The organism is Agrobacterium sp. NPDC058088 (assembly GCF_042885035.1).
GTDB lineage: Bacteria > Pseudomonadota > Alphaproteobacteria > Rhizobiales > Rhizobiaceae > Agrobacterium.
Genome location: NZ_JBHVSU010000001.1, coordinates 54,978 through 110,430 on the forward strand (window position 1 = coordinate 54,978; position 55,453 = coordinate 110,430).

The 55,453-nt window shown below is 60.0% G+C and carries 55 protein-coding genes and 1 tRNA gene (2 of these 56 only partly in view); 26 read left to right on the forward strand and 30 right to left on the reverse strand.

All coding sequences use genetic code 11. The features are described 5' to 3' along the window. The 4 genes from ACFVTJ_RS00300 to ACFVTJ_RS00315 form a co-directional block, all read right to left on the reverse strand. Nucleotides 1-171, reverse strand: partial view of a carbohydrate ABC transporter permease gene (locus tag ACFVTJ_RS00300; protein WP_386903626.1) — the start only. 768 nt of this gene lie to the left of the window's left edge; only the first 171 of its 939 coding nucleotides appear in the window; its start codon is at nt 169-171; its stop codon lies off the left edge, out of view. Beyond that, nucleotides 171-1,499 carry an ABC transporter substrate-binding protein gene (locus tag ACFVTJ_RS00305; RefSeq protein ID WP_386903628.1) on the reverse strand — a complete coding sequence of 443 codons (1,329 nt, stop codon included), beginning with the start codon at nt 1,497-1,499 and terminating at the stop codon, nt 171-173. The genes ACFVTJ_RS00300 and ACFVTJ_RS00305 overlap by 1 nt, the downstream gene beginning before the upstream one ends. Before the next feature lie 100 nt (nt 1,500-1,599). Beyond that, nucleotides 1,600-2,256 (reverse strand): GntR family transcriptional regulator, encoded by a 657-nt coding sequence (locus ACFVTJ_RS00310; RefSeq protein ID WP_004443498.1) that lies wholly within the window; start codon nt 2,254-2,256, stop codon nt 1,600-1,602. 20 nt (nt 2,257-2,276) lie between these two features. Then, complete coding sequence (locus ACFVTJ_RS00315; protein ID WP_386903630.1) at nt 2,277-3,161, reverse strand: dihydrodipicolinate synthase family protein; 885 nt, start codon at nt 3,159-3,161, stop codon at nt 2,277-2,279. 306 nt (nt 3,162-3,467) lie between these two features. On the opposite strand from ACFVTJ_RS00315, the gene ACFVTJ_RS00320 reads away from it, so the two are divergent. From ACFVTJ_RS00320 to rutF, 7 genes are all read left to right on the forward strand, one after another. Beyond that, a complete protein-coding gene (locus ACFVTJ_RS00320; RefSeq protein ID WP_386903632.1) occupies nt 3,468-4,079 on the forward strand; it encodes a biliverdin-producing heme oxygenase in 612 nt (203 codons plus the stop codon). A gap of 396 nt (nt 4,080-4,475) precedes the next feature. Further along, nucleotides 4,476-5,567, forward strand: a complete 1,092-nt coding sequence (gene rutA, locus ACFVTJ_RS00325; protein WP_386903634.1) for a pyrimidine utilization protein A — start codon at nt 4,476-4,478, stop codon at nt 5,565-5,567. Next, nucleotides 5,564-6,304 carry a pyrimidine utilization protein B gene (gene rutB, locus ACFVTJ_RS00330; RefSeq protein WP_060723695.1) on the forward strand — a complete coding sequence of 247 codons (741 nt, stop codon included), beginning with the start codon at nt 5,564-5,566 and terminating at the stop codon, nt 6,302-6,304. Before rutA ends, rutB begins: the two co-directional genes overlap by 4 nt. Nucleotides 6,305-6,330: 26 nt before the next feature. Further along, entirely contained in the window at nt 6,331-6,717 is a 387-nt protein-coding gene (rutC, locus tag ACFVTJ_RS00335; RefSeq protein WP_386903637.1) for a pyrimidine utilization protein C, read from the forward strand. Between the two features lie 13 nt (nt 6,718-6,730). After that, a complete protein-coding gene (gene rutD, locus ACFVTJ_RS00340; protein ID WP_386903639.1) occupies nt 6,731-7,522 on the forward strand; it encodes a pyrimidine utilization protein D in 792 nt (263 codons plus the stop codon). A 17-nt stretch (nt 7,523-7,539) separates the two neighbouring features. After that, a complete protein-coding gene (locus tag ACFVTJ_RS00345; RefSeq protein WP_386903641.1) occupies nt 7,540-8,130 on the forward strand; it encodes a malonic semialdehyde reductase in 591 nt (196 codons plus the stop codon). Nucleotides 8,131-8,156: 26 nt separating this feature from the next. Then, a complete protein-coding gene (gene rutF, locus ACFVTJ_RS00350) occupies nt 8,157-8,681 on the forward strand; it encodes an NADH-dependent FMN reductase RutF (protein ID WP_386903643.1) in 525 nt (174 codons plus the stop codon). Between the two features lie 213 nt (nt 8,682-8,894). On the opposite strand, the gene ACFVTJ_RS00355 is transcribed toward rutF, so the two are convergent. From ACFVTJ_RS00355 to ACFVTJ_RS00365, 3 genes are all read right to left on the reverse strand, one after another. Continuing rightward, nucleotides 8,895-10,340, reverse strand: coding sequence for an NAD(P)(+) transhydrogenase (Re/Si-specific) subunit beta (locus ACFVTJ_RS00355; RefSeq protein WP_022556849.1), 1,446 nt, complete (start codon nt 10,338-10,340; stop codon nt 8,895-8,897). A gap of 20 nt (nt 10,341-10,360) precedes the next feature. Further along, the gene (locus tag ACFVTJ_RS00360; protein WP_386903646.1) at nt 10,361-11,935 is read right to left on the reverse strand and encodes a Re/Si-specific NAD(P)(+) transhydrogenase subunit alpha; all 1,575 of its coding nucleotides are present in this window, start codon (nt 11,933-11,935) and stop codon (nt 10,361-10,363) included. 188 nt (nt 11,936-12,123) lie between these two features. Further along, nucleotides 12,124-14,007, reverse strand: a complete 1,884-nt coding sequence (locus ACFVTJ_RS00365; RefSeq protein ID WP_386903648.1) for an MFS transporter — start codon at nt 14,005-14,007, stop codon at nt 12,124-12,126. A gap of 495 nt (nt 14,008-14,502) precedes the next feature. Here ACFVTJ_RS00365 and ACFVTJ_RS00370 point away from each other — a divergent pair, with 495 nt between their 5' ends. Both ACFVTJ_RS00370 and ACFVTJ_RS00375 read left to right on the forward strand, forming a co-directional pair. Further along, complete coding sequence (locus tag ACFVTJ_RS00370) at nt 14,503-15,537, forward strand: aspartate-semialdehyde dehydrogenase (RefSeq protein ID WP_174036430.1); 1,035 nt, start codon at nt 14,503-14,505, stop codon at nt 15,535-15,537. A 217-nt stretch (nt 15,538-15,754) separates the two neighbouring features. Continuing rightward, nucleotides 15,755-16,570, forward strand: a complete 816-nt coding sequence (locus ACFVTJ_RS00375; protein ID WP_386903650.1) for a lytic transglycosylase domain-containing protein — start codon at nt 15,755-15,757, stop codon at nt 16,568-16,570. 191 nt (nt 16,571-16,761) lie between these two features. Here ACFVTJ_RS00375 and ACFVTJ_RS00380 read toward each other — a convergent pair whose 3' ends face one another. After that, the gene (locus ACFVTJ_RS00380) at nt 16,762-17,403 is read right to left on the reverse strand and encodes a carbonic anhydrase (RefSeq protein ID WP_386903652.1); all 642 of its coding nucleotides are present in this window, start codon (nt 17,401-17,403) and stop codon (nt 16,762-16,764) included. A gap of 175 nt (nt 17,404-17,578) precedes the next feature. Next, the gene (pdxY, locus tag ACFVTJ_RS00385) at nt 17,579-18,454 is read right to left on the reverse strand and encodes a pyridoxal kinase PdxY (RefSeq protein WP_386905208.1); all 876 of its coding nucleotides are present in this window, start codon (nt 18,452-18,454) and stop codon (nt 17,579-17,581) included. Nucleotides 18,455-18,699: 245 nt separating this feature from the next. Here pdxY and ACFVTJ_RS00390 point away from each other — a divergent pair, with 245 nt between their 5' ends. Together ACFVTJ_RS00390 and ACFVTJ_RS00395 are read left to right on the forward strand one after the other, a co-directional pair. After that, nucleotides 18,700-20,160 carry a phosphatidylserine/phosphatidylglycerophosphate/cardiolipin synthase family protein gene (locus ACFVTJ_RS00390; RefSeq protein ID WP_386905209.1) on the forward strand — a complete coding sequence of 487 codons (1,461 nt, stop codon included), beginning with the start codon at nt 18,700-18,702 and terminating at the stop codon, nt 20,158-20,160. A gap of 48 nt (nt 20,161-20,208) precedes the next feature. After that, nucleotides 20,209-21,054: an endonuclease/exonuclease/phosphatase family protein gene (locus tag ACFVTJ_RS00395; RefSeq protein WP_386903654.1), complete on the forward strand. Its 846-nt coding sequence runs from the start codon at nt 20,209-20,211 to the stop codon at nt 21,052-21,054. A 58-nt stretch (nt 21,055-21,112) separates the two neighbouring features. Here the strand turns inward: ACFVTJ_RS00395 and ACFVTJ_RS00400 are convergent, their stop codons facing one another. From ACFVTJ_RS00400 to ACFVTJ_RS00415, 4 genes are all read right to left on the reverse strand, one after another. Beyond that, a complete protein-coding gene (locus tag ACFVTJ_RS00400) occupies nt 21,113-21,307 on the reverse strand; it encodes a hypothetical protein (RefSeq protein WP_174022819.1) in 195 nt (64 codons plus the stop codon). A gap of 292 nt (nt 21,308-21,599) precedes the next feature. Continuing rightward, nucleotides 21,600-24,794, reverse strand: a complete 3,195-nt coding sequence (locus tag ACFVTJ_RS00405; RefSeq protein WP_207587768.1) for an efflux RND transporter permease subunit — start codon at nt 24,792-24,794, stop codon at nt 21,600-21,602. A gap of 133 nt (nt 24,795-24,927) precedes the next feature. Further along, entirely contained in the window at nt 24,928-26,118 is a 1,191-nt protein-coding gene (locus ACFVTJ_RS00410; protein WP_386903657.1) for an efflux RND transporter periplasmic adaptor subunit, read from the reverse strand. Nucleotides 26,119-26,234: 116 nt separating this feature from the next. Next, on the reverse strand, nt 26,235-27,044 hold the full coding sequence (locus tag ACFVTJ_RS00415; RefSeq protein ID WP_386903659.1) for an alpha/beta hydrolase fold domain-containing protein: 810 nt from the start codon (nt 27,042-27,044) through the stop codon (nt 26,235-26,237). 134 nt (nt 27,045-27,178) lie between these two features. On the opposite strand from ACFVTJ_RS00415, the gene ACFVTJ_RS00420 reads away from it, so the two are divergent. Further along, complete coding sequence (locus ACFVTJ_RS00420; RefSeq protein WP_386903660.1) at nt 27,179-28,078, forward strand: LysR family transcriptional regulator; 900 nt, start codon at nt 27,179-27,181, stop codon at nt 28,076-28,078. 69 nt (nt 28,079-28,147) lie between these two features. On the opposite strand, the gene ACFVTJ_RS00425 is transcribed toward ACFVTJ_RS00420, so the two are convergent. Beyond that, a tRNA-Gly gene (locus ACFVTJ_RS00425) sits at nt 28,148-28,222 on the reverse strand. A gap of 370 nt (nt 28,223-28,592) precedes the next feature. Between ACFVTJ_RS00425 and ACFVTJ_RS00430 the strand changes: the two genes are divergently transcribed. After that, nucleotides 28,593-28,814 (forward strand): hypothetical protein, encoded by a 222-nt coding sequence (locus ACFVTJ_RS00430; RefSeq protein ID WP_161991265.1) that lies wholly within the window; start codon nt 28,593-28,595, stop codon nt 28,812-28,814. A gap of 76 nt (nt 28,815-28,890) precedes the next feature. On the opposite strand, the gene dps is transcribed toward ACFVTJ_RS00430, so the two are convergent. The 6 genes from dps to ACFVTJ_RS00460 all read right to left on the reverse strand — a co-directional run bounded on the left by dps (nt 28,891) and on the right by ACFVTJ_RS00460 (nt 34,465). Beyond that, nucleotides 28,891-29,379 carry a DNA starvation/stationary phase protection protein Dps gene (dps, locus tag ACFVTJ_RS00435; RefSeq protein ID WP_386903663.1) on the reverse strand — a complete coding sequence of 163 codons (489 nt, stop codon included), beginning with the start codon at nt 29,377-29,379 and terminating at the stop codon, nt 28,891-28,893. A 181-nt stretch (nt 29,380-29,560) separates the two neighbouring features. Continuing rightward, entirely contained in the window at nt 29,561-29,821 is a 261-nt protein-coding gene (locus ACFVTJ_RS00440) for a hypothetical protein (RefSeq protein WP_386903664.1), read from the reverse strand. A gap of 128 nt (nt 29,822-29,949) precedes the next feature. After that, nucleotides 29,950-31,467 carry a tripartite tricarboxylate transporter permease gene (locus ACFVTJ_RS00445; protein ID WP_004443452.1) on the reverse strand — a complete coding sequence of 506 codons (1,518 nt, stop codon included), beginning with the start codon at nt 31,465-31,467 and terminating at the stop codon, nt 29,950-29,952. 94 nt (nt 31,468-31,561) lie between these two features. Then, on the reverse strand, nt 31,562-32,056 hold the full coding sequence (locus ACFVTJ_RS00450; protein WP_386903667.1) for a tripartite tricarboxylate transporter TctB family protein: 495 nt from the start codon (nt 32,054-32,056) through the stop codon (nt 31,562-31,564). Next, nucleotides 32,053-32,961: a Bug family tripartite tricarboxylate transporter substrate binding protein gene (locus ACFVTJ_RS00455; protein WP_386905211.1), complete on the reverse strand. Its 909-nt coding sequence runs from the start codon at nt 32,959-32,961 to the stop codon at nt 32,053-32,055. Before ACFVTJ_RS00455 ends, ACFVTJ_RS00450 begins: the two co-directional genes overlap by 4 nt. 406 nt (nt 32,962-33,367) lie before the next feature. Then, nucleotides 33,368-34,465: an ABC transporter substrate-binding protein gene (locus ACFVTJ_RS00460; RefSeq protein WP_386903669.1), complete on the reverse strand. Its 1,098-nt coding sequence runs from the start codon at nt 34,463-34,465 to the stop codon at nt 33,368-33,370. A 51-nt stretch (nt 34,466-34,516) separates the two neighbouring features. Between ACFVTJ_RS00460 and ACFVTJ_RS00465 the strand changes: the two genes are divergently transcribed. Continuing rightward, nucleotides 34,517-35,197: a response regulator gene (locus tag ACFVTJ_RS00465; protein ID WP_386903671.1), complete on the forward strand. Its 681-nt coding sequence runs from the start codon at nt 34,517-34,519 to the stop codon at nt 35,195-35,197. Continuing rightward, a complete protein-coding gene (locus ACFVTJ_RS00470; RefSeq protein WP_386903673.1) occupies nt 35,194-36,570 on the forward strand; it encodes a sensor histidine kinase in 1,377 nt (458 codons plus the stop codon). The genes ACFVTJ_RS00465 and ACFVTJ_RS00470 overlap by 4 nt, the downstream gene beginning before the upstream one ends. Nucleotides 36,571-36,614: 44 nt before the next feature. On the opposite strand, the gene ACFVTJ_RS00475 is transcribed toward ACFVTJ_RS00470, so the two are convergent. The 7 genes from ACFVTJ_RS00475 to ACFVTJ_RS00505 all read right to left on the reverse strand — a co-directional run bounded on the left by ACFVTJ_RS00475 (nt 36,615) and on the right by ACFVTJ_RS00505 (nt 40,654). Further along, entirely contained in the window at nt 36,615-36,758 is a 144-nt protein-coding gene (locus tag ACFVTJ_RS00475) for a hypothetical protein (RefSeq protein ID WP_386903675.1), read from the reverse strand. A 318-nt stretch (nt 36,759-37,076) separates the two neighbouring features. Continuing rightward, complete coding sequence (locus tag ACFVTJ_RS00480; protein ID WP_386903677.1) at nt 37,077-37,382, reverse strand: addiction module antidote protein; 306 nt, start codon at nt 37,380-37,382, stop codon at nt 37,077-37,079. A gap of 4 nt (nt 37,383-37,386) precedes the next feature. Next, complete coding sequence (locus ACFVTJ_RS00485) at nt 37,387-37,683, reverse strand: type II toxin-antitoxin system RelE/ParE family toxin (RefSeq protein ID WP_386903679.1); 297 nt, start codon at nt 37,681-37,683, stop codon at nt 37,387-37,389. Nucleotides 37,684-37,727: 44 nt separating this feature from the next. Continuing rightward, complete coding sequence (purU, locus tag ACFVTJ_RS00490; RefSeq protein ID WP_386903681.1) at nt 37,728-38,612, reverse strand: formyltetrahydrofolate deformylase; 885 nt, start codon at nt 38,610-38,612, stop codon at nt 37,728-37,730. Nucleotides 38,613-38,817: 205 nt separating this feature from the next. Continuing rightward, nucleotides 38,818-39,594, reverse strand: a complete 777-nt coding sequence (locus tag ACFVTJ_RS00495; protein WP_386903683.1) for a YbaY family lipoprotein — start codon at nt 39,592-39,594, stop codon at nt 38,818-38,820. 177 nt (nt 39,595-39,771) lie between these two features. After that, nucleotides 39,772-40,296 carry a heme utilization cystosolic carrier protein HutX gene (gene hutX / locus ACFVTJ_RS00500; protein ID WP_386905213.1) on the reverse strand — a complete coding sequence of 175 codons (525 nt, stop codon included), beginning with the start codon at nt 40,294-40,296 and terminating at the stop codon, nt 39,772-39,774. Nucleotides 40,297-40,306: 10 nt separating this feature from the next. Next, entirely contained in the window at nt 40,307-40,654 is a 348-nt protein-coding gene (locus tag ACFVTJ_RS00505) for an antibiotic biosynthesis monooxygenase (RefSeq protein WP_006314959.1), read from the reverse strand. A gap of 186 nt (nt 40,655-40,840) precedes the next feature. Here ACFVTJ_RS00505 and ACFVTJ_RS00510 point away from each other — a divergent pair, with 186 nt between their 5' ends. From ACFVTJ_RS00510 to ACFVTJ_RS00520, 3 genes are read left to right on the forward strand one after another with little or no spacing between them, the layout of a single operon-like run. Continuing rightward, nucleotides 40,841-41,734, forward strand: a complete 894-nt coding sequence (locus tag ACFVTJ_RS00510; protein WP_386903685.1) for a hemin ABC transporter substrate-binding protein — start codon at nt 40,841-40,843, stop codon at nt 41,732-41,734. Next, on the forward strand, nt 41,731-42,819 hold the full coding sequence (locus ACFVTJ_RS00515) for a FecCD family ABC transporter permease (protein ID WP_386903687.1): 1,089 nt from the start codon (nt 41,731-41,733) through the stop codon (nt 42,817-42,819). Before ACFVTJ_RS00510 ends, ACFVTJ_RS00515 begins: the two co-directional genes overlap by 4 nt. After that, nucleotides 42,816-43,598 (forward strand): heme ABC transporter ATP-binding protein, encoded by a 783-nt coding sequence (locus ACFVTJ_RS00520; RefSeq protein ID WP_386903689.1) that lies wholly within the window; start codon nt 42,816-42,818, stop codon nt 43,596-43,598. Before ACFVTJ_RS00515 ends, ACFVTJ_RS00520 begins: the two co-directional genes overlap by 4 nt. Before the next feature lie 12 nt (nt 43,599-43,610). On the opposite strand, the gene ACFVTJ_RS00525 is transcribed toward ACFVTJ_RS00520, so the two are convergent. Continuing rightward, the gene (locus ACFVTJ_RS00525; RefSeq protein ID WP_386903691.1) at nt 43,611-43,967 is read right to left on the reverse strand and encodes a YbaN family protein; all 357 of its coding nucleotides are present in this window, start codon (nt 43,965-43,967) and stop codon (nt 43,611-43,613) included. A 251-nt stretch (nt 43,968-44,218) separates the two neighbouring features. Here ACFVTJ_RS00525 and ACFVTJ_RS00530 point away from each other — a divergent pair, with 251 nt between their 5' ends. The 5 genes from ACFVTJ_RS00530 (at nt 44,219) to ACFVTJ_RS00550 (ending at nt 48,360) form a co-directional block, all read left to right on the forward strand. Continuing rightward, nucleotides 44,219-44,614 (forward strand): VOC family protein, encoded by a 396-nt coding sequence (locus tag ACFVTJ_RS00530; RefSeq protein WP_386903693.1) that lies wholly within the window; start codon nt 44,219-44,221, stop codon nt 44,612-44,614. A gap of 18 nt (nt 44,615-44,632) precedes the next feature. Continuing rightward, entirely contained in the window at nt 44,633-45,346 is a 714-nt protein-coding gene (gene ung, locus ACFVTJ_RS00535; RefSeq protein WP_386903695.1) for a uracil-DNA glycosylase, read from the forward strand. Between the two features lie 70 nt (nt 45,347-45,416). Then, on the forward strand, nt 45,417-46,493 hold the full coding sequence (locus tag ACFVTJ_RS00540; protein ID WP_386903697.1) for a DUF2218 domain-containing protein: 1,077 nt from the start codon (nt 45,417-45,419) through the stop codon (nt 46,491-46,493). A gap of 162 nt (nt 46,494-46,655) precedes the next feature. Next, nucleotides 46,656-47,600 carry a VOC family protein gene (locus tag ACFVTJ_RS00545; protein WP_386903699.1) on the forward strand — a complete coding sequence of 315 codons (945 nt, stop codon included), beginning with the start codon at nt 46,656-46,658 and terminating at the stop codon, nt 47,598-47,600. Between the two features lie 145 nt (nt 47,601-47,745). After that, a complete protein-coding gene (locus ACFVTJ_RS00550; protein ID WP_386903701.1) occupies nt 47,746-48,360 on the forward strand; it encodes an alpha/beta hydrolase in 615 nt (204 codons plus the stop codon). 395 nt (nt 48,361-48,755) lie between these two features. On the opposite strand, the gene ACFVTJ_RS00555 is transcribed toward ACFVTJ_RS00550, so the two are convergent. Continuing rightward, entirely contained in the window at nt 48,756-49,343 is a 588-nt protein-coding gene (locus tag ACFVTJ_RS00555; RefSeq protein WP_386905215.1) for a transglycosylase SLT domain-containing protein, read from the reverse strand. A 675-nt stretch (nt 49,344-50,018) separates the two neighbouring features. Between ACFVTJ_RS00555 and ACFVTJ_RS00560 the strand changes: the two genes are divergently transcribed. Then, nucleotides 50,019-50,552 (forward strand): transglutaminase-like cysteine peptidase, encoded by a 534-nt coding sequence (locus tag ACFVTJ_RS00560; RefSeq protein WP_386903703.1) that lies wholly within the window; start codon nt 50,019-50,021, stop codon nt 50,550-50,552. 92 nt (nt 50,553-50,644) lie between these two features. On the opposite strand, the gene ACFVTJ_RS00565 is transcribed toward ACFVTJ_RS00560, so the two are convergent. Beyond that, entirely contained in the window at nt 50,645-51,532 is an 888-nt protein-coding gene (locus tag ACFVTJ_RS00565) for a DMT family transporter (RefSeq protein WP_386903704.1), read from the reverse strand. A 243-nt stretch (nt 51,533-51,775) separates the two neighbouring features. Here ACFVTJ_RS00565 and ACFVTJ_RS00570 point away from each other — a divergent pair, with 243 nt between their 5' ends. Both ACFVTJ_RS00570 and ACFVTJ_RS00575 read left to right on the forward strand, forming a co-directional pair. Further along, nucleotides 51,776-53,074: an adenylosuccinate synthase gene (locus tag ACFVTJ_RS00570; protein WP_386903706.1), complete on the forward strand. Its 1,299-nt coding sequence runs from the start codon at nt 51,776-51,778 to the stop codon at nt 53,072-53,074. 70 nt (nt 53,075-53,144) lie between these two features. Further along, a protein-coding gene (locus ACFVTJ_RS00575) for a hypothetical protein (protein ID WP_386903708.1) crosses the window boundary here: on the forward strand, nt 53,145-55,453 show its 5' portion. 4 nt of this gene lie beyond the right edge of the window; only the first 2,309 of its 2,313 coding nucleotides appear in the window; its start codon is at nt 53,145-53,147; its stop codon lies off the right edge, out of view.

Genomic DNA, 55,453 nt, shown 5'->3' on the forward strand with positions numbered 1-55,453 from the left:
GCGATGTGCGCTCATCCAGAGGGTGAAGACCCATGGAAAAACGATCACGGCTGATATGACGACCAGTGCCGGGATGACGAAGGGCCAGTAGTTGGGAGCAAGCCTTGCCGGCTTGCTCCCTTCTTTGTGACTGACGCCTGTCTTGGTGTTTTCGATGCTCACGGAGGCCATTATCCCTCGCTACGCGCCAGAACGGGTGTGAATTGTTCCGTTGCCTTCTTGAGTTCGGCTGCCGGGTCGGCGCCGCCGATCATGTTAGTGAGACCGACGCCATAGATGTCGCGGAATTCCGTCACCGGAATGATGACGGGAAGCGCCAGCTGCGAGACTTTGCCAGAACCGACAACGGCATCCAGCCAAGCGGCTGGCATCTTGACGCCCTCGCGGACCTTCTGGTCTTCGAGGATGGACTGACGGAACGGAACGCCGGCGCCCGCCTGCAGCAGTCGTGCACCCATTTCGTGTGAGATCGCCCATTGGCAGAAGAGGTAAGCGGCTTCCTTCTTGCTGCTGGCTTCGACAACACCGAGGCCATCCCCGAAAGTGCCGGCGGCCTGTGTTGCCGGGCCCTTCGGCATGACGCCGTAACCGACCTTGCCGACGACGCGGGATTTTTCCGGGTTCTCGATTGGCGGTGCAAAACCGACGCCATCGAACCACATGCCGATCTTGCCCTGAAGGAAGGCCGACTGCGCTTCCGCCCAGTTGAAGCCGGAGACGCCGGGAGGGGCGGCTTTGGTCATCAGACGCTGATAGAGCTTGGCCGCTTCAACCGCCTCCTTGGACTCGGTGTTGACCTTGCCGTCGACGATCGGCTTTGCGCCGTAGCCCAGCATCAGCGAGGTCCAGACAGGTGTATTGGCGTTCTTGAGGCCACGCGCCACGAAACCATAGGTGTTGGTTGCGGGATCAGTAATCTTTTCCGCCGCCGTTACCAGCTCTTCGAAAGTTTCGGGGTATTTCAGGCCCTTGGCTTCGAAGAGTTCCTTGTTCCAGTAGACGATCCAGTAATCCACCGAGAAGGGCAGCGAGCGCAGCACGCCGTCGCTATCCTTGGCGAACAGCATGCCGGCCTCGGCAAAGTCCTTCTCGACCAACGACGGATCGGTGAGTGACGGGTCTTTCAGGACGCCGCTGATATCAGCCAGCCACTTGCCTTTTTCGAACTGGCGCTTCTGCACGTGGTAGCTCAGATGCACAACGTCGAAGCTCGGCTTGCCGGAGGAAAGTTCGATCACCACCTTCTGGCGCTGCTGCTGTTCCGGTGTCGCTTCGGCATTGACCTTGATGCCGGTCAGTTCTTCGAACTCGCCGAGATATTTGATCAGCGTGTCGCTGCGCGGGCTTTTGACGAGGTTGACTTCGAGCGTCGTGCCGGCGTGTTTTTTCCAGTTCACCGCCGCCGATGCCGGGCGAATGCCGAGCACCGCGCTGCCGCCAAGCGCCGCCGTGCCTGCCAGAAAGGCGCGGCGCGTGGGGTTGAGCAATGAATGCGTCATGTCTGTTCTCCTCCAGTTAGCCGGAAATTCTCCTCACCCCGGCTTGTTGCTTATTTCCTGCAAGGCCGGCGTAGACCCTCTTTGTCCCGCCGGCGTTGCCTTAGACTGCCAGTGCCCTGTCCCTTGCGTTGCGGATATGGGCGGTGAGCCGTTCCACGGCGTCTTCCACGGATCGCCTCTCGATGGCTTCGAGAATGGCGAGATGTTCCTTCATGACCGACTTCACATGGCCGGCGATGCGAAAGCGCTCCTGATTGATAAGGCGCATCTTGATGGAATTGACCCGGTAGGCATTCGAGATGATCGAATTGCCGAGCGCATCGATGAAGGCATCGTGCATGCCCCAATCCACCTGCTGCGCGTGCTGCTCCAGTTCCGGCGATTCCCCGCCATTTTCAGCCGCTTCGGCGATATCGCGGTGCTGTTTCAACAGTTTGGCAATAGCTGCGTCTGAGGCAGAACGGGTAAACAGCGCGACGGCCTCCTTTTCGAGGAAGATACGGAACTGGAATGCTTCGCGGATGAGGTTGATGTCGATATGGGCGACTTGCAATCCGCGCTGCGGCACGGTCTTGATCAGCCCTTCCGCCTCCAGCCGCGGAATTGCCTCCCGGATTGCGCCGAGCGGCAAGCCGGTTAGTTCCACAAGCCGGCGCTGCGAGATGAATTGCCCCGGGCGAACATCACGCGAGAGAAGATGATGCGTAAAGCTCTCATACGCCCGTTCCCGCAATGTCTGTTCGCCGGTATCGTCCATGCTCAACCTTTCAACTCCGTTCAGGCGGCCTGCCTGCGAAACAGCGCGTCGAAAGCGCCCTCGATCTGCCGCCGATCCTCCGGTGAAATCGCCACGAGCGGTGCGCGCACATCCGACCAGATCGCTTCCCCTGTCGTGTGTGATACCAGCACCTTGACGGCCGGTGTAACCGGGAATTTCAGAAGTTCCACAACAAGATCGACGATGCGTGGGTCGTCCTTGCCATCAACGGCCATGGCGCGCACTTCCTGCGTCAGCAAATTGGCAACGCCGGATATCGCGCCCTGACCGCCGAGGCGGACGCCTCTGGCGAGATCGCGCTCATCGCCGATCAGGATGGCGAGATCGCCGTGTTCTTTCAGCAGGCGCTCGGTATGGCTCCAGTTGCCGGAGGAATCCTTGACGCCGGTGACGATGCCCGGAAACGCGGCCTTCAGCCGTCCGACCAGCTCGACCGACAACGTCACCATGGTCACAGACGGGATGTTGTAAACGAGAATGTCACGTGCATCCTTACCAATCTTGGCGAACACCGCCGAGAACCAGGCAAACAGGCCGTCATCGCTGACATTCTTGAAATAGGAGGGTGGCGCGAGCAGAATATTGCGGGCGCCGGCTTTCAGCGCTTCAGCCGACTGATCGGCCGCGTCCTCGATGGAATCCACCAGAACGCCGGTGACGATGCGCGACGGCGCAATGCCCGCTTCGATGAAGCGTGAGAGAATGACCTGCCGCTCGCGGCTCCCGACCGAGCACCCTTCACCTGTCGTGCCGAAGAGTGTCACGCTGTCGCAGCCATTGGACAAGCAACGGCGTGCATGGGCGATCATGGCATCGATATCGACCGTTCCGTCCGTTTTGAAAGGGGTTGTCAGGGCTGCCGAAAGGCCGAATTTCTGGGTCAATTAAAATGCTCCTCCAAGGTGACTACGAATTGATGGCATACTGACATGTTAGTTGTAAAGAGGTAATTGCAGAACGACTGTTCGGATTTTAGCGGTGCAAATTTGTTGTGAAAATCTGCGGCCTTGCTCTGGGGCGCGGCGTGTCCGGAAGCATTTTCGTGGTTTACACAGTCGTCGCTTTTTGCCGCGTCTGTCCCTCCCGTCGCCTTTGCGCGAGGTCAGGAGATGTGCGAAAATAAAATTTGACTGCTGGAGTAAAGATTTTTATCAGGCAGTTTGAATATAGGGATAAAAGGGACGATAATCATGACCATTGCGGAGAAGGCAGCGCCTGTGGACCAGATCGAACAGAGCCGCGTCAAGCGCCTGAAGGCAGCGACGCGCGACGCGCATCGTGGTCTTGATAGCTTCATCATGGCTGCCAAGCCGTTCGAGAGCCGGGAGAACTTCGGCAAATTCGTGGAAACGCAGTATCTTTTCCATCGCGATCTCGATGTCTTCTTCGCCAATGAAACGCTTGACGGCCTGCTTCCCGACCTGAAAGGCCGCCGTCGTCTCGCCATGATCGAGCAGGACCTTGCCGATCTCGGCCTTGCCATTCCGGAAACCGGGGCTGCCCGTTTCACCGATGAAACGCCGTTCGATCTGCCGCAGGCGATGGGCTGGCTCTATGTCGTGGAGGGCTCCAATCTCGGTGCCGCGTTCCTGCTGAAAGACGCGGCCAAGCTCGGCCTCACAGAAGAATTCGGTGCGCGGCATCTGGCCGGTGCACCGGAAGGACGCGGCCTGCACTGGCGCACTTTCACGGCAGCGCTTGATGAAATTTCGCTGACCGTTGAAGAGGAAGAGCGGGTTGTCGCGGGTGCCGAGGCGGCATTCCGGGCAGTGCATGCCTATGCGCAGCAGCGGATGGGTTGAGGTTTTGGCATAGCTCTTGACGAGCGATTGATCGCCATTTCGAACACCCAGCGCCGTCATCCTCGGGCTTGTCCCGAGGATCTGCAACCGATTGATTTTACTAAACGTGGATAGATCCTCGGGACAAGCCCGAGGATGACGAGGAGCGTGAAGCGCGCCTCACCGCACTTTCAGGACTATTTCTACAACGTCCATTCATACCACCCTCGCATTCATTTCTGCCGAATAAACAGGCAAATATTTTTACCAAATGATAAAAATTTTGTCTTTTGGTCAACGCTCGGCACAGCCCAAAATTTTATCCATTTGATAAAATTATTGTATTTGGTCTGGCACAGAACCTGCTACTCTTTTCTCAAGTCAGGAGACACCTGACGCAAAAAAGGGAACAGCAAAATGGAAGTTGGTGTTTTTATCCCGATCGGGAACAATGGGTGGCTTCTTTCCGAAAACGCGCCGCAATACAAGCCGAGCTTCGACCTGAACAAGGCGATCACGCTGAAGGCGGAGCAATATGGTTTCGACTTTGCGCTGTCGATGATCAAGCTGCGCGGTTTTGGCGGCAAGACCGAGTTCTGGGACTATAATCTGGAATCCTTTACGCTGATGGCGGGCCTTGCCGCCGTCACCTCCAAGATCAAGCTGTTCGGCACCGCCGCGACGCTGGTCATGCCGCCGGCCATCGTCGCGCGTATGGCGACCACGATCGATTCCATTTCCGGTGGCCGTTTCGGCATCAACCTCATTACCGGCTGGCAGCGGCCGGAATATAGCCAGATGGGTCTTTGGCCGGGCGATGATTACTTCGGTGATCGTTACGAATATCTCGGCGAATATACGACTGTGCTGAAAGAGCTGCTGACGGAAGGTCAGTCGGACTATAAGGGCAAGTTCTTCCAGATGGATGATTGCCGAATGAAGCCGGTGCCGCAGGGTGATGTGAAGCTCATCTGCGCCGGTTCGTCCAACTCCGGCATGGCGTTTTCAGCCAAGTTCGCCGATTACAGCTTCTGCTTCGGTGTTGGCGTCAACACGCCAAAGGCCTTTGCGCCCACCAATGAGCGGCTTCTGGCGGCAACGGAAAAGAGCGGCCGTGAGGTTAAATCCGTCGTGCTGACGATGATCCTCGCCGAGGAAAAATCCGAGGATGCCTGGGCGAAGTGGGAGCATTACAAAGCGGGTGCCGATGAGGACGCGATCAAGTGGCTCGGCCTGCAAAGCGCCGTCGATACTAAATCCGGCTCCGACACCAATGTCCGGCACATGTCCAACCCCGTCTCTGCGGTCAATATCAACATGGGAACCTTGATCGGCTCCTATGAGGAAGTGGCGGCGATGCTGGATGAAATGAGCGAGGTGCCGGGGACGGGCGGCGTGATGCTGACTTTTGACGACTTCCTCGAAGGCGTCGAAAAATTCGGCAAATACGTGCAGCCGCTGATGAAGAGCCGCGCGCATGTTCAAGCGACACTGGAGGCAGCGGAATGAGCGAGGCCGTCGTGGCAGGTTACAAGGGCCCGGAGAGCCGTTCGGAAAGTGTCACGCTTCCCGCAAGGCCGGAGCCGATTACCCTGAAACCCAGCGAGACCGCCGTTGTCGTGGTCGACATGCAGAACGCCTATTCGACCGAGGGCGGTTATGTCGATCTTGCCGGTTTCGACATCTCAGGCGCAAAGGGCACCATCGCCAACATCAAGAAGACGCTGGATGCGGCGCGGGCGGCAGGCGTTCAGGTCATCTATTTCCAGAATGGCTGGGACAAGGACTACGTCGAGGCGGGCGGGCCAGGTTCGCCCAACTGGCACAAGTCCAACGCGCTGAAGACCATGCGCAAACGCCCGGAGCTGCAAGGCCAGCTGCTGGCCAAGGGCACCTGGGACTACGCCATTGTCGACGAGCTGCAGCCGCAGCCCGGCGATATTCTGGTGCCGAAGACACGTTATAGCGGTTTCTTCAACACCAATATGGACAGCGTCTTGCGCGCGCGCGGCATCCGCAACCTGGTCTTTGTCGGCATCGCCACCAATGTCTGCGTGGAAAGCTCACTGCGCGATGCTTTCCACCTCGAATATTTCGGGGTGATGCTGGAGGACGCCACCCATCATCTCGGGCCGGACTATATCCAGCAGGCGACGGTCTACAATGTCGAGAAGTTTTTCGGCTGGGTGGCCACCGTCAATGATTTCTGCGGTGTCATCTCGCAGGCCGCACCCGTCACCGATTGATTGAGAAAAACAAAGAGGAGAACGAAATGCCGAAAAAGATCATCGTACCTGTTGGCACCAGCAAACCCATCGCTCCCTTTTCGCCGGGAACACTTGCCGATGGCGTGGTATACGTTTCCGGCACGCTGCCCTTCGACAAGGACAATAATGTCGTGCATGTGGGCGATGCCAGCGCGCAGACCCGCCATGTTCTCGAAACCATCAAATCCGTCATCGAGACCGCCGGCGGCGCGATGGAAGACGTGACGATGAACCACATCTTCATCACCGACTGGGCGAATTATCAGGCCGTCAACGCGGTCTATGCCGAATATTTCCCCGGTGACAAGCCGGCGCGTTATTGCATCCAGTGCGGCCTCGTAAAGCCCGATGCGCTGGTGGAAATCGCCACCGTCGCCCATATCGGCAAATAGGGCGAAGCGGCAGATGATGCATTTCGAGGTTCATGGCCGGACTGATTCAAAGGCACCCACCATCCTGCTGTCTTCTGGGCTGGGCGGATCGGGCGCCTATTGGGTACCGCAGATCGAGGCTCTTTCCGGCCATTTCCGGGTCGTCACCTATGACCATCGCGGCACCGGCAGGACCGGCGGCGAGGTGCCGCTCGATGGCGGCATTTCCGCCATGGCGGATGATGTGCTGGAGATCGTCTCGACCCTGAACCTCGAAAAATTCCATTTCATGGGACATGCCCTCGGCGGTCTGATCGGTCTCGATATCGCGCTGCGCCGGCCTGGGCTTATTGAAAGGCTCGTTCTCATCAACGCCTGGAGCAAGGCCGATCCGCATTCCGGGCGCTGCTTTGACGTGCGGATCGAGCTCCTGGAAAAGTCGGGCGTCGAGGCTTTTGTCAAAGCGCAGCCGCTGTTCCTTTATCCGGCGGCGTGGATGTCTGACAATCAGGAGCGGCTGGCACGGGACGATGCCCATGGCGTGGCGCATTTCCAGGGCAAGGACAATGTGCTCAGGCGTATTGCCGCGCTGCGGGCCTTCGATGTGGATGAACGGCTTGGCGAGATAGGGAATCCGGTGCTGGTGGTGGCGACGAAGGATGATCTTCTGGTGCCCTATACCCGCTCGTTGCGTCTCGCCGACGGTTTGCCGCAAAGCGAGCTTTGCCTTCTCGATTTCGGGGCTCACGCGGTCAATATTACCGAACCCGACCTTTTCAACGCCCGGCTTTTGCAGTTTCTTCTGCCCGCCGACGCCACAGTCTGACAGGATTTTAGAGCACGATGACGACACCACTGGATGATGCAGCACTCGCAACGCTTTTCACCGAAGCGCGCACCCACAATGGCTGGACGGACAAGCCGATCAGCGATGAAACACTGCGCGCGCTTTACGACCTGACGAAGATGGGCCCGACGTCGGCCAATTGCTCGCCGGCTCGTTTCGTCTTCGTGCGCAGCCCGGAAGCCAAGGAAAAGCTTCGGCCGGCGCTTTCTTCGGGCAATCTCGAAAAAACAATGGCCGCGCCGGTGACTGTCATTGCTGCCATCGACAGCGAATTTTACGAGAAGTTGCCGGAACTGTTTCCGCACGCCGATGCGCGTTCGTGGTTTACCTCCAGCCCTGCGGTGGCCGAAGAAACGGCCTTTCGCAACGCCACGCTTCAGGCCGGATATCTGATCCTTGCCGCCCGCGCGCTGGGGCTGGATACCGGCGCCATGTCCGGTTTCGACAAGAGCAAGGTGGATGCGGCATTTTTTGCCGGTACGACGTGGAAATCCAATTTCCTGATCAATCTCGGTCATGGCGATCCGTCAAAGCTCTTTGGCCGCCTGCCGCGCCTTGGCTTTGACGACGCCTGTGTGCTGGCTTGATGGCCTGTTAAGGAAGGATGGGTTAGATGCAGATGATGTCTCTTGAAAAGGAAGCGGCAATGGAGACGAAGACTGCAGAGCAACGCAGCCTCGATTATAGAAACGCCATGGCGCGGCTCGGTGCGGCGGTGAATATCGTCACGACGGATGGTGGCGCAGGCCGGGCAGGCTTCGCCGCGACGGCGGTTTGCAGCGTTTCCGACAATCCGCCCACGCTTCTCATCTGCCTCAACAGAAATTCTTCCGCTTACAAGGTGGTGAAGGCCAATGGTGTCGTCTGCGTCAACACGCTCGCCGCCCATCATGAGGTGCTGAGCACGCTTTTCGGTGGCAAGACGCCTGCGGAGGAACGTTTCGCTGCGGGCAACTGGGGCTCGCTCGAAACCGGTGCGCCGGTTCTCGAAGATGCGCTCGTCTCGTTCGATTGCCACATCCGCGAGGCCCATGACGGCGGCACGCATGATATTCTCATCTGCGAGGTCGTGGATATGAAGATCAATGCGGGTGATGAGGCGCTGATGTATTTCAACCGGCGTTACCGGGTGCTTTGAGCAGTCTACTATTTGCGCAGACGCGTCATCGCATACCGTAACCCCGACTTGTCCGGGATCCAGTGCGATCAAGTCCTTGATTGCGAAAAAGTCCTTTCACGGCGCAGACGCGCCGTGGCTGGATGCCGGATCAAGTCCGGCATGACGGAAGGAATGCTGGCGTTACTGTCAGTAAAAAGGGCGTTTCCGGTTTCCCGGAAACGCCCTTTTGATTTACTTGATCAACGGCAGAAGATCGTTGATCGACTTTTTCGCATCGCCATAGAACATGCGGGTATTGTCCTTGTAGAACAGCGGGTTCTCGATACCGGAGTAACCCGTGCCCTGGCCGCGCTTGGAAACGATGACGAGTTTCGACTTCCACACTTCCAGAACCGGCATGCCGGCAATCGGCGAATTCGGATCGTCCTGTGCGGCCGGGTTGACGATATCGTTGGAGCCGATGACGATCACGACGTCGGTGCTTGGGAAATCGTCGTTGATCTCGTCCATTTCGAGCACGATGTCGTAGGGCACCTTCGCTTCGGCGAGCAGCACGTTCATGTGGCCGGGAAGACGGCCTGCCACCGGGTGGATGGCGAAGCGCACGGTCTTGCCGTCGGCGCGCAGCTTGCGCGTCAGTTCCGACACGGCCGATTGCGCCTGCGCCACCGCCATGCCGTAACCGGGCACGATGATGACGCTGTCGGCGTCGTTCAGCGCTGCGGCCACACCCTCGGCGTCAATCGCCACCTGCTCGCCCTCGATTTCCATCGCCGGGCCCGTCGTGCCGCCGAAGCCGCCGAGGATGACCGAGATGAAGGAACGGTTCATCGCCTTGCACATGATGTAGGAGAGGATCGCACCCGAGGAGCCCACCAGCGCACCCGTGACGATCAGCAGATCGTTGCCGAGCGTGAAGCCGATGGCGGCGGCCGCCCAGCCGGAATAGCTGTTCAGCATCGAAACGACGACAGGCATGTCGGCGCCGCCAATGCCCATGATCAGGTGATAGCCGATGAAGAAGGCGGCAAGCGTCATCAGGACCAGTGTCCATGCGCCGGCACCATTGCAATACATGATGAGCAGCACCAACGACAGGATCGCGGCACCGGCGTTCAGCAGATGCCCGCCCGGCAGCTTCTTCGCCTTGCCGTCTACTTTGCCCGCAAGCTTGCCGAAGGCGACGACGGAGCCGGTGAAAGTGACCGCGCCGATGAAGACGCCGAGGAAGACCTCGACCTTCATGATCGCCAGTTCAACAGGCGTCTTGTGGGCAAGTATCGCGGAAAAGCCCGTCAGTAAGGAACGCGCGGTTTCATCGAGCGAGGCGACATGCGCTTCCTCGATATGGGCGTTGAAGCCGATGAAAACGGCGGCAAGGCCAACGAAGGAGTGAAGCGCCGCCACAAGCTGCGGCATCTCGGTCATCTGTACACGGCTTGCGACGAAGTAGCCGAGCACGGAGCCGCCCGCCAGCATCAGGAGTACGACGAGCCACTGCCCGACGCCCTTACTGATTTCAGGGCCGAAGACGGTTGCGATGATGGCGAGGCCCATGCCTGTGATGCCGTACCAGACGGCACGTTTGGCGCTTTCCTGTCCGGAGAGACCGCCTAGCGAAAGGATGAAAAGAACGGCTGCGGCAACATAGGCCGCGGAAACAATACCAATGGTCATTTATTTAAATCCCCGCACGCTCAGGACTTCTGGAACATGGCGAGCATGCGCCGTGTCACGAGGAAACCGCCGACGATGTTGATCGTCGCGATCAGGACGGAAAGCGAGGCAAGGATCACCACCAGCCAGTTGCCGGAGCCGATCTGCAGTAGCGCGCCGATGATGACGATGCCGGAGATCGCGTTGGTCACGGCCATCAGCGGCGTGTGCAGCGAGTGGCTGACATTCCAGATGACCTGGAAGCCGATGAAGCAGGCGAGCACGAAGACGATGAAGTGGCTCATGAAACTTGCCGGCGCATAAAGGCCGACAAGCAGCAGGACGGCCGTGCCAGCGACCAGAAGCCCGACCTGACTCTTCGTCTGCGCCTTAAACTCGGCCTTTTCCTTGGCGTGTTTCTCCTCCGGCGTCAGCTCCTTGGCTCGTTCCTTCGGCTTCTGCGCGGCAATGGCCTGGATCTTCGGCGGCGGCGGGGGATAAGTTATCTCGCCCTGATAGGTGACGGTCGCGCCACGGATAACATCGTCTTCCATGTTGTGAACCGGCTTGCCGTCCTTTCCAGGCGTCAGATCGGTCATCATGTGGCGGATGTTGGTGGCGTAGAGCGTCGAGGCCTGCGTCGCCATTCGGCTCGGGAAATCCGTGTAGCCGATGACGATGACGCCATTTTCGGACACGACGCGCTGGTCGGGAACCGTCAGATCGCAATTGCCGCCGCGCTCGGCGGCGAGGTCGATGATGACCGAACCCGGCTTCATCATCGCCACCATGTCGGCAAGCCACAGTTTCGGGGCGTCGCGGCCCGGGATCAGCGCCGTGGTGATGACGATATCGATCTGCGGTGCGAGCTCGCGGAACTTCTCCAACTGCTTCTCGCGGAATTCCGGCGAGGAGGGGGCGGCATAACCGCCGGTTGCTGCGCCATCCTGCTGCTGGTCGGCGAAATCGAGATAGACGAACTCAGCGCCCATGGATTCGATCTGCTCGGCAACTTCGGGGCGCACGTCGAAGGCGTAGGTGATCGCGCCGAGCGATGTGGCCGTGCCGATGGCGGCAAGACCGGCAACGCCGGCACCGATGACCAGCACCTTCGCGGGCGGCACCTTGCCGGCGGCCGTCACCTGGCCGGTGAAGAAACGGCCGAAATTGTTGCCCGCCTCGATGACCGCACGATAACCGGCGATATTGGCCATGGAGGAGAGCGCGTCCATCTTCTGGGCGCGGGAAATGCGCGGCACCATGTCCATGGCGATGACGTTTGCGCCCTTTTCCTTCGCCTGTTCCAAAAGGTCTTTGTTCTGGGCGGGGTAGAAGAACGAGATCAGCGTCTTGTCCGAGGATAGGCGATCAATCTCCGATGTTTCGGGTGGGCGAACCTTGGCGATGATATCGGAGCCGGAATAAAGCGCGTCCGCGCTGTCGACCACGGTCACGCCTGCGGCGCGATAGGCGTCGTCAGAAAAGCCGGCCGCCTTGCCGGCGCCGGCTTCGATGACGCAATCATATCCGAGTTTTTGCAAAGCCTGCGCGCTGTCGGGCGTCATGCCGACGCGCGCCTCGCCATCATATAGTTCCTTAGGTGTTCCGATTCTCAAAACTGCTCTCCCATTTCCCGTCCTGATAAGCCGTCATAGCCCATTTTGGGCGTTTTTGTCTTGTTATTGCTGTTTTCTACCTGCGGCGGATTGACATCAGGGAAAAGGCCATTTCGAGCGGTGGCGGTACGGCGGTCATAAAAAACCCGGCGCCGAAACGCCGGGTTCTTGTTTCCAGTGCTTTTCGCTCAATCCATGGCGTGGATATCGCGATCCTTGGTTTCCGGCAGGAACAGCATGCCGATGACCAGCGTGATGCCTGCAAAGATGATCGGATACCAGAGGCCGTAATAGATATCGCCCTTCGCCGCGCTCATCGCAAAGGCGGTGGCGGGCAGAAGGCCGCCGAACCAGCCGTTGCCGATGTGATAGGGCAGCGACATGCCGGAGTAGCGGATGCGGGTCGGGAACAGTTCGACCAGCAAAGCTGCGATCGGGCCATAGACCATCGTCACGTAGATGACGAGGACGGTGAGAACCGCGATGATGACGACCCAGTTCACGGCGGCCGGGTCGGCCACCATGGAGAAGGCGCCGCCGCCTGCCACGGTATAGACGGCCATTTCCGCGGCTCCACCGGTTTCGGCCGGCGTCAGCAGTTTGTCGGCCACCAGCTTGTCGGTTGCAACCATCTTTTTATCGGCAGCGCGAACGGCCGCCGCATTGAGGTTAAGCTCCGGGTTCGCGGCAATGAAGGCATCCAGTTTCGCGTCCGGCACCTGTGCCGCACCGCGAACCAGCGGGTAACCGCCATCGTGGAGCGCCGTGTTGACCTGCTTCTGGAACGCCTTGTCCTTGGCTGCCGCATCCGCACCGGCGGCGACGGCATCATAGCTGGTGATGGTGGCATCGCCGATCTTCACGGTAGCCGGCTGGCCGGCTGTGCCCGCAACCACGTCGTAAGGCACGGAGTTGCGTGTCAGGAACGAGGTGGCGATATCACAGGACGTGGTGAACTTCGCCGTGCCCGTCGGGTTGAACTGGAATTTGCAATCGCCCGGTGCGGCAGTCACGGTGGCGCGAACGCTCGCCTGTGCCTGTGCAAGCGCCGGGTTGCCTGCCCAGGTCAGTGCCTTGAACAGCGGGAAGTAGGTCAGCATGGCAAGGATGAGGCCGGCCATGATGATCGGCTTGCGGCCGATCTTGTCGGACAGCCAGCCGAAGATGACGAAGAAGCTGGTGCCGAGAATGAGCGCTGCCGCCACCATGATATTGGCGGACTGGCCGTCGACCTTCAGAATGCTCTGCAGGAAGAACAGCGCGTAGAACTGGCCGGTGTACCAGACGACGGCCTGGCCGATGACGGCGCCGACAAGCGCGATGATGGCGATCTTGGCGTTTTTCCACTGGCCGAAAGCTTCGCTCAGCGGTGCCTTGGAGGTTTTGCCTTCTTCCTTCATTTTCTTGAAGGCCGGGGATTCGTTCATTTTCAGACGGATCCAGACGGATACGCCAAGCAGCAGAACGGAGACGAGGAAGGGAATGCGCCAGCCCCAGGCGGCGAAGGCTTCCTTGCCGAGTGCGAATTGTACGCCGAGAATGACCACCAGCGACAGGAACAGGCCGAGCGTCGCCGTCGTCTGGATCCATGAGGTATAATAGCCTCTGCGGCCGTTCGGTGCGTGTTCGGCCACGTAAGTAGCAGCGCCGCCATATTCACCGCCGAGCGCCAGACCCTGCAGCATGCGCAGAACGATCAGGATGATCGGAGCGGCAATGCCGATCTGCGATGCGCTGGGCAGGACGCCGACGAGGAAGGTGGACACACCCATGATGAGGATGGTGATGAGGAAGGTATATTTACGTCCGACGATATCACCAAGTCGGCCGAATACCAGCGCGCCGAAGGGCCGCACGAGGAAGCCGGCGGCAAAGGCCAGAAGCGCGAAGATATTACGCGTCGTTTCCGGATATTGGCTGAAGAAGTTCGCGCCGATATAGATCGCGAGCGAGCCGTAAAGATAGAAGTCGTACCATTCGAAGACCGTTCCGAGAGAAGAGGCGAAAATCACCTTCTTCTCTTCACCCGTCATTGGACGGGCGGCGCCGCTTGCGGCTGCAACATTTGCCATTGTCTGTCCTCCACAGATGTCCCAATCGACGCATTGCGGAGCCCAACTCTCCTCCGGACTCACCTTGCGGCTGCAATGCGCGGACCCTGAGAGTGACAGAAAATTAACCTCAGTAAGAGCGATGCTTTCGGATTATGACTTTAGTATAATATGAAGCGTTTCAAAAATGTCGCGGGGCGGATTCCCGCTCGCCTGCGAAAGCGCCTTTTTCCTTGACACAACCGAGAAACCTTCTAATAGCTTCTCGCGAAGAAGGAGCATCACCTTGCGCATGCATGTTGCAGACATGTTCGTCATGGAAGGACCGGCACAATCCGCCGGCGATGATCCGCGCCTTTCTTATTCTATCCGAATTACGGCCAAAACGACGATTAAAACCGTCTAACGTCTCTGGCCACCGCTCTCTCCCCGGTTTGGCTGGGGATCGAGGAAGCCGCGATATGATGCGGGTTCCCACCTCACCAAAAAGAGGAGAGACAGAAAGAGAGCTTGATCATGGGTTTCAAAGTTGCAATTGCAGGCGCCACCGGCAACGTCGGTCGCGAAATGCTCAATATCCTGGCCGAACGCGGTTTTCCCGCCGATGAAGTCGTGCCGCTCGCTTCCGCCCGCTCGCAGGGCACGGAAGTCTCCTATGGCGACCGCACGCTGAAGGTTTCGAACCTCGAGAACTACGATTTTTCCGACACGGATATCTGCCTGATGTCTGCCGGCGGCGATGTTTCCAAGAAGTGGTCGCCGAAGATCGGCCAGCAGGGCTGCGTCGTCATCGATAACTCCTCCGCCTGGCGCTACGATCAGGACGTTCCGCTGATCGTTCCCGAAGTGAATGCCGATGCGGTTGCAGGCTTCACCAAGAAGAACATCATCGCCAACCCCAATTGCTCCACGGCACAGCTCGTCGTTGCGCTGAAGCCGCTGCATGACTTCGCCAAGATCAAGCGCGTCGTCGTTTCCACCTACCAGTCGGTGTCCGGCGCCGGCAAGGAAGGCATGGACGAGCTGTTCCAGCAGACCCGCGCCGTTTTCGTCGCCGATCCCGTCGAAACCAAGAAGTTCACCAAGCGTATCGCCTTCAACGTCATTCCACATATCGATGTCTTCATGGAAGACGGCTATACGAAGGAAGAATGGAAGGTTCTGGCCGAAACCAAGAAGATGCTCGATCCGAAGATCAAGGTCACCTGCACGGCCGTGCGCGTTCCTGTCTTCATCGGCCATTCGGAATCGGTCAATATCGAGTTCGAAAACGAGATCACCGCCGATCAGGCCCGTGATATCCTGCGCGAAGCACCGGGTTGCCTGGTCATCGACAAGCGCGAAAACGGCGGTTACATCACGCCGGTTGAATCCGCCGGTGAAGATGCGACCTACATCTCGCGTATCCGCGAAGACGCGACTGTCGAAAACGGTCTCAACCTTTGGGTTGTTTCCGACAACCTGCGCAAGGGTGCTGCCCTTAACGCCGTCCAGATCGCCGAACTGCTGATCAATCGTGGCTTCATCAAGCCCCGCAAGGCGGCTGCCTGATCGACGATACGATTTTTTAAGGTTCGTTAAGTATAACCCGTCTGTTCTGTGTGGGGCAGGCGGGTTTTCAATTGGCGACGATCACGGCCAGTTTATTTGCAGGCCTTGCTGCCGAAAGGCAATTTAGGCCGCCAAAAGACAGTTTTGGCACCTGAACCATACAGTATAGTGGTTTGGTTCCTGGGAAATTCCCCAAAAATATCGAAGGCAGATTTTGATGCGGGCAATGAAGGTAATTCTGGCTGGTGTGGCCATGGTCTCGGTTCTGGCAGCGACGCCGGTTATGGCGGCGCAATGCGGCAACACTTCGGCAGGCTTCGATGCCTGGGTCAGCGCCTTCAAGCAGGAAGCGGCGGGCCGCGGCGTCAGCGCCTCTGTGCTCGATCGCGCCTTCTCCGGCGTCTCCTACAATCAGGCGACCATCCGTGCCGATCGCGGCCAGCACAGCTTCAAGCTGTCCTTCGAACAATTCATGCAGAAGCGCGGCGGTCAGACGATCATTTCGCGCGGCAAGACCATGAAGAAGAACAATGCCGCCCTCTTCGCCTCCATCGAGAAAGCTTACGGCGTTCCGGCTGGCCCGCTTCTGGCCATCTGGGGCATGGAAACCGGCTTCGGCGGCTTCATGGGCAACCAGCATACGCTTTCCGCCGTGGCGACGCTGTCCTTCGACTGCCGTCGTTCGGATTATTTCACCGAGCAGCTTTATGCCGCGCTGAAACTCGTGGGCAGCGGGTCGCTGAACGTCAACGCCAAAGGCGCCGCCCATGGTGAAATCGGCCAGACGCAGTTCCTGCCGCTGAACGTCGTGCGTTACGGCGTGGATTTCGACCGCGACGGCCGTATCGATCTCGTCGGCTCGCGCGCCGATGCGCTGGCGTCCACCGCAAACTTCCTCGTCGGCCATGGCTGGCAGCGTGGTGCCGGTTATCAGCAGGGACAGGCGAATTATGCGGCCATTCAGGGCTGGAACGCCGCAAGCGTCTACCAGCAGGCGATTGCATTTATCGGCAAGTCGATCGACGGCCAATAGGTTCTTAAGTTTGAAAGGCCTTTTGATCACAAGGCCTTATCCGCGTTCTCGACGTCATCCTCGGGCTTGTCCCGAGGATCTGCAACGTTCCGATTTTGTGCGGCGTGGTTAGATCCTCGGGTCAAGCCCGAGGATGACGGGAATTACCGGAGCGGGGCCCTAAGGTGCCCAATAGTATAAGCCCGCTTCACTCACAGATCCGGGCGACGGAAATCACCCGTTTTGCCGTCCATCACCCACAATTCGCCCGTCGAAATATCGAACCATGCGCCGTGCAGCTTCACCTTGCCGGCGGTTTCCTGCGCCTTGACGAAGGGGAAACCACGCAGGTTGGCGATGGAGTTGCGGATGGAAACGCGTTCCAGCGCGGTCTGCCGCTCGGAGGCGGTCATGACATCGTTGCTCTGGATCTGCTCGGCGGCGGATTTCACCATGTTCATCCATTTGCCGATGAAATCGCCGGGGGAGAGCGGCTCGAGATTGGGGTCGAGTGCAGCCTGAATGCCACCGCAGCGGCCGTGGCCCATGACGACGATGTCCTTTACCTTCAGAACCTGTACGGCATATTCGATAGCCGCCGAGGTGGCGTGGTACTGGCCATCGGGCTCGAAAGGCGGCACCATGTTGGCGACGTTGCGGACGACGAAAAGTTCTCCCGGTCCGCAGTCGAAAATGGTTTCCGGCGCCGAACGGGAGTCGCAACAGGCAATGAACAGGGTCTGCGGTTTCTGTCCGGTCTCGGCCAGAACGCGATATCTTTCGCGTTCGTCGATATAACGACCGCTCATGAAGTTCTTGTAGCCGTTGAGAAGGTTTTCCGGAAAATCTTTCATCTATCGCAGTACCGTTGTGCTTGGACCAAGATCAAGTGAAGAACTCGGTGCGTTGAAGACCAATCCTTTGGAGTGTTTTCGCTTTTCTTCAAGCTGCAAAACCGCCCCAACTCCTTGCTTGCCGCATTTCCGGGAGGAAAACCGGGATCCGATTGTCCCGGAAACGCTCTAGCCGCTATTTGCGCTTGCTGCGCGAAGGATGCAAGAGATGACGCATCTGCACCATAGCCATGGGTGTGGAGAGACTTGAAGAGTCGGTCTCCAGCGTCAGTTCGTTCATCTCGCGTTTTTTCGTCCGCGCCAGAATTTCAAACACGCTGGCGGTTGCCAGCTGGAGCGCCTTTTCATCATCCAGACCTTCCAGCAGGCGGGCAAGGAACAGCGCCGACATCAGGTCGCCGAGCCCGTTCGGTGCATTCTCGATAGCGCGGTGTTCGGCGAGAAGCGCATGGCGGCCGCTGAGGTAAAGATTACCGGTGCCGCCCGTCATCATCGGTACCGCCGAGGTGACCAGCATTTTCGGCGGGCCGAGGGCAAGCGCGGCATCCATGATGGCATTGTTGGTCTCAAGTTCCGCGCCGCTCATCCAGGCCAGTTCGTAACGGTTCGGCGTCGCGACAGTCGCAAGCGGAATGAGTTCGTCGCGGATGGCTTCGGCGGTCTCAAGGGGAATATAAAGGCCGCCGAGATCACCCATGACCGGGTCGCAGGCGTAAATCAGCGCCGGGTTCTTTTCCTTCAGATTTCGGATCAGCCTTGCGGTGGAGCGCACCTGCGCGGCGCTGCCGAAATAACCGGTCAGGACAGCCTTGACCTCGCCGATCCATTTGGCGTTTTCGAGATCGGTCATGGCCTTGTCGAAATCGTCGTCCTGAAAGCGCATGCGGGTGGACGGGCCGTGGCCGGGGTGCCAGGGCATGACGATGGTGGGCACCGCCCAGACGGGATAACCCAGCGTCTCCAGCGCAAAGACTGCTGCCCGGTTGCCGACCGATCCACGCATGACGTGGCTGGAAATGACGATGACGGCGCCCTGTGTATTTTCCTGCATCACGGCCTTCTTGCTTTCAAATGCCGCAGAGGCCCGCAAGTGCCCCTGCCAGAGATCGAGATGCGCTCTCATGACATATCGCAAGACCGGTTTCCACCGTTAATCCCGCAAGGGTCTGTCCCGCTAAAGCATGGCGTGATGCTCGTTTCGTTGCGGGATTGCCGAAGTACTCTATATTTTGTTTGCGCATCGGGTTCTCCGAAAACCGCGTTACACTTTTTGAGCCGATGCCCTATAGTTGCATCATGCTCGATCTCGTCATTGCCTATTGGCCGCATATCCTTGCCGTTCTCTCCATCCTGATGGGAACCGTGGCGGCCGTGCATGCCACGATGACGAAGGAGGAGGTGCGTTCCGCGCTGGGCTGGGTGGGCGTCATCGTGCTGTCGCCGATCGTCGGCGCGGTTATCTACGCCATCGCCGGCATCAACCGCATTCGCCGTTCGAACATCACGCAGCAGCGGTCCTTTATGCTGGACGAGATCATGGATCGCGTGGCGCGTTTCGATGCGGACGCAGAACTGGTCGCCACCCGGTTTGGCCGTCGTTTCGAGGCCATGAAGACCCTGGGCGACCGGGTGACGCGACACGCGCTGACAACAGGCAACACCATCGAGCCGCTGGTAACCGGGGACGCTGCTTATGCCGCCATGCTGGAGGCGATCGGGGAGGCAAAACGGTCGATCATTCTCGAAACATATATTTTCGACAATGACAGAATCGGCGCCCGCTTCGTTGCGGCGCTTGAGCAGGCAAAACTGCGCGGCGTGGAGGTGAGGGTGCTCATCGATGCCGTGGGTGCGCGATATTCGGTGCCGAGCATCCTGCCGACGCTGCGGGAAAAGGGCATCGTTGCCAATGTCTTCAACGGAAATGTCATCATGGGGCTGCGGCTGCCCTATGCCAATCTGCGCACCCATCGCAAGATCCTCGTGGTGGACGGTCGCGTCGTGTTCAGCGGCGGCATGAATATCCGCGAGGGTTTCACGCTGGAATTCGGTGGTGACAAGCAATCCCACGACACACATTTCAAGATCACCGGGCCGGTGGTTTCTGATTTTTTCTCCATCGCGGCGGAGGACTGGCGTTTCACGACGAAGGAACTGCTGGACACGCCGGTCTGGGATATCGCCATTCCCGATGGTGTGCCGGGATCGCAGATCGTGGCGCGCGTTTCCTCCTCGGGGCCGGATAAAAGCATCGAGACCAGTCACAAGATGCTGATGGGTGCGTTTTCCGTCGCCCGTTCCTCCATTCTCATCATGTCGCCCTATTTTCTCCCCGATCGGGAGCTTATTTCGGCACTCATTACCGCAGCAAGGCGGGGAGTTGTTGTCGATATCATCGTGCCCAAAAGTAACAATCTGGTGCTTGTCGACAGGGCAATGACGGCTCAGTTCGACCAGATGTTGAGGAATTATTGCCGCATCTGGCGGGCGACGGGGGCTTTCAATCATTCCAAGCTTCTGGTGATCGACGGGCGCTGGAGCTACATTGGCTCCTCCAATCTCGATCCGCGGTCGCTGCGGTTGAACTTTGAGATCGATCTCGAAGTTATGGATGAAGAATTCGCCGGGGCGATCGGAGATCGTATCCGGGATGCGCGTGCAACCGCCTTGCCCGTGCGACTCAGCGAACTGAATGCGCGGCCATTCGTTGTCCGTTTCGTGGAGCGCGTCCTGTGGCTCGCTTCGCCTTATCTTTAGAGTGCGGTGCGCCCGACAGGACGCCCGTGAGACCGGAGGCATAAACGCGTGAAAAAGAACGGTTTGCTGGATGATGAAAAAACGGCCTTGGCGAAAAACACCAGCCTTTCCGCCTTCGTCATGCAGTCGCTGCGCGACCGCCGCCAGCGCCAGAATGCGGCGCCAGTGACGAAAGACCATTCCTTTCCGGTCATCGCCTCCTACAATGTGCATAAATGCGTCGGCCGGGACCGCAAGTTCGATCCCGATCGTACCAGCCGCGTCATTCAGGAAATCGGTGCCGACATTATTGCCCTTCAGGAGGCGGACAGCCGTTTCGGCGAGCGTACCGGCCTGCTCGATCTCGCGCGGCTGGAGCGGGAAAGCGGCCTCATTCCCGTGCCTATCCAGGCCGGCGTGAAAGCCCATGGCTGGCACGGCAATGTCGTGCTGTTCAAGGAAGGCGCGGTCAGGGATGTGCATACGCTGAAATTGCCGGGGCTGGAGCCCCGCGGCGCGCTCGTCGTGGAGCTGGATCTGAAAAGCGGCGGCACGCTGAGGGTCATCGCCGCCCATTTCGGGCTTCTCAGACATTCCCGCGCCCAGCAGGCGAAAGCGTTGATCAGCCTTCTCGAAGCGCGCAACGAATGCGCGACCGTTCTCATGGGAGACCTGAACGAATGGCGTCTGGGCAACGGTTCGTCGCTCAATACGTTCCGCGATGCTTTTGGCGCTTTGCCGCCGGCGGTGCCGAGTTTTCCGTCCAACCTGCCGGTGCTGGCGCTCGACAGGATCATCGCCAATCGGGAAGGGCTGATCGAGCAGGTTGAGGCGCATGACAGCGCGCTGGCGCGCATCGCCTCGGATCACCTGCCGCTGAAGGCAGCGGTGCGGACCGACCTGCTTCCGGCCTGATCCCGCCGCCGATAATATGCCGCAAGCAGGAGATTGGACCCGGCAGGGGGCAAAGCCGTTACGCCACCGTCAGGTGGCTGCGCGAACGAGCCTCCAGCAACGATGTGCGAATGGCTTCCATCAGCCGCTCACGGTTGTTTCTGGTTTTGCTTCTGTCCAGGTTCTGCGCGGAAAGCGCCAGATCAAGACCCTCATGCATCACGATCGAATAGGCAACAGTCGTTGCCCAGTTTTCGTATTCCTGCTCCATCATGCAGCCCCTGAACTAAATCATTTAGTCCGAATCACCCTGTTCTTGATAATTTACCACAAAATACAAAGCATAAAATAGCATCGTTTCTTGCCGCTCTGTCGAGTTGGTACGGTTATATTGATTTTTGACAGGCTCAACACGGGACAATATAGATGATTTTCCCGCTTAAGCATTTGAAACTGATTCTATTTCAGTGGAGCCGCATAAACATTTCCAGCCATAAAAAACGCCGCGCATCTGATGATGCGCGGCGGGCTTACTTCGAAGGTGGCGGTGGATGGGAGGAGAGGGTTCAGCCGGCCTTTTCGAGCTTGTAGTCCGAATTGGCCGGTTCTTCCTGCTTGTGCTGGATGAGCGGACGATTGCCCGCCAGTTTGCGCACCAGCACGTAGAAGACCGGTGTCATGAAGATGCCGAAGAACGTCACGCCGATCATGCCGGAGAAGACCGCGACACCCATGGCGGCGCGCATTTCCGCACCGGCACCTGTCGAGACGACCAGCGGCACCACGCCCATGATGAAGGCGAGCGAGGTCATCAGGATCGGGCGAAGGCGAAGACGGCTTGCCTCGATGGCCGCCTGAACCGGCGTTCGTCCCTCGAATTCCAGTTCCCGGGCGAATTCCACGATCAGGATCGCGTTTTTCGCCGAGAGACCCACAAGGACGACAAGGCCGATCTGCGTAAAGATGTTGTTGTCCCCTCCTGTCAGCCAGACGCCCGTGAGAGCTGCAAGCACGCCCAGTGGCACGATCAGGATGATCGCGATCGGCAGGGTCAGGCTTTCATATTGCGCGGCAAGCACGAGATAGACGAGCAGCAGTGCGAGCGGGAAGACCACGATGCTGGAATTGCCGGCGAGAATCTGCTGGTAGGTCAGATCGGTCCATTCGTAATCGATGCCTGCGGGCAGGGTTTCGGCAAGGATCTTTTCGATCGCGGCCTGCGCCTGACCCGAAGAGAAGCCCGGTGCCGGTCCACCGTTGATATCGGCTGCGAGGAAGCCGTTATAACGGTTGGTGCGCTCCGGTCCCGTCGTTGCATCCACCTTCAGCAGCGTTGACAGCGGGATCATCTGACCCGTTGCGGAGCGAACCTTCAGGCGACCGATATCTTCCGCATGGGCGCGGAATTGCGAATCCGCCTGCACACGGACGCTGTATGTGCGACCGAACGCGTTGAAGTCATTGACGTAGAGCGAGCCGAGATAAATCTGCAGCGTCTGGAAGACGTCGCTAACGGAGACGCCCAGCTGCTCGGCCTTGGCGCGGTCGAGATCGGCGAAGAGCTGCGGCACGTTGATCTGGTAGCTGGAAAAGATGCCTGCCAGCTCCGGTGTCTGATAGGCCTTGCCGATCACGGCTTTCGCCGCTTCGTCCAGCGTCTGGTAGCCGTAACCGGCGCGGTCTTCGATCTGCAGCTTGAAGCCGCCTGTCTGGCCAAGACCGTTGACCGGCGGCGGCGGGAACATGGCAATGAAGGCGTCCTGAATGCCGGCAAACTTCTGGTTCAGCTGCATGGCGATGGCGCCACCGGAGAGTTCCGGTGTCTTGCGCTTTTCGAAGTCATCGAGAACCGCAAAGACGATGCCGGAATTGGAGCCGATGGTGAAGCCGTTGATCGACAGGCCCGGGAAGGCGATGGCGTGGCTGACGCCGGGCGTTTCCATGGCGATCGCGCTCATCCGCTTGATGACGTTTTCGGTGCGGTCGAGCGTTGCGCCATCGGGAAGCTGGGCGAAACCGATCAGATACTGCTTGTCCTGCGCGGGGACGAAGCCGCTTGGGACAGTCGTGAACATGCCATAGGTAGCAGCCACCAGCGCCATGTAAACGATCATGACGAGGCTCTTGCGCGTCACCAGTCCGCCGACAGTCTTGCCGTAGCCGTTCGAGGCCGCGCCGAAGGCACGGTTGAAGCCACGGAAGAACCAGCCGAAGATCTTGTCCATGAAGCGGGTCAACCAGTCTTTCGGTGCGCCGTGCTCCTTCAGCAGCAGGGCTGCAAGAGCGGGCGACAGCGTCAGCGAGTTGATGGCCGAAATGACGGTGGAGATCGCAATCGTCAGCGCGAACTGCCGGTAGAACTGGCCGGATAGGCCGGAGATGAAGGCGAGCGGCACGAAGACGGCGACCAGAACCAGCGCAATCGCGATGATCGGGCCGGAGACTTCGCGCATGGCCTTATAGGTGGCGTCACGCGGCGAGAGCCCGTTTTCGATATTTCGTTCGACGTTTTCCACCACCACGATCGCGTCATCCACCACGATGCCGATGGCGAGCACGAGACCGAACAGGGTCAACGCGTTGATGGAGAAGCCGAAGGCATACATGACGGCGAAGGTGCCGATGATCGAGACCGGAACGGCGATCAGCGGAATGATCGAGGCGCGCCATGTCTGAAGGAAGAGAATGACCACAAGCACCACGAGGCCAACGGCCTCGAGGAGTGTATCGACAACCTTCTCGATGGAGGAGCGCACGAATTTCGTCGTATCGTAGACGATCTCGTATTTCACGCCATCGGGCATCGCCAATTGCAGATTGTCCATGGTGGCGCGGACATTATCGGCGATTTCGATGGCGTTGGAGCCGGGGGCCTGAAGGACCGCAACAGCCACGGCCGGCTCGCCATCAAGCAGCGAACGCAGCGTGTAGTCTGCTGCACCGAGTTCGATGCGGGCGACATCGCGCAGGCGGGTGATTTCGCCGTTCGCACCGCTCTTGACGATGATGTTGCCGAATTCCTCCGGCGTCGTCAGACGGCCCTGGGCATTGACGTTGAGCTGCAGGTCGACACCGTTAGGGCTTGGTGAAGCGCCGATGACGCCGGCTGCGGCCTGCACGTTCTGCTGGCGGATGGCGTCGGAGACGTCGGCGGCAGCAAGATCGTGTTCGGCCACCTTCTGCGGATCGAGCCAGACGCGCATGGAGTAGTCACCCGCGCCGAAGACCTGAACCTGGCCGACGCCTTCGATGCGGGCGAGACGATCCTTGACGTTCAGCGTCGCATAGTTGCGCAGATAGGTGATGTCATAGGCATCTGTCTTCGAGACGAGGTTGACGACCATGATGAAGTCCGGCGAGCTCTTGACCGTGGTGATGCCGAGCGCGCGCACTTCTGCCGGCAGGCGCGGTTCCGCCTGCGAGACGCGGTTCTGCACCAGCTGCTGGGCTTTGTCGGGGTCGGTGCCTAGCTTGAAGGTGACGGTCAGCGTCAGCACGCCGTCGGATGTTGCCTGGCTGCCCATGTAGAGCATGTCCTCGACACCGTTGATCTGTTCTTCGAGCGGCGTTGCAACGGTTTCGGCGATAACGGTCGGGTTCGCACCGGGATAGGTGGCGCGCACGACGACGGATGGCGGAACGACTTCGGGATATTCCGAAATCGGCAGGGCGCGCATGCCAAGAAGGCCTGCCACCACAATCAGGATCGACAAGACGCCGGCGAATACCGGCCTGTCGACAAAAAATCTGGAAATATTCATATCCAGTCCCTCTCCGGGTATATTTTGGAATGCGAAGGCCGCTCCGGCGGCAATCCTGCCGCCGGTGAAGGCCGGTTCTGTCTGAATGCGCGTCTCGCGAAAGTGCGGGACGCTTACTGATCAAAGAGGTGGGTTACTGCGAGGCAGCAACCTTGTCTTCCGCCTGCGGTGCGATTGTCGCACCGGGACGGATGCGCTGCAGGCCGTTGACGACGATCGTATCACCGGCGGCAAGACCGCTATCGATGATGCGCTGACCGTCTGCCGGTGCGCCCGGCTTGATCTGGCGGTAGCTCACCTTGTTTTCGGCATCGACCACGAAGACGAAGCGCTTGTCCTGATCCGTGCCGATGGCGCGGTCGCTAATGACGATGCGGTTTTCCGGCTTCGGTTCGCCCATGCGCACCCGCACGAACTGGCCGGGGATCAGCCTGCCATCGGGATTGTCGAAGATGGCGCGCACACCGATGGTGCCGCTTGCCGAATCCACCTGGTTGTCGATCAGGTGCAGCGTGCCCTTGATCGGCGTGCCTTCATCCGAAAGCGTGCCGATTTCCACCGGGATCTGTTCAAGAGCGGGCAGGGCGCCATCGGTCTTCGGCAGCTCGGCAAGAGCCTTGGCCACGACGCCCTCGCTGGCGTTGAAGCTCGCATAGATCGGGTTGACCGAGACGAGCGTCGTCAATGCCGGCGAGGTGGAACCGGCGGCGACGAGGTTGCCGGCGGTGATTTCGATACGGCCGACACGGCCCGAAACCGGGGCAAGGATCTCGGTATAGCCGAGGTCAAGCTGAGCTGTCGTGAGTGCTGCGCGGGCGGCGCGAAGCTGAGCTTCGGCATCCGCAAACGAGCTCTGGCGCTGGTCGAGATCGCTCTGCGAAATGGTGCGATTGTCGGAAAGCCGGCGGCCACGGTCGAGTTCCGTTTTCGCAAGGCTGACCTTGGCTTCGGCGGAAGCAACCTGTCCTTCAGCGCCGGCAACTGCGGCCTGATAGGGGGCCGGGTCGATGGTGAAGAGGGGATCGCCTTCCTTTACCAGCGCGCCTTCGCGGAAATGCACGGCCTTGATCTGGCCGGCGACGCGGGAGCGGATCTGCACCCGGTCTACGGCTTCGAGACGGCCGGAAAACTCTTCCCAGCGCATCACGTCGCGGCTTTCAACCTTGGCGACAGTAACCGGGACTGCCGGTGTTTCAGCGGGCGCGGAAGCAGCCGTGGCATCGCGGCTGGTTGGGAGGTCGAAAAACAGTGCTGCTGCTGCAACGGACATGGCAAGCCCGATGCCGGCACCCGTCAGGGCCCGGCGCTTTGTGTTCAGCGTCATGGGTATCTCCTTCGCCCCCGATCGGGAGCAGGTCGTTCATCTATCTTTACTTCGGCGCATGATCCGCACGTAAAACCGCTACGCACTTTTACTGGACATGCTCAAAATGCGAATTTTCAGTGTTTTAACTGGTCAACGAAAGTCTTGAACTCCGAACAGACGGAGGAAACCCATCCGCCGCCCTCTCCTTGATAAAGCCCCGTCCAGCCGATGCCGGCGGGGAATACGTGCTGCCTGACATTGACGCCCGAGGCGATGAGGCGGTCTCCATAATTGACCGTTTCGTCGCGCAGAGGATCATCCTCGGCGGTAAAGATCAGCGCCGGCGCCACCCGGTTCAGCCGCGTACACTGGCAGGGTGCGGCATAGGGGTGGAAAAACCCGCAGGCCTTGGCAAGGTAATGGCTCCAGCCATCCGCCCAGCGCTGGCGCATGCCGATCCTGTCCGCTTCGCGGAAGGATTCCGTCGTCATCATCGGGTCGATCATGGGCGACAGAAGAATCTGACCCGCGAGTTTGCCCGGCATGCGGTCACGGGCCTTCAGCGCAAGCCCCGCCGCCACATTGCCACCAGCTTCTTCGCCGGCCACGAACAGCAGCGATTTCGCGCCGCCATAATGCTTGCGATCCCGGCTCAGATGATCGAGCGCCTCATAGGCACAATCGATGACCATCGGAAACTCGTTGCCGGATGGCTGACTGTAGTCGGCTTCCACAACCACCGCGCCGCTTTCCGCAAGCGCGCGGGCCACTGGAAGCTCCGGGCAGTTACCACCAGGCTCAAGACCGGGTTGCAGAAACGATCCACCGCGCAGGTAAAGTACGACAGGCGGCTGGCTGCACAGGCTCGCTCCTTCATATCGGCGCACGGAAAGCTGGGGTGTAGAGCCCCCACAGCTTTTGATGTTCTCCCAGTGCGCGTTCATCTGATCCGGTCCCGTGCACCACCATCGGCGGCGCATCACATTTGCAAAATCTGAAATTCATATTATTGTTCGGGAAGAAATGATCAACTACGCCAAAATGAAAACACTATTCCATAAAGACGGATAATCTCATCATGGATCAGCTCTCCGCCATGCGGGTTTTTACGCGCGTCGTGGAAACCGGCAATTTCAGCCGCGCCGCGACCGCGCTGAACATGCCGAAAACCACCGTCACCAACATGGTGCAGGCGCTTGAGGCGCATTTGCAAACCACGCTTCTCAACCGCACCACGCGGCGGGTAATGCTGACAACGGATGGAGCCCTCTATTATGAGCGGGCATCACAGATTTTATCGGAAATTGAAGAGCTTGACGGCAGCATGTCCAGCGCGCAGGTGCAGCCATCCGGCAGATTACGTGTGGAAATGGCCGGTGTCTTCGCGGACTTGGTGGTTATTCCACATCTTTGCGAGTTTTACCAGCGCTATCCGCAAATCCGCCTCGACCTTGGCGTCGGCGACCGTCTGGTCGATTATATCGCTGAAAATGTCGACTGCGCGCTGCGCGTCGGTGTGTTGCGCGATCAGTCGCTGATTGCCCGAAAAGTAGGCGAACTCCGGTTCGAGACATTTGCCTCGCCATTTTACATCCAGAACTTCGGCATGCCGCAAGAGCCGGAGGATTTGGAGAACGGCCATTATTCGGTCGGTTATCTCAATGCCACCACGGGCCAGATCATGCCGGCCTCCTTCGACAATGGCGTGCGCAGCGTCGAGCTGACCCCGAATTACGTGGTGTCGGTCAATGACAGCCGTACCTATCTCAATGCCGCGCTGGCGGGCATGGGCATCGTGCAATTGCCGGTCTTCATGGTGAAGGATCACCTGGCGCGCGGCGAACTGGTGCCGGTCCTTTCGCAGTGGCGGCGCGACCCCATGCCAATCTATGTCGTTTATCCGCAGACCCGGCATGTGACCAACAAGGTGCGCGTTTTTGTCGACTGGCTGGCAAAGCTGGTTCACGGGCTGGTGTGAGGCGGGCGGCAAAAGCTGAAAGTGTTGCGTCATTACAGGCGCCGCAAATTTTCTGATTTTTCTGGAAACTGGAGCGGGCGAAGGGATTTGAACCCTCGACCCCAACCTTGGCAAGGTTGTGCTCTACCCCTGAGCTACACCCGCTCAAATCCACCGGTCCGGGGTAGTTCGCTGAACCGTGGGCCACCGAAGCGGCGACGGGTGCTATATCGCTCAATCGATTTTGGAATGCAACAGTTTCTTTTGCGGTTTCGGTGGAAATCCTTCCGGCTGTCGCTTTATTCGAAAGAGCGCACACGATGCCGTTCCAGACGCTGGCAGAGGTGGGTGAAAGCGTTGTTTCGGCTGGTCTTTGCCCCTTTTGCACAGGGTCTGCGAAGACCGATAGTACAGAAAATAACCTGTTTACATTTGGTTAAAATCTGATTCGACAAGTGATTCGTTCGGGTGTACAAAATTCATGCCCACGAAAAAAGAAACGATACTTGGCATATCATCATCGGGAGGATGAGCCTTGTCGTACGCAGCTTTTGAAAGAGTTGGCGCACAATTGTCGCCAGAACAAATCACCGATCTGCAGAATATTTTCGATGGTGTTTGTTTCGAGTGCCTTCAAGATCGCAGTAGCCATGTTGCCAATGAATGTGCAGCAATTTTGATCCGCAGCGCCCAGCGTGGCATTCTGGATCATGAGATGTTGCGCGACATTGGACTTGCGGTTTTGCGCCGCCATTAAAGACATTATCTGCCAAAAAAAGCGCCCGAATTTTTCGGGCGCTTTGCTATGTTGAGCCTGCTGAAATGCGTGTGGCTCAGCTTTTTTCCTGAACATGCGCTTCGAGGAACCACAGCGCCTTGTCGAGATCGCGCGAGGCGGCGGTGAAGATATCGGCCGTCGTCGGATCGCCAGCCTCGTCGGAATCGTCGATCGCCTTGCGGATCATGTTCGCGACGTCGCCATAACGCTCGATCAGAGCGTCGAGATGGTCGTGGATTTTATAGATATCGGTCGGATAGGCCTTGAGCTTCGTCGTCGATGACACCGATTGCAGGCTGCCGAGCGCCGTACCGCCAAGCTGGACGGCACGTTCGGCAATCGTGTCGCCGTGATTGTCGAGCTGGGTGCGGAAGGTGTCGAGAAGCTCGTGGACAGCGATGAATTGTGGGCCTTTCAGGTTCCAGTGCGCCTGCTTGGTGATGAGCGCAAGGTCGATCACCGAGGCCAGAGATTCGTTGAGAATGCCGATCACGGTCGACTTTGCGTTGGAAGGCAGGTCGTTTTTCGTCTTGTGCGTCTTCATCGATGTCTCCTGAAGTTGCGGACGGAATGCCGCTTTGGAAAAGTCCGTCGTTTAACGTCCGGGCCGGTGGCCCTGTTCCATGCCAGGCACTGCGATAGCAAAAATCCTGCACAATCATCATGTCACTCATAAAACAGGCAGATGAGCATCGAGATTGTCGAGGAAGGGATTATCGCCCGTCTTACTCCGGCGGCCAGTCGCCGACGATTTTGCGTCGCTCCAGTTTCAACGACCGGTCCGGCTGCACCCGGTAGGTCTCGATCGCCAGCCGTCCGTCGCCCATCACGAATTCATTGCTGAGCGTGCTGCCGATGGGGGATTTGGTCAGTTTGGTTCGCGGCTGCCCGCCATAGGTGATGCTGCCGGGGATGGGTTCCACATCGGGCGTGGCGGTGGTGCAGCCGGCAAGTGCCAGAACCATCATGATCGCAATGGTGCGCATGTTCTTCTCCTGCGTTGGGACGGGATCATATCACGGCCGCGCTCGCGCCACACATCTCGTTGGCGTGAATAAAAAAGACCCCGCATCCTAAGATACGGGGCCAGTTGCCTTGGGAGGTTCCTGGTTTCTCAGTCCTCGTTGGCCGCAAGCTGCGTCAGCACCTCGCCACGGCCGCGGATACGCATGATCAGCGGGATGATGAAGGCAGCTGCCGCGACGATGAAGAGGCCAACGGCGATCGGTGAAGTGAACAGCACGGTCGGGTCGCCCTGGCCGATGGCCAGTGCGCGGCGAAGCTGCTGTTCGGCGAGCGGGCCAAGGATGAGGCCGACAACCGCAGGCGCGATCGGATACCCGAAGATGCGCATGATGTAGCCGAGGATACCGAAGGCGAGCAGCATGCCGAGTTCGAAGACCGACGGGTTGGCGCCGATGGTGCCGAGCGTGGCAAACAGCAGGATGCCGGCATAAAGCCAGGGCTTCGGAATGGTCAGCAGCTTTACCCAGAGACCAACGAGCGGCAGGTTGAGCACCAGCAGCATCAGGTTGGCGATGAACAAGCTGGCGATCAGGCCCCAGACGAGCTGCGGATTGGTGGCGAACAGCAGCGGGCCGGGCTGCAGGCCGAACTGCTGGAAACCGGCGAGCATGATGGCAGCGGTCGCCGTCGTCGGCAGGCCGAGCGTCAGGAGCGGCACGAGCGTACCGGCGGCGGACGCATTGTTCGCCGCTTCCGGACCCGCAACGCCTTCAATGGCGCCGTTGCCGAATTCTTCCGGATATTTGGTCAGCTTCTTTTCGGTGGCATAGGACAGGAAGGTGCCGATTTCGGCGCCGCCGGCCGGCATGGCGCCGATGGGGAAGCCGATCAGAGTGCCGCGCAGCCACGCCTTCCACGAACGCGCCCAATCCTGTGCGCTCATCCAGACCGAACCCTTTACGGCTTCGACCTTGTCGTCGCCGCTCTGGCCCTGTGCCACGATGAACAGGGTTTCGCCGATAGCGAACATGGCGACCGCAAGCGTCGTGACTTCCACGCCGTCGAGCAGGTCGGGAATGCCGAAGCTCATGCGGGTCTGGCCCGTCAGCTGGTCGATGCCGACGATGGCAAGCGCAAAGCCGATGAACAGCGAGGTGAGGCCACGCAGCGCCGAATCGCCGAAGGCGGAGGAAACGGTGACGAAGGCCAGCACCATCAGTGCGAAATATTCGCGCGGTCCGAAGACCAGCGCCAGCTTGACGATATAAGGCGCAACGAAGGCGAGCGCGATGGTGGCGATGAGGCCGGCCACGAAGGAGCCGATGGCGGCGGTGGCAAGGGCCGGTCCGCCTCTGCCCTTGCGGGCCATCTTGTTGCCTTCGAGCGCCGTCACGATCGAGGCGCTTTCGCCCGGTGTGTTGAGCAGGATGGAGGTGGTCGAACCGCCATACATGCCGCCATAATAGATGCCGGCGAACATGATGAGCGAACCGGCAGCATCGAGCCGGTAGGTGACGGGCAGAAGCAGCGCGACGGTCAAGGCAGGGCCGATGCCGGGCAGAACGCCGACGGCGGTGCCGAGCGTCACGCCGATCAGCGCATAGAGCAGGTTCATGGGTTGGGCGGCAACCTCAAGACCGTGCAGCAGGAATTCAAAGGTACTCATGGACAGATGTCCCCCTGTCGGGCGGAACGGCCGGCGGTTGCGTCATCGCGCGCCTGCGGTTTCCTGTGATCTCGAAACTTGGTTGGAATGGCTGTCAGAAGAACAGCCGCTCCAGTGGTCCGGCCGGCAGCGAAAGCTGCAGCAGCTGGGCAAAAACGATCCAGATCGCAAAACTCAGCACAATGCCGACCGGTATCGAGAACCAGAGCTTGCGTTTGCCGAAAGCGCGTGCGGTGAAGGCGAACAGCAGACCTGTCGCAATGGAAAAGCCCGCGACGGTCAGCAGCAGCATTTGTGCGGCAAGGCCGGCAATGACCCACACGACCGGAGCGATTTCCTGTTTGTCCCGCTCTGGAAAATCGCCGCGCCAGGCCTCGACGGCCGTCCAGATCGCCAGTCCGACAAGACAGAAGGCAATGGCGTAGGGTACTGTTGCCGGGCCGACCGGGGAATAACCGGTGACGCTGGCAAGGCGGGCGCTATCCCAGAAGATGACGCTGGCAACGGCGACGAGTGCGACGGCGATGACCAGCGCCGCCCAGTCGGGGCGACGCTTTTGATCATGCGAAGGGTTGGAACCCTGGCTCATTTTACCAGTCCGATGTCTTTGAGGATGGTTTCGGTGGCGGCGGTGTCCTTGGCAAGCTGTGCCTTGAATTCGTCACCGGCAAGATAGGTATCCATCCAGCCCTTGGTCTTCAGGGTTTCCTGCCACTTGGCGGATTTCACCAGCTTTTCGACATCGGCATTGATTGCCTTTTCCTGATCGGCGGAAATGCCGGGCGCTGCCGCAACCATGCGCCAGTTCTGCACGACGACATCGAGACCGCTTTCCTTCAGCGTCGGCGCGTCAACGCCATCGAGACGGTTTTCGCTGGTGACGGCGAGAAGGCGCAGCGTGCCGGCCTTGACCTGTCCTTCGAATTCGCCGTAGCCGGAAACGCCAGCCGTGACCTGCGAACCGAGGATCGAGGCGAGTGCTTCGCCGCCGCCGGAATAGGCGATGTAGTTGATCTTGGTCGGATCGACGCCGGCCGCCTTGGCAATCAGGCCAACGGCGATATGGTCGGTGCCGCCGGCAGAGCCGCCGCCCCAGGACACGCTGCCCGGGTCTTTCTTCAGCTGGTCGATGAGATCGCCGATGGTCTTCAGCGGCGAGGATGCCGGAACGACGATCGCTTCATATTCACCGGTCAGGCGGGCGATCGGGGTTACTTCTTTCAGCGTCACGGGCGCATTGTTGGTGAGGATCGCGCCGACCATGACATAACCGCCGACGATGAGCGCGTGCGGGTTGCCCTTCTGCTGGCTGGCGAATTGCGCAAGGCCGATGGTGCCGCCGGCACCCGGTACGTTCTGCACCTGAACGCTCTTGGAAATGCCTTCTTCCTGCAGCACGCTCTGCAGCGAGCGCGCGGTCTGGTCCCAGCCGCCGCCGGGATTGGCCGGTGCGATGACGGTGTAATCTGCCGCAGCCGCCGGAAGCGCGATCATGCCCGCCAGAAATGTGCCGATAAGAAAATGTTTCAAGTCGAAAACCCTCCTCAGGATGCCCTTTTGGGCGTCGTTTTTCGTTTATGCGGGGGATTTTCGGACGCAGCTGTGCCGGCGCTGAGAACTCAGCGTTGGGCTGTGGCAATCCTCAAGATTTCCTCCCGCATCTTCTTCCGCCTCCACGGAATGAAGAAGGATTACAGAGCATCATAAAAAGCTGTCATCTAACTGACGCTAAGCAAGTCCTTGCTCATTTACTCTCTATTAATTTGTGTCGGACGTCCACTGTGGCGTGTGCGGTGATGGCTTTGCTTGCGCTTTGGATGCTCCCTTTGCCCTCATTGCTGTGCTTGTCACAGGCTGGCTGAATCCCTGTGACGCGCACAGGGATGAGGGGGTGAGGATGCTATTGCGAGCGCAAAGCCTCGTTCCAGCGCTCAATCAGCCGGCTGCGCTTGACCTGATCCAGATAGACCATCAAACCGGGGCTGACGGGAACCGGGCGCAATTGCGCGCCGTGGATGGCCTGCATGGTGTTAGCGGTGTTTTCGCCCGCCACTTCCGGGCTGACGGCGGGGATTTGCAATTGCCGGGCCATGATCGTCTGGCCTTCCTTGGACATGAAGAATTCGAGGTAGCGGCGGCCGAGGGCAGGGTTGGCGGCGGCTTCCGGCACCAGCCCGATGCGCGACATCACGACGGTATAATCCTTCGGCAGCACGATACCGACATCCGGGTGGCGTGAGGCCCAGTCGGCCGCATAGGAGCCGAGAATATTGTAGCCCATCACGAAGCGCCCGTCGGACACGCGCTCCAGAATGGCCGAGGAGGTGGAATAGACCTTCACCCCCGCAGCACCCATGGCCTTGATGACGCTCCATATGTCGCCGAACTGCTCCTGATCGCGCGACATGAACAGGAAGCCGACGCCGGAGCGTTCGATGTCGTAAGTTGCGATACGGCCATGCACCTCCTTCGCATGGCGTTCGAGATAATCGACAAACTCGGCGCGGGTGGCGGGCGGCTTTTCGGTGGTGAAGCTCGGCTTGTGATAGACAAAAACCGCCGGCTCGAAGGTCAGCGCATAGGCGGTGTTGCGCCAGTTTGCCCAGGCGGGCCAGCGGGCGCTCATGGCGAGATCGGAACGCTGGGCATAACCGTCATTGCTCAGCTTCACTTGCAGATCCATGGCGGAAGAGAACGCGAAATCGGCGGTTTGTTTGCCCGCGTCGGTTTCCTTGACGATACGGTCATAGATTTCGCCGGTCAGCATATCCTCGTAATGGACGGCAATATCGGGATTGGCTTTCTGGAAACCCTCGATCATCGGCGTCGCCAAAGGTTCATCAAGCGAGGAGTAAACCACCAGCGTTTGCGCATCCGCCTTGCCTGACGGGGCCGGAAAAATGGCAACCTGCGCAAGCGCGGGAAAGGCCATACAAAGACAGAGGCAGAGATAAAGGCAGATACGCATGGAAAAGATCATGCAGCAGGCGCTTGCCATTCACAAGCGGTAAGGGTCTGGTTAAACTCGGCAATGCTGCGGGAGGAAGATTTGCGTATTTTGCTGGTCGAGGACAATCAGGTGCTGTCGGAAGGGCTGTCGGCGCTTCTGCGCGGCAGCGGTTATGCGGTGGATGTGGTATCCGACGGCGCTTCCGCCGATGCCGCGATTGCGGCTGAAAGTTTCGATCTGGTCATTCTCGATCTCAACCTGCCGGAAATGGATGGCATCGAGGTGCTGCGCTCCATGCGTTCGCGTCAGGACAAGGCGGCCGTGCTGATCCTGACGGCGCGCGGCACGCCGGAAGAAAAGGTCAAGGGGCTCGATCTCGGCGCTGACGACTATATGATCAAGCCGTTCGAGATTACCGAATTCGAGGCGCGGGTGCGGGTGCTGCTGCGCCGCAACGCCGGCCTGCGTTCCTCCACGCTCAGTTTCGGCAAGGTGCTGTTCGACCTGACATCTCGCACATTTTCGGCGGACGGTCGGCCACTCGATATTCCGGCGCGCGAAGTGGCGCTGCTGGAGGTGCTGTTCATGCGGGCGGGCAAGGTCGTCGCCAAGGAGGCGATCGTGCAGTCGCTGACCGGCTTCGACGACGATATTTCCGCCAATGCCATCGAGCAATATGTCAGCCGTCTGCGCAAGAGGCTCGCGCCGCACGGGCTGACGGTGAAGACGGCGCGCGGCATCGGTTATTATCTCGAAAAACTGCCGGAGATGGCTGAATGATCAAGGCCGCCTATTCGCTCAGGCGGCGACTTCTAGGCTGGCTCCTCATCTCCACCGCCATCATCGGTTGCGTTGCGCTCACCGATACCTGGCGCGAGGCGGTCAATACTGCCAATGTGGTTTCAGACCGCGTGCTTTCCGGTTCGGCGCTTGCCATTGCCGAACGCGTGGTGGTGGCCGAGGACGGGTCGCTTGAGGTGGATATTCCCTATGTGGCACTGGAAATGCTGACATCGGCGGCGCAGGACCGGGTTTTTTACCGTGTTGACGGGCCGAACGGTCAGTTCCTTACCGGTTACCAGAACCTGCCGACGGTGGAGAACAAGAACGGCGACACGCCCGCCTATCGCGATGCCGTGTTTCGCGATGAGCCGATCCGCGTCGCTGCCATAAAGCGTTTCGCGTCGACCGGTATCAACTCAGTGCCATTTTCCGTGACGGTTGCCGAAACCACCATTGCCCGCAGCCAGCTGGCGCAGGCAATCATCCTTCGCTCGGCGCTGCGTCTGCTCTTGATGATCGTGGGGGCGGCGATCATCGTCTGGATTGCGGTGACGATTTCGCTGCGCCCACTCTACCGCCTCAGTGAAGCCATTGCCGAGCGCAGCCCGAACGATCTGCACCCCATCCGTCAGTCTGTTCCTGTCGAGGTGGAAAATCTGGTGGAGACGGTCAATTCCTTTATGGTGCGGCTGCAATCGGCGCTGGATGCGCTCAGGCATTTCACCGGCAATGCCAGCCACCAGCTGCGCACGCCGCTTGCCATCATCAGCACCCAGCTTGCGCTCTCCGCCCGCGCGACGAGCCTTGAGGAAGCGCAGGCGGCGGCGCTGAAGGGCAGCGCATCGGTAGCGCATGCGGAACATATCCTTGCCCAGTTGCTACGGATGGCCAATATCGATGCCGCGGGCTCCAGCGAAAAACATGATTTTTCCGCCATCGATCTTGTCGCAGTAGCGCAGAACGTGACGGCCGATTTCGTGCCGCGCGCCGCAGAGGCGGGTATCGATCTCGGCTTCGAAGGCGATGGCGAGGCGACAATTCCGGCTGAGCCGCTCTTGATCGGCGAACTGATCGGCAACCTCGTTTCCAACGCCATCAACTATGCCGGGCGCGGCGCGGAAGTCACCGTACGGGTCGGCAGGGAGAAGGGCGCCGTCTGGCTGGAAGTGGAAGATAACGGCCCCGGCATTCCGCCTGAAAAACGCGCTATGGTGCGCCAGCGCTTCGCCCGCGGCGAAGAAAACGCCGCCCCCGGCGCGGGCCTCGGCCTTGCGATTATCGAGGAGATCGCCGGGCTGTTCGGCGGGCGGCTGGCGCTGGAGGATGGTGCGGGCGGGCGTGGCTTAAGGGCGCGGGTTGAATTCCGATGAGGCGGCACTGCTGCGCCGCCTGCCCGGGATAAGACCGCTTGGTCCTATTCGTTCATCTTGTCGATGATCTGCATCATGATGTCGGCGCAGGCCTTCATCGGCTCGTCATCGGCACATTTTACATCGATCTTGCGCTCACCGTCTTCAATCCAGAAATGAGCGGCCTTGGAAGGCGGTGGCGGTGGCATTCTCTTGCCATGCGGGCCGTCGCGCCAGCCTGCTTCTCTCGGGCCGCCAGGGCCGGGCGGCGGCGGAGGTGGGGGTGGCGCATCGGCCCTCGGGCCTGCATCGGCTGGACCCGGAGGCGGTGGGGGCGGCTGTTGGGCAAAGCTGGATCCCGCCGCGATGAGCAACGCGGCGCCGGCAATGACGAGTTTTTTCATGTGAGAGACCTCGCTGTTGGGCTACAGCGAAGAAACGGTCACTGGAGATGCTCGGTTGCTGGCTGGCGAAAATAATTCCGCTTGCGTCGTGAGCGCGCAAAAAATTCCGCAGTTTTCGGCTTGTCAGGCAGCATTTTCGTTTGGCGATTTGGCCACCAGCGACAGCCTGTATCCGAGTGCGTCTGCGACCTTCGCAATTGTAGCGAGTTCCGGGTTGCCTTCACCGCTGAGAGCCTTGTAAAGGGTCTGACGCGTGAGACCGGTTTGCCTTGACAAATCGCTCATTCCCTTGGCCCGAGCGATAACGCCCAACGCATGGGCAAGCTCCTGCGCATCGCCGCTCTCCGTAGCGTCGGCAATATAGGCGGCAAGAGCCTCTTCGCTGTCGAGGTAGCGGGCAGCGTCGTACTCACGTGTCACGAGCGGCATGATCTTACTCCTTGAGTGCTTTCGCCATTTTCCTGGCCTTGGCGATGTCGCGAGACTGAGATGACTTGTCTCCGCCACAGAGCAGTATGATGACGATGGCACCCTGCCTCACAAAATAGACCCGATATCCGGGCCCAAGGTCGATCCTGAGTTCGCTGACGCCTTCGCCAACCGGTTTCACGTCTCCGGGATTTCCGTCTGCGAGCCGATAAATGCGCCGCGCAATGCGGGCCCGGACCTGCGCATCGCGCAGGCTGGCGAGCCAATGGGCAAACTCATCCGTTTCCCGGATCGTGAACATGGCAAATGTAAACCATGGTTGTCATTGCGTCAATCACAGATGCCTCACCCCATCCGCTCGGAAGCATAGCTGCCGGGGCTTGGCGGGAAGACAACGGTGCGGTTGCCGTTGATGAAGGTGCGGTGGTGGATGTGGGCGTGGATGGCGCGGGCCAGCACCTGGCTTTCCACATCGCGGCCAAGCGAGACATAGTCGTCGGCCGATTGCGCGTGGGTGATGCGCACCGTGTCCTGTTCGATGATCGGGCCTTCGTCCAGATCGGCGGTGACGTAGTGCGCCGTTGCGCCGATCAGCTTCACGCCGCGCTCATAGGCCTGCTTGTAGGGGTTTGCACCCTTGAAGCTCGGCAGGAAGGAGTGATGGATATTGATGATCTTGCCCGACATCTTGCGGCACAGGTCATCGGAGAGGACCTGCATGTAACGGGCGAGCACGACGAGCTCGGTCCCTGTCGTCTCGACGAGCTCCATCAGCTGGGCTTCGGCCTTCGGCTTGTTTTCCTTGGTCACCTTGATGTGGTGGAAGGGAATGTCGTGGTTGACGACGACCTTCTGGTAATCGAAGTGGTTGGAGACGACACCGACGATGTCGATCGGCAGCGCGCCGATCTTCCAGCGGTAGAGCAGGTCGTTGAGGCAATGGCCGAAGCGCGACACCATCAGCAGCGTCTTCATGCGCTGGCCGTCCGGGTAGATATCCGCCTCCATGCCGAATTTTGCCGCCACAGGCTGAAAGCCCTCGGTGATTGCTTGAAGGGATGCGCCTTCCTCCGAAATGAAGGAGACGCGCATGAAGAACTTGCCGGTCTCGAGGTCGTCGAACTGCGAACTGTCGACGATATTGCAGCCCTTTTCCGCCAGATAACCGGAAATCGCGGCGACGATGCCGCGGGTCGATTTGCAGGCTACGGTCAGAACATAGGATGTCATTCGTTTTCCCTCAAAAACGGCGCGCCAGCATCAACCCGGCGCAGTTCGGCGTGTTGCATAACGCAGCTTGGCGACGGAGCAAAGCGCCAAGGCGATGTAGCCAAAGTCTTAGGGCGGGAAAGGGCCGCGCGCCGTGCCGGAAACGACATGGAATGTTCCATGGCCAGCACGGCGCCGTCGGCATGTTGCAACAGCGCGCTGAGGGTCAGGCGCGGCGCAGGCGCATGGCGGTGCGGCCACGGCCGTCGATCAGTTCCAGCGAACCGCGACGCGGCTCCAGTCTGAAGGAGCGCGCGCCTTCCAGCGCTTCGATGAATTGCCGTTCCTGACGCATGATATCGGGTGCGCAGGCCATCTGGGTGGAAATCATCCGGCCGAAATCCACGCGGTTGCGGCTGATCTTCACCTCGCCGCCGATGCCGTTGCAGCCCGCATTACCGGAAACGCGGCCCTCGCGGGAAATCTCGAGCGTTGCCTCACGGCGACCGCGAACCCGTTCGCCTCTGATGTCCTGCACCAGCCAGCGCCCGTCGATGCCCGCTTCCGGCTCCGGCCTGCCCGGACCAGCGCCCACACGCTCCAGCACGAGGTCGGTATCGTCGCGGCCGCCGGTCAGCACGGAGTAACGCCGCGTGGTGGTGAAGATCAGCCGGTCGCGGTCGCGGATTTCGGCGCTCAGCGCATAGGAACGGCGGCCCCTTATGTCGCGGTCGTCATAACGCAGCACGAATGGCACCGGCACCTGGCCGCGTGGGCGGATGGTGGTTTCGGCGATCGTCTGCGACGGCGCATCCGCCAAAGAGACATCGATGAGGCGAACGGTCACGGTGGCGCCCGGCGGCAGGGCGATGCGTTCGCGGTAGGAGACGCTGCCACGCAGGCTCGCCGGTGCCGCCGCCGCGCCGCCCGCTGCAAACAGCGGCGCAAGCGCGACAAGACCGGCGAAACTGCGGCGCGAAAGAAGAGGCTGGTGGTCGGTCATGATGGTTTGCTCCGTGCTGGTTCCGTTCGAATTTCAACGAATGATAGAAAACGGCACTGAACGGGCGATGAACCGGCGGAGCCGCCCCCGTCGCTTGCCCTGTGGCAGGATATTTATGTTGCTGGGCAATTACCGCCGGAAGAGGCTGCCACTTCGCCGTGGCAGCCCTGCGCGTGATTAGCCGCGGCAACCGTCCCGCAGCGCTTCGAACTTCGCCAGTTGTTCGGCCAGCAACTCCTTGTTCTCGTCGCGGCGGACGAAAATCTTGAACATGGCGCCGCCGGCGGCATTCATGAACCAGACGGAGCAGGAGCGGCGGCCGTGGAAGCCGCGGTCGACGAAGGTGATGCCGGCGCAATTGTCCTTCTTGATGTGACCGCCAATGGGGCTGTCGCCGTGGATGTTGAACCAGCCGTGGCTTTCTGCGCCCTCGGGCAGATGACCGGGCACTTCCAGCACGATATCGCCGGTCTGCACGATCATCAGGATTTCGCCCCAGCTACGCATCTCGTTCCAGATCGCGTCGAACCGGTCAGCCGGCGCAGAAACGGCGGCACCTTCGGGCAGGATTGCCAGAATCTCGGCCGGCGTGACCTCGGCCTTGGCGGCGATGGCCTCCACGATACCGTCAGGCTTTTCGGCGAGCGCGGCTGCGGCGCGGTCCCGCCTGTCGTCACCGGTCGTCTGGGCTGCAATGCTCATCGGGTCGGCCTCAGGCGGCAATCGAATGGCGTTCGCCATTCTTGTCTTCATGGATGATCACGTCGAAACCTTCGAAATGCGGACCGGAGAGATATTCCACCTTGCCGCGGTTCTCGCCAGCCTTGGCATGGGCGGCGCGGAACTGTTCGGATTTCGTCCAGGCAAGGAAGTCGTCCTTGGTGGCCCAGACGGTGTGCGAGGCATAAAGAGTGTGATCGTCCGCCTTCGGGCCCTTCAGCATGTGGAATTCGATATAGCCCGGCAATTCGCTGAGATGCGATTTGCGCTCGCGCCAGATGGATTCGAAGGTTTCTTCATAACCCGGCACGACGCGAAAGCGGTTCATTGCGATAAACATGAAAGTCTCCTTTTAAGTTTCCAGTTTCAGTCAGGATATCGACCCTGGACGGGGTTGGAAAGGGGTTCACGAAAAAGCAAACAAAAATACTCCACTTATCGATTGCGCGGTGTATAAACATGTGTAAATAACTCAAGATTAGTGGTGCAGGTGAACCTGCGCCGGGTCGTGTTTCAGGATAGCGCCATGTTGAATTCCCGTCTTCGTTCCTTCGTTTTTGCCGCCCTCGTCCCCGCCGCAATCGCCTTTGCCGCGCCGGCTGCCATGGCTTCGGACAAGGGTAACCCGGAGGCGAAGCGCATCGTTGCGGTGGGTGGCACAGTGACGGAAATCCTTTATGCGCTGGGTGCGCAGGACCGTATCGTGGCGCGTGACAGCACCAGCAGCTACCCGGCTGATGCGCTGGCCAAGCCTGATATCGGTTACATGCGGGCGCTTTCTTCGGAGGGCATTCTGTCGCAGAAGCCCGATCTCATTCTCTCCGAAGATGGTTCCGGCCCTGCCGATGTCATTTCCATTCTCAAGGCAAGTGCAGTGCCTTTCGTCACCATCGATACACCGCCGAGCGGTGATGCCATCCCCAAGAAGATCGAGGACGTGGGCGCGGCCGTGGGTCTCTCGGATAAGGCGAAGGCGCTGGCTGCGGAGACCAAAGCCGGGCTGGACGCCCTTGCAAGGGATGTCGGCGCCGTACCGGAAAAGGGCAGGAAGCGCGTTCTCTTCGTGCTTTCCACCGCCGGCGGTCGCATCATGGCGGCGGGCAAGGATACCGAAGCCGCAGCGATCATCGAAATGGCAGGCGGTATCAATGCGGCTGATGAGATCACGGGTTACAAGCCGCTGACGGATGAGGCGGTTATTGCCGCGGCACCCGACGTGGTCTTGACCATGGCGCGCGGCGACCATGCCGCCAAGGCGGATGAGACTTTCGCGCTTCCCGCCTTCCAGTCCACGCCTGCCGCCGCCAGCAAGGCCCTCATCAGCATGGACGGGCTTTATCTCATCGGTTTCGGCCCGCGCACGCCGGTTGCAGGTCGTGAACTGGCGCACAAGCTTTACCCTGATGTGGTGAAGCCGTGAGCTTTGCCGTCTTGAGTTCCGCCGGGGCCGCAGTTGCCGGCGACAGATCCCGCCAGGGGGTTGTCACCCTTGCCGTGCTCGTCGGCATCCTGCTGTTTGCCTGTGGCGTATCGCTTGTCAGCGGCCCCACGGGTGTCGGCATCTCCGAACTCCTTGCCTATCTCACCGGCGGCGCGGATCAGCTTGATGCGCGTGACAGGGTCATCCTCGAAGCCGTGCGTCTGCCGCGCACGGCGCTTGGCATGCTGATCGGCGCGGGCCTTGGTGTCTCGGGCGCGATGATGCAGGGCCTCTTCCGCAATCCGCTGGCCGATCCGGGCATTGTCGGTGTCACCTCGGGTGCGGCGCTGTTTGCTGTTGCGGCGATTTCGCTGGGGGAAGGCGCGCTTGCCACGGTTGCCGTGTTTTTCGGCCCGCATTTCCTGCCGATCATGGCATTCTTCGGCGGGCTCCTGAACACCTGGGTGCTCTACCTGATCGCTACCAAGGACGGCGCGACCTCCACCACCACGCTCATTCTGGCTGGCATCGCCGTGGCCGCCATCAGCGGCGCACTGACCGGGCTGATGATCTTCGTGGCCGATGATCGGGCGCTGCGCGACATCACCTTCTGGTCGCTCGGTTCGCTGGGTGGGGCGACGCCCGCCAAGGTGCTGGCCACCCTGCCATTCATCATCGTCGTGCTTGCCATCATTCCCTTCGTCGCACGCGGGCTGGATGCGCTGATCCTTGGCGATGCCGCCGCCTTCCACATGGGCATTCCGGTGCAGCGGCTGAAGCGGATCGTCATTCTGGCCGTTGCCGCCGCCTGTGGGGCGAGCGTGGCGGCGGCCGGTTCCATCGGTTTTGTCGGCATCGTCGTGCCGCATCTGCTTCGTCTCGCCATCGGCCCGTCGCACCGTTTCCTGCTGCCGGCCTCGGCGCTGGGTGGCGCTGCATTGCTGCTTTTGGCCGACAGTTTCGCCCGCACGGTGGCCGCACCGGCAGAATTGCCGATCGGGGTCGTCACGGCGCTCATCGGCGCGCCGGTCTTTCTGTTCCTGCTGCTCGGACGCGGCGGTTTTTCCATGCGGAACACGCCATGATCCGCGCTGAAAACATCACCCTCATCCGCTCCGGCCGCCGTCTGCTCGATGGTGTCAGCGTCGATCTGAAACCGGGCAGGGTCAATGTCATCATCGGCCCGAACGGTGCGGGCAAATCGACCTTGATGAAGGTTCTTTCGGGCGAGATGCGCACGGAAGCCGGTTCGGTGACCTATAATAATGTCGCCCTGCCGCAATTCACGCCGGTGCAGCTTGCCCGTCTGCGTGCCGTGCTGCCGCAGAATACCCAGCTTGCCTTTCCCTTCACCGCGTTGGAGATCGTGCGTATGGGGGCGGTGGCGCAGGGATCCCGGGCGCCGGAGGAACAGGCCCGCCGGGCGCTTGCCAAAGCGGGGCTGCGCGGTTTCGAGCAACGCTCCTACAACATGCTGTCCGGCGGCGAGCAGCAGCGCGTGCAGTTTGCCCGGGCGCTGGCGCAGGTGCCGAACCCGGTGGAAAATGGCGAGGCGCGGGCGCTCTTCCTTGATGAGCCGACGGCCAGCCTCGATATAGGCCACCAGATCTCCGTGCTGGAAACGGCGCGCGATTTTGCAGGGGGCGGCGGTCTCGTGCTCGCCATCCTGCACGACCTCAACCTTGCGGCGGAATTTGCCGATCAACTTATCGTCATGCATGGCGGGCGGGTGACGGCAAGCGGTCCTTCGCTGGAAACGATCAGCGACGAGACGATCGCCCGGGTTTACGGCATTGGCGGCGTTGTCGGCCGGCTGCCGGCACGGCATATTCCTTACGTTCTGCCGCAGTCGCGGCATCGCTAGCGGAGCCTGCCTTCAGCTTTCCGGCCGCGTGGCGATGAAAAGCGCGGAGCCGAGCATGACGGCGGCGACGATTGTCGCCCTCAGCGGCGGCGGCTCGCTCAGAAACCAGAAGGCGGCGTAACTCACCGTCATGGCTGAAAGCGCGGCGATCTTGGCGTGGCGGGCAATTGCACCGCGTTCGCGCCAGCGTCGCAACGAAGGGCCGAACCTGGCGTGGGACAGCAGCCAGGCTTCAAGCGTCGGCGAGGAACGGGAAAAACACCAGAGCGCCAGAAGCAGGAACGGCGTGGTTGGCAACACGGGAAGAAACGCGCCGACAATGCCGGTCGCGACCATCAGCCAGCCAAGACAGAGGTATAAAAGGCGCATGCCTAGGCGGTATCATGAGTTCATCACTCAGGATAGAGCGGTGGGCCCAAAACCATGAAGTCGCTTTGCCGCATGTCCCGGCCGCACCACAAAAACCAGGGGTTTTTGCCATCACATTTGCCGTGATCGGGTTGGTCTGTCCTGCCTTAACGTGCCTTTAGGGTTGAAAGCGCAGCGCGCAATCCTTATTCCCTTGGGCCGCGATGCCCGGAGCATAACCGGGCCGTCAACAGGAAGAAGAAGGAAACACCATGGCCAAGCTGATCCACTCGATGGTCCGGGTGCTGGACGAAAAGCGTTCGGTGGAATTTTACAGACAGGCTTTCGGGCTTGAGATCGCGGAACGCGCCGAGTTCGAGAATTTCACGCTGATTTATCTCAGCAATGCCGAGGGCGATTTTGAGCTGGAACTGACGGTCAACCGGGGTCGCGAAGTGCCTTATGCGCTGGGCGACGGTTATGGCCATCTCGCCGTTAGTGTTGCCGATGTCGACAGCGAGCATCAGCGTTTCGTCGAGATCGGGCTTTCTCCGGGCAAGATTATCGAGGCCGATTATAAGGGTCAGCCTTTCGCAAAATACTTTTTCATCTGCGATCCGGATGGTTACAAGATCGAAGTGCTGCAGCGCGGCAACCGGTTCAAATAAGCTCTGATGGAGGCGGGCATGGCAGAGGCAGGCGTCAAACTCGAAGACAGCTGGAAGCAGGTTCTCTCAGGCGAATTCGCCAGCCCCTACATGCTTAAGCTGAAAGAGTTCCTGCTTGCGGAAAAGACCGCTGGCAAGCGCATCTTTCCCAAGGGCGCGGAGTATTTCCGCGCTCTCGATCTCACGCCGCTCGATGAGGTCAAGGTCGTCATATTGGGGCAGGACCCCTATCACGGCACCGGCCAGGCGCATGGGCTGTGCTTTTCGGTGCAGCCCGGCGTGCGCATTCCGCCGTCGCTCGTCAATATCTACAAGGAGTTGCAGAGCGATCTCGGCATTCGCCCGGTCAAACACGGTTTTCTGGAAAGCTGGGCGAAGCAGGGCGTGCTGCTGCTCAACAGCGTGCTGACGGTGGAAGAGGCCCGCGCCGCCTCGCATCAGGGGCAGGGCTGGGAAAAATTCACCGACGCGGTCATCCGCGCGGTGAACGATGAATGCGACCATGTCGTCTTTCTGCTCTGGGGCTCCTATGCCCAGAAGAAGGCGGCCTTCGTGGACCAGCGCAAGCACCTCGTGCTGCGTTCGCCGCATCCGTCGCCGCTTTCGGCCCATAACGGCTTTTTCGGCAACGGCCATTTTTCCAAGGCCAACGCCTTTCTCGTTTCCCATGGCCGCGAGCCTATCGACTGGCAATTGCCTGATCTCGCGGAAAGCGACAAAAACCTTCTTTAAATACTCATAAATACCTTTGCGCTTTGTCGGTCCCGGAGTTAAAGATAAGCGGACTACAAAGTGAAGGATTATGCCCGTGTCTCTCCTGTCTGCTGAAACCTTTGTTTCGCTGCCCGATCCGCTGTCGGTTGTCGATGCCTTTGAGGACCATTTTTCCGAACATATGGAAATGGAGCGCGAGGGGGCGACGGTGCGGTTCAAGACGGAGTATGGTCATGGCAGCTTCAGCGCTGAAGGTGGCCGGTTTGCTGCGCGGGTGAATTGCGTTTCCGAACATATATTAACGTCGGTCAAGGCCATGGTGGCCGAGCACATTGCGGAGTTTTCCGGTGAGGCGGGGCTGGATTTCCGCTGGAGCGGCCATGGCGCCGAACAGCGAGAACTGCCCAATCTTTTCCACGGCAAGGTCGCGCGCGCCTATAACCTCACGCCGCATATGCGCCGGCTGGTCGTGTCCGTCGAAAGCGGCATCGAAAGGCTTCTGACCGGCGGCATGCATGTGCGCCTGCTGCTGGTGCCGGATCAGGCTCGTGCGCCGGTCTGGCCCTATCTCGCCCCCACCGGCGCGATCATCTGGCCGGAGGGCGATGATCTTCTCACACGGCGCGTCTATACCATCCGTTCCGGTGATATCGGCCGCGGCGAAGTGGATATCGATTTCGTCATGCATGAGGGTGACCATATGCCGGGTGCCACCTTCGGCGCGACGGCGAAGCCTGGCGATGTTCTCGGTATCATCGGCCCGAGCGGCGTCTGCCCGGAAGCCGAGCGTTACGTTTTTGCCGGTGATGAAACCGCGCTGCCGGTGATGCTGCGCATGGCAGCCGAAATGCCTGCCGGCAAGAGGCTCAGGGTCTATGCCGAAATCGACAACGAGGCCGAGCGGCAGGAGGTGGTCTGCGCGGCCGATGTCGAATGGACATGGCTTTATCGTCGCGGCAAGCCCGCCGGCACGTCCGGTCTCATCGAAAAGGCGCTGCGAGCGCATGCATGGAGTGCGGACCATGACGGCCTGCATGTCTTTGCCGCTTGCGAAAAATCAGAGGCGAGAGCGGTAAAATCTTTCCTGACCGATGAAATCGGTTTCCCCAAGGCGTCCTTGCGTGCCGTGGGTTATTGGACCATGGGCGCCGCCGACGATCACTGACATGGCCTGCCCAGCTGGTTGAACAGTCGATTTTATCGTTCACTGATCGAGAACAATCCGTTCCTGCCGTCCGCTCTATGCCTAAGGCGGCTCTTACCCCATGTTTACGCCATGAACAGAGCGGGCCCCATTGCGAGGCCTGCCAGGCGAAAGGGGTTTATCATGCTCAACCAGATCAAAGGCCTGCACCACGTCACATCGATGGCGGCGAGCGCACGCGAAAATAATGGCTTTTTCACCGATACGCTCGGCCTGCGCCGGGTGAAGAAGACGGTCAATTTTGACGCGCCTGACGTCTATCATCTCTATTATGGTGATGAAGTCGGCACGCCCGGCTCCGTCATGACCTATTTCCCGTTCCCGCATATTGCCCGCGGCCGTCCCGGCACGGGCGAAGTGGGTACGACGCTGTTTTCCGTTCCGGAAGGGTCGCTTGGCTACTGGCAGGAGCGTCTTTCAAAGGCCGGCGTGGATGGTCTGAAGTCGGACGAAGCCTTTGGCAACAAGCGCCTGCACTTTGCCGGCCCAGACGGCGACGGTTTTGCGCTGGTCGAGGTCAGGGATGACAATCGCGCGCAATGGACCGGCAATGGCGTCGGCGAGGATCAGGCGATCCATGGTTTCCAGGGAGCCTCCTTGCGTCTTCGCGACGAAGGCGCGACCGCCGAACTGTTGAAATTCATGGGCTATCAGGAAGTGGACCGTCAGGATGGCGTGCTGCGTCTTGGCATGCCTGGCGGTAACGGTGCCGATGTCATCGATATCGAAACCATGCCGAATATTTCAGGCGCAAGGCTGGGTGCAGGGTCGGTACACCACATCGCTTTTGCAGTCGAAAACCGTGAAAAGCAGCTGGAAGTGCGCAAGGCGCTGATGGATACCGGTTATCAGGTAACACCGGTGATCGACCGCGATTATTTCTGGGCGATCTATTTCCGCACGCCCGGCGGCGTGTTGTTCGAGGTGGCCACCAACGAGCCCGGTTTCGACCGCGACGAGGATACTGCTCATCTCGGCGAGGCGCTGAAGCTGCCCACCCAGCATGCGCATCTGCGCTCCGTGCTGGAAAAGCAGCTGGAGCCGCTGGGTGACGAGAAGGCGGTTTAATACCGCTATTGCGTTTCCCCACGTCTCTTCTCCCCGGCGGGGAGAAGAGACAAGCGGCACCCGCTTGCTCCACATGATTGCTCCGCCGGGCTGAAAAAGCCGCGCGGCATTTCCGAACTTCTTCCTTCGAGAAAGGATTCCCCCCATGTCCAAGGACAGCTATTTCCACAAATCCCGCGCTGGCACGGCCGGTGCGCCGCTTTTCCTCGTGCTGCATGGCACGGGCGGCGATGAGAACCAGTTCTTCGATTTCGGCGCGCGGCTATTGCCGCAGGCCACTATTCTCTCACCGGTCGGCGATGTTTCCGAACATGGCGCGGCGCGGTTTTTCCGGCGAACGGGCGAGGGCGTTTACGACATGGCCGATCTTGCCCGGGCAACCGAGAAGCTGGCGGATTTCGTTAAGGCGAACCGGGACCATTATCACGCCGGGCCGATCATCGGCCTTGGTTTTTCCAATGGCGCGAATATTCTCGCCAATGTGCTGATCGAGCTGCCCGAGCTTTTCGATGCGGCAATCCTAATGCATCCGCTCATCCCGTTCGAGCCGAAGATTTCTCCGGCAAAACCCACGCGCCGTGTGCTGATCACGGCGGGCGAGCGTGATCCGATTTGCCCGGTGCCGCTGACCAAGGCGCTGGAAGAGAGCTTGAAGGCCCAGGGCGGCACGGTGGACACCATGTGGCACCCGGGCGGGCATGAAATCCGCTCCGGTGAGATCGATGCGGTGAGGGCATTCCTCGCGGTTTACGGCGGGTAACGCTCGCCGCCAATGGCGGCGTTGTCCGCCGGCGGGACTGCTTCGGTTTCACGGCCTTGGCAAAGCGTTACACAGTTCGGCGTCATCCTTGGGATTGAGCCACCAAACGGACGCGAAAGAAGAGGGCCTCGTTCAATGGGAAGGAAAGTCAGGCAAATTGTGCCGACGTCATCCTCGGGCCTGTCCCGAGGATCTGCCAACGTATTGATTTTATTCGACGTGGTTAGATCCTCGGCACAGGGCCGAGGATGACGTTGAGTGAATGTTCACCCTTCACCACCGACTTCAAGGAGACTGCAGCCTGTCTGGAAATTTAAACCGGACAGCAGTGGGACAAGCCCGAGGATGACGTAAGAGACGTCTGAACGGCTGCGTTCAAGCTCCTCCCGCCCGCCTCAGCGATAACCGCATTGCTGCAATTGCGCCTCGTAACGCAGCGCCATGTTGGCGGAGCGGCGGGCGGCTTTCTGGACCGCGGAATTGTTGCGCCAACTGCCTTTCGCATAACCGCCATGGCCGGAATAATAAGCGAGGTAGAGATTGTAGGGGTCGTTCAGGGCAATGCCGTTTTCGCGCCGGCTCTTGGCGTGGTACCAGCCGACGAAGTGGATCGCATCGGTAAAATCGGTGCGGCTTGCCGACCATCGACCGGTTTCGCGCTTGTAGACCTCCCAGGTGCCGTCAAGCGCCTGGGCATAACCATAGGCTGTCGACTGCCTTGTCCAGGGGATGAAGCCCAAAAGCTTGGTGCGGGGTGGTCGCGCATAGGGGCGGAAGGCGGATTCGGTATAGATCGTCGCCATCATGACAGGCACCGGCACCCCGAATTCCCGCTCGGCCGCTTTCGCATCGCGCCGCCAGTTGTTGAAGATGCCGTTCCGCTGCTCGAAAATTGCACAGGCATTGGTGACCTGCGACGGTGCGGTGGCGCAGCCGGCCAGGACGAGCAGCATCAGGAAAACAACGGCAAATACGCCACGCATAACGGAACCCTTTCGTTCCGCCATTCTTAAATTGCTAACCATTAACGTCGGGTTTTAAGACAAGGTTAATTCAAATGCCGCCGATTAGGCGGCCGTTAACCCCATGAAAATTCCTGTGGCCGGGATGGGGCGAAACCAGGCGCCGCGTGTCTCTTTCCACCCTTTCTGGAATTTGTTGATCCCCGCGCATCCCCGCTGCCACGGGATACGATAAACTTGTTTCCATTCCGGTCATCAAGCGTGCGCGCGGCGCAAGATGGGCGGGGCAGGCAGCCGAGACCGGGGAATTTCCAATGTCACGGGCGAGGCGGCCGGCAGGTGTCCATCCTTCAAACAGGAACCGGTTTGATGGCTGGGTCACAGGCTGAAGTGTCGGAGCCGGGGCCGCATCGTCTGCAAAACCCTGCAATACCATCTGGTACCCCGCAGCGATGCGGCCCTATCATCGTTTCCAACGTCGCCTCGGAATCCGTGGCGGCGGTGCTCGCGCATATTCGAAAAACGCGTCCGCTGTCTAAAAATGAAAACCGATAAAATTGTAGCAATCGGCTTAAAGCGGCTGAAAACAGTGCTGTGCCATTGTGGGATCACAGACAGGGAGTGGCCTTTGCAAGAGGCGCTCCGCAAACGAAATCGAGACCGGTACAAGCCGGCGGATCGCAAACGGGGTATGAAATGCTGAAGAAGATTATTGCTGCCGCCATCTGCGGAATTGCCATCGCTTCCATGTCCACCCATGCCGATGCGGCGGGTGCTGCCGGTTTTGCCCGCGGATTTGCCGCCGTCGAGAAGTCTGCCGTGACGCAGATCGGTATTTCTCCCCGGGATGGTTTCGATGGTTGTGTTCTTTCCGCCGGTCGGTGCGTCTCGACGATTGCTGCACCGCTGACAGCTGAGCGCCGCGAAGAGTTGCTGCGCGTCAACCGTGATGTGAACGCCACCATGGGTGCGCTCGATGATTATTTCTCCGGTTTCGCAGGTGATGTTCCGGCAACGCCGTCGGTAAGCCTTGGTGATTGCGGTGACTGCGCCGCGATCAAGCGTACGGCTCTTGCCGGTGCTGGCTGGTCTTCCAATGCGCTGCGCGTCGCCTTTTCACTGAACAATGACGGATCGCTCGAAAAGGTGCTGATCGTTACCACTGACAAGGGCGATATCGTGCTGGGCAACGCCGCCTTTTCTGCCGAGAGCCGCGAAACCGCGCTCTAATCTTTAAATTTCAGCATCGGAAATCTTTCTGGATCCGATGCTTCACTGCTTATGCCTGCCAGACTGCGCCGGTTTTCCTGATCTCTGTTGGTTCAGGAAACCGGCGATTTTTTTCGTTCGGCAACGGCGATACCGGCGAGCGCCAGCATCAGCGCGACGATCTGGTAGCCATGCAGGGTCTCGCTGAGCACGACCACTGATAACAATGTGCCGAAGACCGGCACGAGGTTGATGAAGAGGCCGGCGCGGTTGGCGCCGATCTGCTCGACACCTTTAATGTAGAGAATCTGGGCGATGAGCGAAGCGAATATGCCCGCATAGGTCACCAGCATCCAGCCGGTCTGATCCGGCCAGACGATCGTGTCTCGCGACATTTCCCATAGCACCAGGGGAATGGAGGTGAGGAGCGCAAAGAAGGCCGGGATCGCCATCAGCGTTCGCCAGTTGACAACAGGCTTCCAGCGCAGGATGACGGTATAGATGGCATAGACCAGCACGGCGAGCAGCATGATCGCATCGCCGACATTCACTTCGAGTGACAGCAGTGAGAGCGGATTGCCGTGGGAAGCGAGCAGCGCCACGCCTGCAATGGTGAGGCAGAAGCCGACGATCTGGCCGATCAGCACCCGCGTGCGGAACAGCACGAAGTTCAGAACGAAAATGACCATGGGCACGCCGGCCTGAATGACCGCGACGTTGATGGCGGATGTATATTGCAGCGCCGTGTAGAGAAAGACGTTGAACGCCGTATAACCAACGCTGCCGAGCACGAAGAAATAGGGCAGGCGCTTCCTTACCACCGGCCAGTCGCGGATGAGCTGCGGCACGGAGATGGCAAAGATGATGGCGACGGCAAACACCCAGCGCAGCATGGTGAAAGCCATGGGGCTGATGTGGCCGACGGCAAGCTTGCCGGCAACGGTGTTGCCGCCCCAGCAGAGCGTGGCGATGATGAGGGCGATATAGGCTTTGGAAGGCACGCTGATTGGTTCGCTTTTTCACGGGGCGGGAAAATGGCCAAGGGGTCAGCTGCGGCCTTGCGCCCGCGCTTCGTCCTCCGCCGGGCGAGATAATGCGGGAAATCGGCGGCTTGTCACGGAAAAAGCAAAATTCACCATAAGAAACAGGGTCGCTTTCCTTAAAACAACACAGTATACATTCGCGGGTTTGGGTTTCCCATCGGGTTATCGGGCGCGCAGGCGCCATGAGCAGGAAAGCAAGAAATGACGAATGTTGTGGTGGTCGGCTCGCAATGGGGCGACGAGGGTAAAGGCAAGATTGTCGACTGGCTGTCCGAGCGGGCAGATGTCGTCGTGCGGTACCAGGGCGGTCACAATGCCGGCCACACGCTTGTCATCGATGGTGTCAGCTACAAGCTTTCGCTCCTGCCATCAGGCGTCGTGCGTCCCGGCAAGCTCGCCGTCATTGGCAATGGCGTCGTGGTCGACCCGCATGCGCTGATTGCCGAAATCGGCCGTCTGGAAGCGCAGGGCGTCAAGGTTACCCCGGAAAACCTGCGTATCGCCGACAATGCCACGCTCATTCTTTCTCTGCACCGTGAACTGGACGGCATGCGCGAAGACGCCGCCTCCAACAGCGGCACCAAGATCGGCACCACCCGCCGTGGCATCGGCCCGGCTTACGAGGACAAGGTCGGCCGCCGCGCCATCCGCGTCATGGATCTCGCCGATATGGACGCGCTTTCCGCCAAGGTCGATCGTATTCTGACGCACCACAACGCACTACGTCGCGGTTTCGGTGCAGCCGAAGTCTCGCATGAGACGATTATGGAAGAGCTGGGCTCGATTGCCGAGCGCATCCTGCCGTTCAGCGAAACCGTTTGGCTGCTGCTCGACAAGAAGCGTCGCGCCGGTGCGCGCATTCTGTTCGAAGGTGCCCAGGGCTCGCTGCTCGATATCGACCACGGCACCTATCCCTATGTGACCTCTTCCAACACGGTTGCCGGACAGGCTGCTGCCGGTTCGGGCATGGGTCCGGGGTCGCTCGGATACATTCTCGGCATCACCAAGGCTTACACCACACGCGTTGGCGAAGGTCCGTTCCCGACTGAACTCAATGACGAAATCGGCCAGTTCCTGGGCGAAAAGGGTCATGAATTCGGCACGGTTACCGGCCGCAAGCGCCGCTGCGGCTGGTTCGATGCCGCGCTGGTGCGCCAGTCGGTCGCCACCAACGGCATTACCGGCATTGCGCTGACCAAGCTCGACGTTCTCGACGGTCTGGATGAGCTGAAAATCTGCGTCGGCTACAAGCTTGACGGGCAGGAAATCGATCATCTTCCGGCCAGCCAGGGTGCGCAGGCGCGCGTCGAGCCGATCTACATCACGCTGGAAGGCTGGAAAGAATCTACCGTCGGTGCCCGAAAATGGGCGGATTTGCCTGCTCAGGCAATCAAATACGTCCGGCAGGTGGAGGAACTGATCGGAGCGCCGGTTGCGCTTCTGTCGACAAGTCCCGAGCGTGACGACACCATACTTGTGACTGATCCGTTTGAGGATTAATGTCCTCGGCGATCTAGATTCATAAACCATATCGGGCCGGTACGTCGCTGGTCACGACGAGAAAGTGCTTATGGCGGATTTTGTAGCAGTCATTCGCAAGGCCGTGGATGGCTTGGCGAACAATACTCCCGAAAACCGGGCGAAGGTTTACGACAAGGCGCGCAGTGCGGTTGTGCGCCAGCTCGAGAATATGAAGCCACGTCCGCCGGAAGAATTGTTGCGCCGGCAGATCGCCAAGCTGGACGCCGCCATTGCTGAGGTGGACAGCGAATATGCCGAGGCGCTTCCGGCGCTGGAGGAGGATGACGCGTTCTCTCCGGTGGCCGAAGAGACGGCGGCATCCTATGAACCTCAGGATGCCGTCGATGAAGCAGCGGCCCATCCCGCTGCAATCGCGCGCGAAGTCGAACCGGAACAGCCTGTTCATCATGAAGAGGCCCCGTATGAGCCTGTTTATGAAGAGCCCGCGTCGGCTGAGCCCGAGCCGGTTTACGAAGAGCCCGCCCATCACGACGAACCCCGCCTTGATGCCTACGCTTCCGAAGAGGAGCGGCATCATGGGACGCATGAGCCGGAAGAGCTATATGATGCGCCGGAACCGGCGCATGCCGCACCGGCGCGGGTGACCGCTTCCCACGAAGACGTCGGCACCTATTTCACCCGCACGGAAGAAGAGCCGGCTCACCAGCCGCAGGAAGACCATGCGGCGCCAGAAACGGCACGCGCTGCCGCCGATGATTCCGTTCCCTCCCATTGGGCGCAGCCGGTGGATGAGGATGACTGGCGCAAGCTCGAGGAAGCGCAGGCCGACGATGCACGTCCGGCCGGACAAGCCTATGAGGATATTGGCGACGAGAGCGGCGAACGTCCGCTCGTTGCCGGTTACGCTGCGCAGCACTATCAGGAGCCAGAGGTAAGTTTCGAGCCAGACAGGCGCGAAACGGACGACCATCTGGGTCCTGCCGCCGTGGAGCATGCGCCCGCCTTTGGCGGCCGGCACGATTTCGACGAGCATCACCAGGTTGAAGAACAGGCGCCGAAGAAGGCAGCCGTGGTCGAGGATTTCTCGTCCTATTTCCAGGATGCGGATATTTCCGTTCCCGCCAAGGACGCGCCGGCGCTGCCGCGCGCGGATAATGATCTCTTTGGCGAGCCGGCGGGTGCCAGGGACAATAAGGAACGTACGCCCTGGGATGATCTGGACGAGCTGATCGGTTATGACGGGGCATCCCCGTCCAACCGGCAGGCTTCCGGTGATGCGCCCGGTCTGGCTGCTGCGGCGGCGACGCCCGCTTATATGGTCAAGAAGAAGCCGCGCCGGAACTATGCGTCGGTCGTGCTCGCCCTTGTCGGCGTAGCGCTGCTTGCCGGCGGCGGTTATGCCGTGTGGATGAACCGCGATGCGCTGAACGACATGGTCGGCGGGCTGGTCAGTTCCGCACAGAATGGCGGTAATGGCCAGACGATGCCCACCGACACGGCGCAGACGCAGCCTTCGACGACCACGCCAGCAAGTCAGCAGTCGCCTGCCGCCACCGGCCAGCAGCAGGCAGCGACGCCGAACAATCACCAGACCCAGCCACATGGCGACGACGGCTCCGTGACCGGCACCAAGTTCACGCAGCGGCTGATGGCCGATGGCACCGAACGTGACGAAGGGCCCGCCGCCGGGGCGAACGGCCAGCCGGTGACGGCCGAAGGCCAGTCTGTCTATGAGCAGAACGTCGCGCCGCCGCCTGCGGGTGAAGCTCCGGCCAATAATACGGGCGCACCTGCGGGAACGCCGGCCGGCACGCCGCCGGCACAGCAGCCCGCCGTTGCCGCCAGCGGCGACCGCATGTTCCTCTATGAGGAAGTGCTGGGCCAGACGGTGCCGACCGCCATTCAGGGCAGCGTGTCCTGGTCGCTGCAGCAGGAAAATGACGCGGAAGGCAAACCTTCGCCCACCGTGCAGGGCCAGATCACCGTTCCCGGCCGTGGCCTCAGCGCGCTGATCACCTTCAAGCGCAACACCGATCCGTCGCTGCCGGCAAGCCATCTGATCGAGATCGTCTTCTCGGTGTCGCCGGGCTTTGAAGGCGGCGCGATCGACAGCGTCCAGCGCATCGCGATGAAGAGCACCGAGCAGGATCGTGGCAATGCGTTGATCGCGGTTCCGGCCAAGATCACCGACGATTTCCACATGATCGCGCTCAACGACTTCCCGGATGCGATGAAGACCAATCTGGAGCTTCTGAAGAGCCGCAACTGGATCGACATTCCGGTGTCCTACCGCAACGGCCGCCGTGCGCTGCTGACCCTGCAAAAGGGCAATGACGGCATCGCCGCCTTCGACAAGGCGCTCAGCGAATGGGCGGCGGCATCGCCGGCGACGGGACA

What these genes read in the sequence shown, in the direction of transcription:
- rutF (WP_386903643.1), top strand. Translation starts at nt 8,157, where the DNA reads ATGCAGATGATGTCTCTTGAAAAGGAAGCGGCAATGGAGACGAAGACT.
- ACFVTJ_RS00450 (WP_386903667.1), bottom strand. Translation starts at nt 32,056, where the DNA reads ATGAGCCAGGGTTCCAACCCTTCGCATGATCAAAAGCGTCGCCCCGAC.
- ACFVTJ_RS00475 (WP_386903675.1), bottom strand. Translation starts at nt 36,758, where the DNA reads ATGCCACCGCCACCGCCTTCCAAGGCCGCTCATTTCTGGATTGAAGAC.
- ACFVTJ_RS00400 (WP_174022819.1), bottom strand. Translation starts at nt 21,307, where the DNA reads ATGATGGAGCAGGAATACGAAAACTGGGCAACGACTGTTGCCTATTCG.
- purU (WP_386903681.1), bottom strand. Translation starts at nt 38,612, where the DNA reads ATGACATCCTATGTTCTGACCGTAGCCTGCAAATCGACCCGCGGCATC.
- ACFVTJ_RS00455 (WP_386905211.1), bottom strand. Translation starts at nt 32,961, where the DNA reads ATGATCGCGCTTCCGGCGGCTGCGGCAGATTACACCGTCATCGCACCG.
- ACFVTJ_RS00560 (WP_386903703.1), top strand. Translation starts at nt 50,019, where the DNA reads ATGCTGAAGAAGATTATTGCTGCCGCCATCTGCGGAATTGCCATCGCT.
- ACFVTJ_RS00410 (WP_386903657.1), bottom strand. Translation starts at nt 26,118, where the DNA reads ATGACGCTGAACACAAAGCGCCGGGCCCTGACGGGTGCCGGCATCGGG.
- ACFVTJ_RS00480 (WP_386903677.1), bottom strand. Translation starts at nt 37,382, where the DNA reads ATGCCGCTCGTGACACGTGAGTACGACGCTGCCCGCTACCTCGACAGC.
- ACFVTJ_RS00355 (WP_022556849.1), bottom strand. Translation starts at nt 10,340, where the DNA reads ATGACCATTGGTATTGTTTCCGCGGCCTATGTTGCCGCAGCCGTTCTT.
- ACFVTJ_RS00445 (WP_004443452.1), bottom strand. Translation starts at nt 31,467, where the DNA reads ATGAGTACCTTTGAATTCCTGCTGCACGGTCTTGAGGTTGCCGCCCAA.
- ACFVTJ_RS00485 (WP_386903679.1), bottom strand. Translation starts at nt 37,683, where the DNA reads ATGTTCACGATCCGGGAAACGGATGAGTTTGCCCATTGGCTCGCCAGC.
- ACFVTJ_RS00320 (WP_386903632.1), top strand. Translation starts at nt 3,468, where the DNA reads ATGACCATTGCGGAGAAGGCAGCGCCTGTGGACCAGATCGAACAGAGC.
- ung (WP_386903695.1), top strand. Translation starts at nt 44,633, where the DNA reads ATGGCAGAGGCAGGCGTCAAACTCGAAGACAGCTGGAAGCAGGTTCTC.
- ACFVTJ_RS00370 (WP_174036430.1), top strand. Translation starts at nt 14,503, where the DNA reads ATGGGTTTCAAAGTTGCAATTGCAGGCGCCACCGGCAACGTCGGTCGC.
- ACFVTJ_RS00440 (WP_386903664.1), bottom strand. Translation starts at nt 29,821, where the DNA reads ATGCGCACCATTGCGATCATGATGGTTCTGGCACTTGCCGGCTGCACC.
- rutB (WP_060723695.1), top strand. Translation starts at nt 5,564, where the DNA reads ATGAGCGAGGCCGTCGTGGCAGGTTACAAGGGCCCGGAGAGCCGTTCG.
- ACFVTJ_RS00545 (WP_386903699.1), top strand. Translation starts at nt 46,656, where the DNA reads ATGCTCAACCAGATCAAAGGCCTGCACCACGTCACATCGATGGCGGCG.
- ACFVTJ_RS00505 (WP_006314959.1), bottom strand. Translation starts at nt 40,654, where the DNA reads ATGTTTATCGCAATGAACCGCTTTCGCGTCGTGCCGGGTTATGAAGAA.
- ACFVTJ_RS00415 (WP_386903659.1), bottom strand. Translation starts at nt 27,044, where the DNA reads ATGAACGCGCACTGGGAGAACATCAAAAGCTGTGGGGGCTCTACACCC.
- dps (WP_386903663.1), bottom strand. Translation starts at nt 29,379, where the DNA reads ATGAAGACGCACAAGACGAAAAACGACCTGCCTTCCAACGCAAAGTCG.
- ACFVTJ_RS00420 (WP_386903660.1), top strand. Translation starts at nt 27,179, where the DNA reads ATGGATCAGCTCTCCGCCATGCGGGTTTTTACGCGCGTCGTGGAAACC.
- ACFVTJ_RS00570 (WP_386903706.1), top strand. Translation starts at nt 51,776, where the DNA reads ATGACGAATGTTGTGGTGGTCGGCTCGCAATGGGGCGACGAGGGTAAA.
- rutC (WP_386903637.1), top strand. Translation starts at nt 6,331, where the DNA reads ATGCCGAAAAAGATCATCGTACCTGTTGGCACCAGCAAACCCATCGCT.
- ACFVTJ_RS00310 (WP_004443498.1), bottom strand. Translation starts at nt 2,256, where the DNA reads ATGGACGATACCGGCGAACAGACATTGCGGGAACGGGCGTATGAGAGC.
- ACFVTJ_RS00550 (WP_386903701.1), top strand. Translation starts at nt 47,746, where the DNA reads ATGTCCAAGGACAGCTATTTCCACAAATCCCGCGCTGGCACGGCCGGT.
- ACFVTJ_RS00345 (WP_386903641.1), top strand. Translation starts at nt 7,540, where the DNA reads ATGACGACACCACTGGATGATGCAGCACTCGCAACGCTTTTCACCGAA.
- ACFVTJ_RS00375 (WP_386903650.1), top strand. Translation starts at nt 15,755, where the DNA reads ATGCGGGCAATGAAGGTAATTCTGGCTGGTGTGGCCATGGTCTCGGTT.
- ACFVTJ_RS00390 (WP_386905209.1), top strand. Translation starts at nt 18,700, where the DNA reads ATGCTCGATCTCGTCATTGCCTATTGGCCGCATATCCTTGCCGTTCTC.
- ACFVTJ_RS00405 (WP_207587768.1), bottom strand. Translation starts at nt 24,794, where the DNA reads ATGAATATTTCCAGATTTTTTGTCGACAGGCCGGTATTCGCCGGCGTC.
- ACFVTJ_RS00460 (WP_386903669.1), bottom strand. Translation starts at nt 34,465, where the DNA reads ATGGCAAGCGCCTGCTGCATGATCTTTTCCATGCGTATCTGCCTTTAT.
- ACFVTJ_RS00520 (WP_386903689.1), top strand. Translation starts at nt 42,816, where the DNA reads ATGATCCGCGCTGAAAACATCACCCTCATCCGCTCCGGCCGCCGTCTG.
- ACFVTJ_RS00380 (WP_386903652.1), bottom strand. Translation starts at nt 17,403, where the DNA reads ATGAAAGATTTTCCGGAAAACCTTCTCAACGGCTACAAGAACTTCATG.
- ACFVTJ_RS00525 (WP_386903691.1), bottom strand. Translation starts at nt 43,967, where the DNA reads ATGCGCCTTTTATACCTCTGTCTTGGCTGGCTGATGGTCGCGACCGGC.
- ACFVTJ_RS00530 (WP_386903693.1), top strand. Translation starts at nt 44,219, where the DNA reads ATGGCCAAGCTGATCCACTCGATGGTCCGGGTGCTGGACGAAAAGCGT.
- ACFVTJ_RS00555 (WP_386905215.1), bottom strand. Translation starts at nt 49,343, where the DNA reads ATGCGTGGCGTATTTGCCGTTGTTTTCCTGATGCTGCTCGTCCTGGCC.
- rutD (WP_386903639.1), top strand. Translation starts at nt 6,731, where the DNA reads ATGATGCATTTCGAGGTTCATGGCCGGACTGATTCAAAGGCACCCACC.
- pdxY (WP_386905208.1), bottom strand. Translation starts at nt 18,454, where the DNA reads ATGCAGGAAAATACACAGGGCGCCGTCATCGTCATTTCCAGCCACGTC.
- ACFVTJ_RS00540 (WP_386903697.1), top strand. Translation starts at nt 45,417, where the DNA reads ATGCCCGTGTCTCTCCTGTCTGCTGAAACCTTTGTTTCGCTGCCCGAT.
- hutX (WP_386905213.1), bottom strand. Translation starts at nt 40,296, where the DNA reads ATGAGCATTGCAGCCCAGACGACCGGTGACGACAGGCGGGACCGCGCC.
- ACFVTJ_RS00470 (WP_386903673.1), top strand. Translation starts at nt 35,194, where the DNA reads ATGATCAAGGCCGCCTATTCGCTCAGGCGGCGACTTCTAGGCTGGCTC.
- ACFVTJ_RS00510 (WP_386903685.1), top strand. Translation starts at nt 40,841, where the DNA reads ATGTTGAATTCCCGTCTTCGTTCCTTCGTTTTTGCCGCCCTCGTCCCC.
- ACFVTJ_RS00305 (WP_386903628.1), bottom strand. Translation starts at nt 1,499, where the DNA reads ATGACGCATTCATTGCTCAACCCCACGCGCCGCGCCTTTCTGGCAGGC.
- ACFVTJ_RS00365 (WP_386903648.1), bottom strand. Translation starts at nt 14,007, where the DNA reads ATGGCAAATGTTGCAGCCGCAAGCGGCGCCGCCCGTCCAATGACGGGT.
- ACFVTJ_RS00495 (WP_386903683.1), bottom strand. Translation starts at nt 39,594, where the DNA reads ATGACCGACCACCAGCCTCTTCTTTCGCGCCGCAGTTTCGCCGGTCTT.
- rutA (WP_386903634.1), top strand. Translation starts at nt 4,476, where the DNA reads ATGGAAGTTGGTGTTTTTATCCCGATCGGGAACAATGGGTGGCTTCTT.